45 protein-coding genes, 10 tRNA genes, 1 rRNA gene and 1 pseudogene (1 of these 57 cut by a window edge) are annotated in these 57,671 nt (G+C 37.8%); 26 read left to right on the top strand and 31 right to left on the bottom strand.

Annotated elements, in window-relative coordinates; translation table 11 throughout:
• Positions 1-365, bottom strand: partial view of an MFS transporter gene (locus OR571_RS06920; protein ID WP_282242108.1) — the 5' end (the start) only. It extends 844 nt beyond the left edge of the window; 365 of the gene's 1,209 nt are visible here — the first part of the coding sequence; its start codon is at positions 363-365; its stop codon lies off the left edge, out of view.
• Positions 366-547: 182 nt separating this feature from the next.
• Between OR571_RS06920 and OR571_RS06915 the strand changes: the two genes are divergently transcribed.
• Complete coding sequence (locus OR571_RS06915) at positions 548-922, top strand: winged helix-turn-helix transcriptional regulator (protein WP_282242107.1); 375 nt, start codon at positions 548-550, stop codon at positions 920-922.
• A 652-nt stretch (positions 923-1,574) separates the two neighbouring features.
• On the opposite strand, the gene OR571_RS06910 is transcribed toward OR571_RS06915, so the two are convergent.
• The 3 genes from OR571_RS06910 to OR571_RS06900 form a co-directional block, all read right to left on the bottom strand.
• Positions 1,575-2,975 (bottom strand): SpoVR family protein, encoded by a 1,401-nt coding sequence (locus OR571_RS06910; protein WP_282242106.1) that lies wholly within the window; start codon positions 2,973-2,975, stop codon positions 1,575-1,577.
• 19 nt (positions 2,976-2,994) lie between these two features.
• Positions 2,995-4,158, bottom strand: a complete 1,164-nt coding sequence (gene yhbH, locus OR571_RS06905) for a sporulation protein YhbH (protein WP_282242105.1) — start codon at positions 4,156-4,158, stop codon at positions 2,995-2,997.
• 107 nt (positions 4,159-4,265) lie between these two features.
• The gene (locus OR571_RS06900; protein WP_282242104.1) at positions 4,266-6,161 is read right to left on the bottom strand and encodes a PrkA family serine protein kinase; all 1,896 of its coding nucleotides are present in this window, start codon (positions 6,159-6,161) and stop codon (positions 4,266-4,268) included.
• Between the two features lie 1,088 nt (positions 6,162-7,249).
• Here OR571_RS06900 and OR571_RS06895 point away from each other — a divergent pair.
• Both OR571_RS06895 and OR571_RS06890 read left to right on the top strand, forming a co-directional pair.
• Complete coding sequence (locus tag OR571_RS06895) at positions 7,250-7,585, top strand: L,D-transpeptidase (protein WP_282242103.1); 336 nt, start codon at positions 7,250-7,252, stop codon at positions 7,583-7,585.
• Positions 7,586-7,613: 28 nt separating this feature from the next.
• Entirely contained in the window at positions 7,614-8,330 is a 717-nt protein-coding gene (locus OR571_RS06890; protein WP_282242102.1) for a YwaF family protein, read from the top strand.
• Positions 8,331-8,387: 57 nt separating this feature from the next.
• Here the strand turns inward: OR571_RS06890 and OR571_RS06885 are convergent, their stop codons facing one another.
• Positions 8,388-9,272 (bottom strand): DUF4349 domain-containing protein, encoded by an 885-nt coding sequence (locus OR571_RS06885; RefSeq protein WP_282242101.1) that lies wholly within the window; start codon positions 9,270-9,272, stop codon positions 8,388-8,390.
• Between the two features lie 507 nt (positions 9,273-9,779).
• Between OR571_RS06885 and hutU the strand changes: the two genes are divergently transcribed.
• The 8 genes from hutU to OR571_RS06845 all read left to right on the top strand — a co-directional run bounded on the left by hutU (position 9,780) and on the right by OR571_RS06845 (position 16,830).
• Positions 9,780-11,447 (top strand): urocanate hydratase, encoded by a 1,668-nt coding sequence (hutU, locus tag OR571_RS06880; RefSeq protein ID WP_282242100.1) that lies wholly within the window; start codon positions 9,780-9,782, stop codon positions 11,445-11,447.
• A gap of 5 nt (positions 11,448-11,452) precedes the next feature.
• Complete coding sequence (hutI, locus tag OR571_RS06875; protein WP_282242099.1) at positions 11,453-12,712, top strand: imidazolonepropionase; 1,260 nt, start codon at positions 11,453-11,455, stop codon at positions 12,710-12,712.
• Positions 12,713-12,747: 35 nt separating this feature from the next.
• Complete coding sequence (gene hutH, locus OR571_RS06870) at positions 12,748-14,244, top strand: histidine ammonia-lyase (protein ID WP_282242098.1); 1,497 nt, start codon at positions 12,748-12,750, stop codon at positions 14,242-14,244.
• A 359-nt stretch (positions 14,245-14,603) separates the two neighbouring features.
• The gene (locus tag OR571_RS06865; RefSeq protein ID WP_282242097.1) at positions 14,604-14,777 is read left to right on the top strand and encodes a hypothetical protein; all 174 of its coding nucleotides are present in this window, start codon (positions 14,604-14,606) and stop codon (positions 14,775-14,777) included.
• 219 nt (positions 14,778-14,996) lie between these two features.
• The gene (locus tag OR571_RS06860; RefSeq protein ID WP_282242096.1) at positions 14,997-15,134 is read left to right on the top strand and encodes a hypothetical protein; all 138 of its coding nucleotides are present in this window, start codon (positions 14,997-14,999) and stop codon (positions 15,132-15,134) included.
• A 422-nt stretch (positions 15,135-15,556) separates the two neighbouring features.
• Positions 15,557-15,685, top strand: a complete 129-nt coding sequence (locus OR571_RS06855; protein WP_142540426.1) for a sporulation histidine kinase inhibitor Sda — start codon at positions 15,557-15,559, stop codon at positions 15,683-15,685.
• Positions 15,686-16,102: 417 nt separating this feature from the next.
• Positions 16,103-16,549, top strand: a complete 447-nt coding sequence (locus OR571_RS06850) for a hypothetical protein (RefSeq protein ID WP_282242095.1) — start codon at positions 16,103-16,105, stop codon at positions 16,547-16,549.
• Positions 16,537-16,830, top strand: coding sequence for a YxcD family protein (locus OR571_RS06845; RefSeq protein ID WP_282242094.1), 294 nt, complete (start codon positions 16,537-16,539; stop codon positions 16,828-16,830). Before OR571_RS06850 ends, OR571_RS06845 begins: the two co-directional genes overlap by 13 nt.
• 65 nt (positions 16,831-16,895) lie before the next feature.
• Here the strand turns inward: OR571_RS06845 and OR571_RS06840 are convergent, their stop codons facing one another.
• The 4 genes from OR571_RS06840 to OR571_RS06825 form a co-directional block, all read right to left on the bottom strand.
• The gene (locus tag OR571_RS06840) at positions 16,896-17,105 is read right to left on the bottom strand and encodes an alpha/beta-type small acid-soluble spore protein (protein ID WP_282242093.1); all 210 of its coding nucleotides are present in this window, start codon (positions 17,103-17,105) and stop codon (positions 16,896-16,898) included.
• A gap of 133 nt (positions 17,106-17,238) precedes the next feature.
• Positions 17,239-18,033 carry a VLRF1 family aeRF1-type release factor gene (locus tag OR571_RS06835; RefSeq protein WP_282242092.1) on the bottom strand — a complete coding sequence of 265 codons (795 nt, stop codon included), beginning with the start codon at positions 18,031-18,033 and terminating at the stop codon, positions 17,239-17,241.
• Between the two features lie 293 nt (positions 18,034-18,326).
• Positions 18,327-19,550 (bottom strand): amidohydrolase family protein, encoded by a 1,224-nt coding sequence (locus tag OR571_RS06830; protein ID WP_282242091.1) that lies wholly within the window; start codon positions 19,548-19,550, stop codon positions 18,327-18,329.
• A 3-nt stretch (positions 19,551-19,553) separates the two neighbouring features.
• Positions 19,554-20,651, bottom strand: coding sequence for a hypothetical protein (locus OR571_RS06825; RefSeq protein WP_282242090.1), 1,098 nt, complete (start codon positions 20,649-20,651; stop codon positions 19,554-19,556).
• Between the two features lie 171 nt (positions 20,652-20,822).
• On the opposite strand from OR571_RS06825, the gene OR571_RS06820 reads away from it, so the two are divergent.
• The gene (locus tag OR571_RS06820) at positions 20,823-22,637 is read left to right on the top strand and encodes a sulfatase family protein (protein ID WP_282242089.1); all 1,815 of its coding nucleotides are present in this window, start codon (positions 20,823-20,825) and stop codon (positions 22,635-22,637) included.
• Positions 22,638-22,683: 46 nt separating this feature from the next.
• On the opposite strand, the pseudogene OR571_RS06810 reads toward OR571_RS06820, so the two are convergent.
• The 3 genes and pseudogenes from OR571_RS06810 to cax all read right to left on the bottom strand — a co-directional run bounded on the left by OR571_RS06810 (position 22,684) and on the right by cax (position 27,324).
• Positions 22,684-24,724: pseudogene (locus tag OR571_RS06810) on the bottom strand (Na+/H+ antiporter).
• 527 nt (positions 24,725-25,251) lie between these two features.
• Positions 25,252-26,190 carry an MBL fold metallo-hydrolase gene (locus tag OR571_RS06805; protein WP_282242086.1) on the bottom strand — a complete coding sequence of 313 codons (939 nt, stop codon included), beginning with the start codon at positions 26,188-26,190 and terminating at the stop codon, positions 25,252-25,254.
• Positions 26,191-26,268: 78 nt separating this feature from the next.
• Complete coding sequence (gene cax / locus OR571_RS06800) at positions 26,269-27,324, bottom strand: calcium/proton exchanger (protein ID WP_282242085.1); 1,056 nt, start codon at positions 27,322-27,324, stop codon at positions 26,269-26,271.
• 121 nt (positions 27,325-27,445) lie between these two features.
• Here cax and OR571_RS06795 point away from each other — a divergent pair, with 121 nt between their 5' ends.
• The 5 genes from OR571_RS06795 (at position 27,446) to OR571_RS06775 (ending at position 33,081) form a co-directional block, all read left to right on the top strand.
• The gene (locus OR571_RS06795; RefSeq protein WP_282242084.1) at positions 27,446-27,748 is read left to right on the top strand and encodes a YunC family protein; all 303 of its coding nucleotides are present in this window, start codon (positions 27,446-27,448) and stop codon (positions 27,746-27,748) included.
• 744 nt (positions 27,749-28,492) lie between these two features.
• Positions 28,493-29,011 carry a MarR family winged helix-turn-helix transcriptional regulator gene (locus OR571_RS06790; protein WP_282242083.1) on the top strand — a complete coding sequence of 173 codons (519 nt, stop codon included), beginning with the start codon at positions 28,493-28,495 and terminating at the stop codon, positions 29,009-29,011.
• Entirely contained in the window at positions 29,004-30,728 is a 1,725-nt protein-coding gene (locus tag OR571_RS06785; protein WP_282242082.1) for an ABC transporter ATP-binding protein, read from the top strand. Before OR571_RS06790 ends, OR571_RS06785 begins: the two co-directional genes overlap by 8 nt.
• On the top strand, positions 30,725-32,587 hold the full coding sequence (locus tag OR571_RS06780; RefSeq protein WP_282242081.1) for an ABC transporter ATP-binding protein: 1,863 nt from the start codon (positions 30,725-30,727) through the stop codon (positions 32,585-32,587). The genes OR571_RS06785 and OR571_RS06780 overlap by 4 nt, the downstream gene beginning before the upstream one ends.
• Positions 32,588-32,712: 125 nt before the next feature.
• On the top strand, positions 32,713-33,081 hold the full coding sequence (locus tag OR571_RS06775; protein WP_282242080.1) for a hypothetical protein: 369 nt from the start codon (positions 32,713-32,715) through the stop codon (positions 33,079-33,081).
• Between the two features lie 5 nt (positions 33,082-33,086).
• Here the strand turns inward: OR571_RS06775 and OR571_RS06770 are convergent, their stop codons facing one another.
• From OR571_RS06770 to OR571_RS06760, 3 genes are all read right to left on the bottom strand, one after another.
• Positions 33,087-34,082, bottom strand: coding sequence for an LLM class flavin-dependent oxidoreductase (locus OR571_RS06770; protein WP_282242079.1), 996 nt, complete (start codon positions 34,080-34,082; stop codon positions 33,087-33,089).
• 18 nt (positions 34,083-34,100) lie between these two features.
• Positions 34,101-34,385 (bottom strand): DUF3219 family protein, encoded by a 285-nt coding sequence (locus OR571_RS06765; protein ID WP_282242143.1) that lies wholly within the window; start codon positions 34,383-34,385, stop codon positions 34,101-34,103.
• 245 nt (positions 34,386-34,630) lie between these two features.
• On the bottom strand, positions 34,631-34,891 hold the full coding sequence (locus OR571_RS06760) for a hypothetical protein (protein WP_142540446.1): 261 nt from the start codon (positions 34,889-34,891) through the stop codon (positions 34,631-34,633).
• Between the two features lie 165 nt (positions 34,892-35,056).
• On the opposite strand from OR571_RS06760, the gene OR571_RS06755 reads away from it, so the two are divergent.
• From OR571_RS06755 to qoxD, 6 genes are all read left to right on the top strand, one after another.
• On the top strand, positions 35,057-35,278 hold the full coding sequence (locus OR571_RS06755; RefSeq protein ID WP_282242078.1) for a small, acid-soluble spore protein tlp: 222 nt from the start codon (positions 35,057-35,059) through the stop codon (positions 35,276-35,278).
• A 115-nt stretch (positions 35,279-35,393) separates the two neighbouring features.
• Positions 35,394-36,062, top strand: a complete 669-nt coding sequence (locus OR571_RS06750) for a hypothetical protein (RefSeq protein WP_282242077.1) — start codon at positions 35,394-35,396, stop codon at positions 36,060-36,062.
• A 261-nt stretch (positions 36,063-36,323) separates the two neighbouring features.
• Positions 36,324-37,241 (top strand): cytochrome aa3 quinol oxidase subunit II, encoded by a 918-nt coding sequence (gene qoxA / locus OR571_RS06745; RefSeq protein ID WP_282242142.1) that lies wholly within the window; start codon positions 36,324-36,326, stop codon positions 37,239-37,241.
• Between the two features lie 56 nt (positions 37,242-37,297).
• Positions 37,298-39,256 (top strand): cytochrome aa3 quinol oxidase subunit I, encoded by a 1,959-nt coding sequence (gene qoxB / locus OR571_RS06740; RefSeq protein ID WP_142540449.1) that lies wholly within the window; start codon positions 37,298-37,300, stop codon positions 39,254-39,256.
• Positions 39,243-39,839: a cytochrome aa3 quinol oxidase subunit III gene (qoxC, locus tag OR571_RS06735; RefSeq protein ID WP_282242076.1), complete on the top strand. Its 597-nt coding sequence runs from the start codon at positions 39,243-39,245 to the stop codon at positions 39,837-39,839. Before qoxB ends, qoxC begins: the two co-directional genes overlap by 14 nt.
• 1 nt (position 39,840) lies before the next feature.
• The gene (qoxD, locus tag OR571_RS06730) at positions 39,841-40,122 is read left to right on the top strand and encodes a cytochrome aa3 quinol oxidase subunit IV (protein ID WP_142540451.1); all 282 of its coding nucleotides are present in this window, start codon (positions 39,841-39,843) and stop codon (positions 40,120-40,122) included.
• 26 nt (positions 40,123-40,148) lie between these two features.
• Here the strand turns inward: qoxD and OR571_RS06725 are convergent, their stop codons facing one another.
• The 3 genes from OR571_RS06725 to OR571_RS06715 all read right to left on the bottom strand — a co-directional run bounded on the left by OR571_RS06725 (position 40,149) and on the right by OR571_RS06715 (position 46,984).
• Positions 40,149-40,382, bottom strand: coding sequence for a hypothetical protein (locus OR571_RS06725; protein WP_142540452.1), 234 nt, complete (start codon positions 40,380-40,382; stop codon positions 40,149-40,151).
• Positions 40,383-40,841: 459 nt separating this feature from the next.
• Positions 40,842-42,305, bottom strand: a complete 1,464-nt coding sequence (locus OR571_RS06720; protein WP_282242075.1) for a hypothetical protein — start codon at positions 42,303-42,305, stop codon at positions 40,842-40,844.
• A 227-nt stretch (positions 42,306-42,532) separates the two neighbouring features.
• Complete coding sequence (locus OR571_RS06715; protein ID WP_282242074.1) at positions 42,533-46,984, bottom strand: S8 family peptidase; 4,452 nt, start codon at positions 46,982-46,984, stop codon at positions 42,533-42,535.
• 732 nt (positions 46,985-47,716) lie between these two features.
• Here OR571_RS06715 and OR571_RS06710 point away from each other — a divergent pair.
• Positions 47,717-48,520 (top strand): S1C family serine protease, encoded by an 804-nt coding sequence (locus OR571_RS06710; RefSeq protein ID WP_282242073.1) that lies wholly within the window; start codon positions 47,717-47,719, stop codon positions 48,518-48,520.
• Between the two features lie 311 nt (positions 48,521-48,831).
• Here OR571_RS06710 and OR571_RS06705 read toward each other — a convergent pair whose 3' ends face one another.
• Both OR571_RS06705 and OR571_RS06700 read right to left on the bottom strand, forming a co-directional pair.
• Positions 48,832-49,596 carry a hypothetical protein gene (locus OR571_RS06705; RefSeq protein WP_282242072.1) on the bottom strand — a complete coding sequence of 255 codons (765 nt, stop codon included), beginning with the start codon at positions 49,594-49,596 and terminating at the stop codon, positions 48,832-48,834.
• A gap of 18 nt (positions 49,597-49,614) precedes the next feature.
• Positions 49,615-53,430: a DEAD/DEAH box helicase gene (locus tag OR571_RS06700; RefSeq protein WP_282242071.1), complete on the bottom strand. Its 3,816-nt coding sequence runs from the start codon at positions 53,428-53,430 to the stop codon at positions 49,615-49,617.
• 303 nt (positions 53,431-53,733) lie between these two features.
• On the opposite strand from OR571_RS06700, the gene OR571_RS06695 reads away from it, so the two are divergent.
• Both OR571_RS06695 and OR571_RS06690 read left to right on the top strand, forming a co-directional pair.
• Positions 53,734-54,111 carry a DUF485 domain-containing protein gene (locus OR571_RS06695; RefSeq protein WP_282242070.1) on the top strand — a complete coding sequence of 126 codons (378 nt, stop codon included), beginning with the start codon at positions 53,734-53,736 and terminating at the stop codon, positions 54,109-54,111.
• On the top strand, positions 54,108-55,631 hold the full coding sequence (locus OR571_RS06690; RefSeq protein WP_282242069.1) for a solute symporter family protein: 1,524 nt from the start codon (positions 54,108-54,110) through the stop codon (positions 55,629-55,631). Before OR571_RS06695 ends, OR571_RS06690 begins: the two co-directional genes overlap by 4 nt.
• A gap of 577 nt (positions 55,632-56,208) precedes the next feature.
• On the opposite strand, the gene OR571_RS06685 is transcribed toward OR571_RS06690, so the two are convergent.
• From OR571_RS06685 to rrf, 11 genes are all read right to left on the bottom strand, one after another.
• Positions 56,209-56,280 (bottom strand) — tRNA-Glu (locus OR571_RS06685).
• Positions 56,281-56,286: 6 nt separating this feature from the next.
• Positions 56,287-56,361 (bottom strand) — tRNA-Asn (locus OR571_RS06680).
• A gap of 4 nt (positions 56,362-56,365) precedes the next feature.
• Positions 56,366-56,442 (bottom strand) — tRNA-Ile (locus OR571_RS06675).
• A 73-nt stretch (positions 56,443-56,515) separates the two neighbouring features.
• A tRNA-Asp gene (locus tag OR571_RS06670) sits at positions 56,516-56,591 on the bottom strand.
• 92 nt (positions 56,592-56,683) lie between these two features.
• Positions 56,684-56,760, bottom strand: a tRNA-Pro gene (locus OR571_RS06665).
• A 10-nt stretch (positions 56,761-56,770) separates the two neighbouring features.
• Positions 56,771-56,847 (bottom strand) — tRNA-Arg (locus tag OR571_RS06660).
• A gap of 18 nt (positions 56,848-56,865) precedes the next feature.
• Positions 56,866-56,948: transfer RNA gene (locus tag OR571_RS06655), tRNA-Leu, on the bottom strand.
• A gap of 32 nt (positions 56,949-56,980) precedes the next feature.
• Positions 56,981-57,053, bottom strand: a tRNA-Lys gene (locus OR571_RS06650).
• A 6-nt stretch (positions 57,054-57,059) separates the two neighbouring features.
• Positions 57,060-57,135 (bottom strand) — tRNA-Thr (locus OR571_RS06645).
• A 13-nt stretch (positions 57,136-57,148) separates the two neighbouring features.
• Positions 57,149-57,224 (bottom strand) — tRNA-Val (locus OR571_RS06640).
• 107 nt (positions 57,225-57,331) lie between these two features.
• A 5S ribosomal RNA gene (gene rrf, locus OR571_RS06635) occupies positions 57,332-57,447 on the bottom strand.
• Positions 57,448-57,671 lie beyond the last annotated feature (224 nt).

The raw sequence follows: 57,671 nt of genomic DNA, 5'->3' as shown, positions 1-57,671 counted from the left end.
ATAGTCGATCCAATCGACATAAACACCCCATGTGAAAATGCGGAAATTACACGTGCAATTAGTAAAACCGCCACGCTTGTTGCACTTGCAGCAATAGCATTTCCGATAATAAAGACAATCATAATCCATAACAGTAATGTTTTACGTGGCATTCTAGATGTAAGGGAAGTTAAGATTGGTGCTCCAAACATTACTCCCAACGCATATAGCGAAACTGTAAGTCCCGCTGTTGACATAGATATATCTAAATCGTGAGAAATTAACGGTAAAAGTCCCACGCTAACAAATTCAGTCGTTCCAATTGCAAATGCACTTACAGCCAGTGCAAGTAGCGCAAACATACTTCGCTTTTTATCTAAAATCATTTTACCTTTCCTTTCTTTATGTTATCGTATTTCATACGTAAAGTACAAAATACAGAGTAAAATTACCGGCAAATGCTATTATGATTCAAAGGGTTGCAAAATAAAAGTACGCACTTTTAAGTGATATAAGCACCAAAAAGTAATATAGGTACTTTTTGGTGCCTATAGAGAAGGAGAAGCATATGAAGAAAAAGAAGTATAATATATCGGTGGAAGCAACATTAGAAGTAATCGGCGGAAAATGGAAATGTGTCATTCTATGTCATTTAACCCACGGGAAAAAACGAACAAGCGAATTAAAGCGCCTTATGCCAGACATAACGCAAAAAATGTTAACTCAGCAGTTAAGAGAACTAGAAGTAGATGGCGTAATAAACCGAATTGCTTACAATCAAGTTCCACCAAAAGTAGAATATGAACTTAGTGAATATGGACTTAGCTTAGGAAGCATTTTAGATGCATTATGTGCATGGGGAGAAGTGCATATTACGAAAGTATACGGGGACAAGTATTCTGTTTTAGAGGATAGCATTTTAAATGACCAGTTAAAAAGTTAAAAAGTTTGTAAAAAGGAATCTATTCAAACGAAATATCAGCTAAGCATCATATATGCATGATATAGGGATAATGCGTCGTAAGACAGAGCTATTAAATGTCTGTTGGGATTTCCGCTACAGGGTGGACGCTTTCCGCGGGCACGGCTTCAATCTCCTCGTCGCTCACGCTCCTGCGGGGCTTTCAGCACGTGCTATTCCCGCTGGAGTCGCCACCCTTTCGCTACAATCCACTAGAACTTGTCGACTAGTAAGACAAAGAATATAAAGTTGTATTTCTAAATGATAACTAGTTAGCAAAATGCTACCTACCATTTAGTGCTTTAGATCAAATGATTGGAAGTTCTCTTCCTAGCTAATGGAAAAGTTATATTTTATGAAAAAAATGATGGTTTTAAACATGCCGCTACATTGATTTTCGTGAAAAGATGGCGACTCCTGCCGGATGAGTGTGCAGATGAGACTGCACAAGTAAGCGAAGCGTCGGTGCTGGCTCATCGCTCACCCGGCGGAAAGCGTCCATCCTGTAACGAAAATCACGAGGTCACTAGTCAACACACTACGTCGCACTTTTTCTATAAAATGTCCCTAAACAACCGTATTCATTAAAAAGCGAGATCCCAATAAATCAGGATCTCGTTTTTTATATATGCAGTTAAATCGCTTTCCGGGATACCTTTTTTCCATCGTATGCATAAACAGTTGGTTTATCGTCCACTACTGTTTCCATGTATACACTTCTTCCCCATAGCTGATAAATATAAGGAAGTACATTTTCTAAATAATGGGGATCGAGTTCCGTCCCTTCATATCCATGCTTTAAATATAGCTCTCCATTTTTACCGTAGTCACCGTCTTCCACCACGATATAAGGAAAGCTTCCATTCGTTCGCATCGATACTAGCTGATCTCTGACATTTTCATAGTCTTTATCGGTAATTTCATAATTCCCTTTCTTTTTTTCAAACAAGTAGAGATCTTCCTGCTTTACTAGTTCCTTAGTTAAATAGTTTCGAATAAACGAAATATCTGATTCAATTTCTCGCACTTCGAATATTTTTTCACGTCCTGAGTTAGGTTTTACCCCTAACTGTTTCATTTCTTCTGTTGGGTTGTTATACCTGTTTTCAATATCTTCAAAGATTTTCAATCCTAAATAATAAGGATTAATACTTGTTGGAGAAGGCTGAACCACATTTGCATTTAGTTTGGCAAACTCGATCGTCTCATCTGTCGTTAAGTCCATTTCTCTTAAAATCCGTTGATGCCAGTAGGAAGCCCAACCTTCGTTCATGATTTTGGTTTCCATTTGTGGCCAGAAATAAAGCATCTCTTCCCGCATCATCGTTAAAATATCTCGTTGCCAGTCTTCTAATTCACGGCTATATTCTTGTATAAATAGCAATAAATCCTTTTCGGGACTAGGAGGGAACTTTTTTCTTTTTGGGATTGATATGCGTTTAGCATCCGCCGGTTGATCCATATTCCATAAATCATCATATGGTGTTTTTCTTACAACCTCTTCTGTCTCTTCCTCATCCATGTTGTAGTCAGGTAGTTTAGGTCGGATGATGGAAGGATCGATATGTTCCTGAATTGCGAGTATAGCATCTAAAAAGCTTTCTACCTCTTCTTTGCCATAGGTCATTTCATAATCTGCAATTCGCTCAGCAGTTGCAGTCATACTTTCTACCATATCTCGTCGTGTATTGGAAAAACGAACGTTATTTTTAAAGAAATCGCAATGCGCGAGCACATGAGCAATGATAAGCTTATTTTGTATCAAGCTGTTTGTATCGAGTAAAAATGCGTAACAAGGATTGGAGTTAATAACAAGCTCATATATTTGGCTCAATCCAAAATCATACTGTATTTTCATTTTATGAAATTGCTTTCCAAAACTCCAATGTGTAAATCGAGTTGGCATTCCATACGCGCCGAACGTATAAATAATATCCGCTGGACAAATTTCATAACGCATCGGAAAATAATCTAGTCCAAAACTGGATGCTATTTCTGTTATTTCAGCAATGGCATGATGAAGCTTTGTATCCACTTAATGACCCCCTCTCGTTTCAAGTAGATGTTTCATACTTTCGAAATAAACTCTTGAGCGCTTGATAAACATCACGATTTTCCTTGAGGACATAATGACGAAACTTCGGATTATCAATTTTTTTATACGTATTCATCAGTGTAGAGTACCTGCTATGTGCATTTACTTCCCCATAACCAAACATGCTAGAAATATCCATTAATTCATTGACCAGCTTCATGCATTTTTCGTTATCACTAGTCATATTTTCACCGTCTGAAAAATGAACCGGATAAATGTTATAACGAGCAGGATTATATTTTTCCCTTATAAGCTCTAATGCTTTTAGATATGCAGATGAACAAATAGTTCCTCCACTTTCCCCTTTGGAGAAGAACGCTTCTTCTGGCACTACTTTTGCTTCTGTATGATGAGCTATAAACTCAATTTCTACCGTTTCATATTTTGTACGTAAAAATCTAGCCATCCAGAAAAAGAAACTTCTAGCACAATATTTTTCAAAAGCCCCCATAGATCCACTCGTATCCATCATCGCAAGTACGACTGCCTTGGATTCTGGTTTGACCACTTCATCCCATGTTTTGAAACGTAAGTCATCGTTATGGATTGGAGTTATTTCCGCTTTTCCTTTCATCGCATTTCGTTTAATAGCGGTAATGATCGTGCGTTTCTTATCAATATTCCCCATAAGTCCTTTTTTACGTATATCATTAAATTCCACTTTATCTGTGACGATATCCATTTGTTCTTTTTGCTGTAAATTAGGCAGCTCCATTTCTTTAAATAAAGCAGTTTCTAATTCTTCAATCGTCACTTCTGCCTCATAATAATCTTTTCCTGCTTGATCTCCGGCTTGCTTTCCTTTTCCTTGACCGTCTTCCCCTTCACCTGACCCTTTTGCAATTACATCTCCTACTTGGCTGTCCCCGTCTCCTTGACCTACATGCTTTGTTTTATCGTAATTGTAGCGAATTTTATATTCGTCCAAAGAGCGGATTGGTATTTTAATTACATCTCGTCCATTTGACATAATAATACTTTCTTCACTTATCAAATCTGGCAAATTATCCTTTATGGCTTCTTTTACTTTATCCATGTGCCGTTGCTGATCTTGATACCCTTTTCGATGGAGAGACCAGTTTTCCTGGGAGATAACAAATTGTTTTTCTTCTTTTTCACTCACTCTCATCAACACCTACCTATTTTTATCTTATGCCAGAGAGCCAAAGTTATTGCCAATGTGTATAAAAAAACAAGACTAATAGCTACCATCAGTCTTGTTTTTTATATTTATCTATTGAGTAGACTTCCAACGTAACGGAGTAATTCATTTGCTGACGTAGTATTATATCCGTGTTCATCTACTAGCCTTGCAATAACCTCATTGACTTTCTTCAAATGCGTTTCATCTGGCGTTTGAGAAGACGTCGTAATTTTGACGACATCTTTTAAATCGGCAAACAGTTTCTTTTGAATTGCTTCTCTTAAACGCTCATGCGAGTTGTATTCAAAACGTTTTCCTTTTCTTGCATAAGCAGAAAGTCGGATTAATATTTCTTCCCTAAATGCTTTTTTCGCATTTTCAGATATACCGATTTGTTCCTCTATCGAACGCATTAATTTTTCATCTGGATTCATCTCTTCTCCCGTTAACGGATCTCTCATTTTGTTTTTGTTACAAAATGCTTCTACGTTGTCGAGATAATTATTCATCAATGTGATAGCTGATTCTTCATATGAGTAGACAAATGCTTTTTGCACTTCTTTTTTCGCAATTTCATCGTACTCTTTTCGAGCGATTGCAATATAGTTCATATATTTTTCACGGTCTTCTTGCGAAATGGATGCATGCTGATCTAGACCTTCTTTTAATGCACGCAATACATCTAATGCATTGATGGATGGTATTTCTTTACGAATGATCGCGGAGGAAATTCGATTGATCACGTAACGTGGATCGATTCCGTGCATACCTTCGTTTAACGATTCTTTCTTAAGCTCCTCTAGATCAATTTCGTTAAACCCTTCTACACTTTCTCCGTCGTACAGTCGCATCTTCTTGACGATATCAACGCCTTGTTTTTTAGGTACTTCCAACCTTGTTAATATAGAAAAAATAGCGGCAGCTCGTAGTGCATGCGGAGCAATATGAACGTGAGTCATGTCACTTTCTTTAATCATTTTTTCATAAATTCGTTCTTCTTGGCTTACTTTCAAATTATATGGAATCGGCATAACGATAATTCTAGAGTGAAGTGCCTCATTCTTTTTATTGGAAATAAAAGAACGGTACTCCGTCTCGTTTGTATGTGCTACGATCAATTCATCCGCACTTATCAATGCGAATCTTCCAGCTTTAAAATTACCTTCCTGTGTCAGAGACAATAAATGCCAAAGAAACTTTTCATCAAGTTTCAACATTTCTTGAAATTCCATGATTCCACGGTTTGCTTTATTTAGCTCCCCATCAAAACGATAAGCCCTTGGATCAGATTCCGATCCGAATTCAGCAATCGTCGAGAAATCGATACTACCAGTCAAATCTGCAATATCTTGTGACTTTGGATCTGACGGTGTAAAAGTTCCGATACCAACTCGTTTATCTTCTGAGAAAAAGATTCGTTCTATCAAAACATTTTCGATACGCCCTTCATATTCCTTTTCCAATCGCATTGTATTGAGCGGAGATAAGCTACCTTCAATTCGGATCCCATATTCTTCTGCAAAATCTTCTCGCAAATGATGCGGGATTAAATGCAGAGGATCCTCATGCATTGGACACCCTTTTATCGCATAGACAGCGCCTTCATCCGTTCTGGAATATTGCTCTAAACCACGCTTTAGCAATGTAACAATGGAGGATTTCCCTCCACTAACAGGTCCCATAAGTAAAAGAATTCGTTTACGCACATCTAATCTCTTGGCAGCAGGATGAAAATATTCTTCCACAAGTCGTTCCAGCGATGCTTCAAGCCCAAATATTTCTTTTCCGAAAAAGTGATACATTCTTTGCCCGTTTCTTTCAGTTAAACCTGAGCTCTTAATCATGCTATAAACACGTGAATGAGCAGTTTGGGCAATTTCTGGTCTTTCTTTCAACATATCTAAAAATTCCTCGAACGTGCCTTCCCACTTCAATTGATTTTCTTCTTCGCGGTAGCTCTTCACCTTACTTAAAATATCCATCTATTCCCTCCATTCAGGGCTCTATTTTATACATAGTATGAAAGAATAAAGTTTATGATACATAATACTTTTAAGAATTAGCTGATTTTGTATAAGCTATCCAGGCTAGTCAACGTTCCTCGACTGATTGAAAAAGATGAACGAATCTCTTCAAACAACAAATGGTGTTTATAGAGGTCCCCTTTCCAATCTTCTGCAAGGTAGAATTAGTTTATTGTGCTTTTGTAAAAAAGGTTCTTGAATAAGAAAAGCGCAAGCGCATGTCTCTGGCCCAATTTAACTCATGGGAACGATAAATGTAACAACTCACTTAATAGGGAAACTGCGACGTAAAGAGATACGGCAAAGGCAATTGATTTCCGCTCCAGGCGGACGCTTACCGCGGGGCGGGCTGTGAGCCTCCTCGTCGCACGCTCCTGCGGGGTCTCACCTGTCCCGCTGATCTCGCAGGTGTCGCCGCCTTGCGCTTCAATCAATAGAACCTGCTGACTAATCCATAATTAAATGCAAAAAAGCTATTTAATTTGTTTACAACCGTCAAGCAGTTTCTTATTTAGAATCATTTTATGTACAGTATAAATTATAGGAAAGATTGCTATTAAATCCCAGTGGACTCTTCATTCAACTCACTACCGCACAGTTTCCCAATATCACGATCCAAATAATAACATGCCATGCCTTATGCTATTTAAAATAGTTATCCACATGTCTAAATCTTAAATCTTACATAGTTTCCTAACTAATGTAAAAAAGCCACACTCGTTAAGAGAATGACTTTTTTAAATGAATTAATTTTTAGATTGAAATAAACATAATCTGGATATTGAATCATATATCCACGTTACTTACATTTACAAGTACCAGCACCTGTTTTATTGCACTTTTTACATTTCTGATTTGCCATTCATTCACTCCTTTAGTTGATTGATAAAGTATATGGAGGTGAATGATTGTCCAATACATTTAACTTTAAAACTTTTTCCTATAGGTGTAGGACAAGTCTCCTTAAGCTCGTCAAATTCTTGTCATGTACACTTATCCTTCATCTCCCCCATATGATAAAACTAGACTTATTAGGAGATGATTTTATGACCCTATGGATTGATGTTTCCGTTAAAAAGCGGCAATTAAAGCTGTACAATGCTAGTGTATTATTAAAGACATACCCAATTGCGGTTGGGAAAATATTGACGCCTACTCCAACAGGAAATTACATTATCATTAACAAGGAAGTGGATCCCGGAGGACCTTTTGGTGCATTATGGATGGGTTTATCCAAACCACATTACGGTATACACGGAACTAATGACCCGTCATCTATCGGAAAAAAAGTGTCGCATGGCTGTATTCGGATGCATAACAAAGACGTATTAGAACTTTCCTCTATGGTTCCAACGAGTACCAATGTGTATATTCACCAATAAGATCGAAAGACGAAATGAGGGATAGCATGTGAAGGAAAATACGATAACTACATTCTTCTTGTTTTCGCTCGAACATTTAATCGCAATTGCAGTGTTATTCATCTGTGTATCACTTTTATATATGTTAAGAAATGTATTAGCTCATCCATTTAACCACACACTTCTCTTTGAACGTTTCTACGCACTTTCCTTACTGGTAATGGAAATTTCCTACCATCTTATCTTAATTCGAGATGGGATATGGACTTTCAGTGAATCATTACCATTTCATCTATGTAGTTTAAGTCTTTTTTGCTCATGTTTCCTCTTATGGACTGGAAGCAAGCGACTATATGACTTTATCTTTTTTGCTGGCATGGGAGGTGCGCTTCAAGCTGTGCTAACCCCTTCTATCATTGTGCATTTCCCTGACTTTAAATTTATACATTTCTTTTATGTGCATATCGGAATTATATTGACCGCCTTTTATATTCTATGGGTAAAAGGCTATAGACCTACTTTTATAGGGATTATACAAACTATGCTTGTATTAAATATCATCTTTCCTTTCATTTTTATACTGAATATCCTTATCCAAGGTAACTATATGTTTTTAAGAGAAAAACCGATTAATGGGAGTTTACTAGATTTCTTGGGACCATATCCTTGGTATATCATTTCTTTAGAAATAGTCGCTTTTAGCATTTTTGTTCTTGTCTGGTTAATCTTTCGGAAATGGAAATCTCCTCAAAATGATTTGGCGTGATACAAAGTTTTCTATCATAAAAGCCAACTTCCATGGAAGTTGGCTTTTTCAATTAATTTACTGTTTCTGAACCAATCTTCTTCTTTTGATCATCCAATACACGGCAAACGCAATTACACTTAATATTAGAAAGACCGGTAAATTTCCAATGAAAAATACTACAATAGCAGAAGCACCAGCAAGTATTGCGTTTGTACTAGTGACAAACTGACTCTTCGTCTTTTCCCAAGTATTTAAATCATTATTTTCAATTCCGGGAACAATAACCCGATTTTCAATCATTGTTAGTTCAATTGTCGAAAAGGAAGACTGGTTCTCCAGATATTTCATCTTACCGACTATCACTTCTATTTCTTCCTGGACTTTTGCTAAATCGGAAGAAATTTTCAATAAATCCTCCGTTTTCTCTGCTCCTTCCATAAACGTGAGCAAACGTTCTTCGACTACTCTTTTAGATTTTAGACGGGAAGTTAAATCCACATATTGCTCTGTAACATCCTGACCAGTAACGTTACGCTCTAATACCTTTGACGCTTCCCCTTCTGCATCGGATAAAAAAGTTTCGAAATGCATTTCTGGTATTCGGACTACCATATGACCATTACTCGTCTGGTCATCTTCTTTATATACATTGGACTCAACGATATAGCCTCCGTACTCCTTCACCTTCTGCTCGATATTACTTTGCGCTTTTACAAGTTCTTTTACATTCGTTCGAATAATAGCATTATGAATAATCATACGCTGCTCATTTGCCTCAATGGGTTCTTCCGCACTTTTTTCTTCTCCTTCCACCGCCAAACTTTCCTCTTTCTCTACATATGCGGCAGAATCATTTGCACTATCCATTTCTGAAACACTCTTACTTTCTTCAGCTGCACTACAAGCTACAAGGAAACCCAAAAGTACGAATAAAAGAAAATAGAAGACCCCTTTTTTCATGTTTACCTACCCCCTTGTCTATATATAAACAGACGGTTTGTTATATGAAGAGTTACAAAAAGTCAGAAAATTTTATTTTACCAAGCTAATAAAACAGTCTATTAGCAGATGAGAAATTTTTACTTTTTTCTCAAAAACACTTAAATTACCGAAAGATTCAGATAGAATAGATATAAAGTGAAACTTCCATCAGAGGGGATTTTTCGACGCACAGGACGTGCTAGTGGGGACGTTGCGACATGGACGTCGCGCTTTTAGTCCCCGTCATCCCACTGATTGTTAGTTGTGTCCCACACGATGTGGGTCACACAGACGTTGCAAACGCTCTTTTATTTTGCGACGAGCTTTGCGCAGGAGCAACACGATGTTGCGTACTTAGTCTGGGATCATTTCATCAGACTTTTACAGGCAGTTGATCTCCCACTTATCTTTTCACTTTTCTAACATCTTGAAGCGGGAGTCTCACTGCCCGTTAATGCGGGATAAAAATAGAAGGAGGACTTTCATATGAGTAAAGCAAGTGAAAAAGTAATCAGATACAGAGGAACAACATTAAATACTAAAGGCTGGCTTCAAGAAGCTGCTCTTCGCATGCTGATGAACAATTTGGATGCAGAAGTCGCAGAACATCCAGATGATCTAGTTGTATATGGCGGTATCGGAAAAGCAGCACGGAACTGGGATGCTTTTGATGGAATTATCCGCTCTTTAAAGGAATTAGAAAATGACGAAACATTGCTTGTCCAATCCGGGAAACCAGTTGCGGTATTTAAATCTCATGCAGATGCTCCTCGAGTTCTTATAGCAAACTCTAACTTAGTTCCAGCATTTGCAACATGGGAACATTTCCATGAGCTCGATAAAAAAGGACTCATGATGTACGGACAAATGACTGCTGGGAGTTGGATATACATTGGCTCTCAAGGGATTGTTCAAGGTACGTATGAAACATTTGCAGAGCTTGCAAAACAACATTTTGGCGGAACTTTAAAAAATACTATAACACTTACAGCGGGTCTTGGTGGCATGGGGGGAGCTCAGTCACTCGCAGTGACGATGAATGGTGGAGTTTGCATCGGAATTGATGTGGATGAATCACGTATTGATCGAAGAATCGAAACGGGTTACACGGATTCCAAAACAGATTCACTAGAGGAAGCGATTCGTTTGGCTAAAGAAGCAAAACAGGAAGGGAAAGCCCTATCGATTGGCCTTATAGGAAATGCAGCCGATATTTTACCTGAAATGATAACTCGTGGCTTTATTCCGGATATATTAACAGATCAAACATCTGCCCATGATCCTTTAAATGGATATATCCCTTCCCAAATGAGTCTAGAAGATGCTATGAAAAAGAGAGTTGATGATCCAGAAGGATATGTAAAACTAGCTAAAGCATCAATGGAAAAGCATGTGCGTGCAATGGTCGACATGATGGATCAGGGTGCCGTGACATTTGACTACGGAAATAATATTCGTCAAGTAGCAAAAGATGCTGGCTTTGAACGGGCATTTGACTTCCCAGGGTTCGTTCCAGCATATATTCGTCCCCAGTTTTGTGAAGGAAAAGGTCCCTTCCGTTGGGTGGCATTGTCTGGTGATCCTGAAGACATTTATAAAACAGACGAAGTGATTTTACGGGAGTTTAGCTATAACAATCATTTATGTAACTGGATCAAAATGGCCCGAGAAAAAATTCAATTTCAAGGTCTTCCTTCCCGTATTTGCTGGCTAGGCTATGGAGAACGCGCCCGCTTCGGAAAAATTATAAACGATATGGTCGCCTCTGGTGAATTAAAAGCGCCTATTGTCATTGGTAGAGATCATCTCGATTCAGGTTCCGTCGCTTCCCCTAATCGGGAAACAGAAGCGATGAAAGATGGTTCGGACGCAGTAGCAGACTGGCCAATACTTAATGCCATGATAAATGCAGTTGGCGGTGCAACATGGGTATCTCTTCACCATGGAGGAGGAGTTGGTATGGGATATTCCATCCATGCAGGTATGGTCATTGTCGCTGACGGTACGAAAGCCGCTGAAGTAAGACTAGAACGAGTACTAACGTCAGACCCTGGCATGGGTATTGTTCGTCATTTTGACGCTGGTTATGAGCTAGCTGAAAAAACTGCACGTGACAAAGGGGTTCACATACCGATGATGAAGCAGGAGGACTAATTACAATGAGAAAAGCAGTTTGGATCAAGCACGCATCGCAGTTGGTCACTTTAGCAAGTAAATCAGAAGGCCCCCGTGTAAAAGGTGCAATGAGCGATTTAGCAATTATTGAAAATGGAAGTATATGGCTTAAGGACGGACTAATTCAAGCAGTTGGTACTACGGAAGAATTGGAACTTTTCTATACGAAAAGTGAAGCGGATGTAGAGATCATAGATGCAACCGGCCATCTCGTAACTCCTGGTCTAGTAGACCCTCATACCCATATTGCGTTTGGAGGCAGTAGGGAACGGGAATTCGAGATGCGTCTGGAAGGCGCTACGTATATGGATATTATGAGTGCTGGTGGTGGGATTCATGCTACGACACGAATGACCCGCGAGGCAACAGAGAACGAACTTGTCATTCAAACTTCCAAAAGACTAGATTCTTTCTTGGCGCATGGAGTAACTACTATTGAAGGAAAAAGTGGATATGGATTAGATTTAGAAACGGAACTAAAACAACTTCGTGTAATGAAACGATTGCAAGAGGAGCATCCAATAGATATTGTCCCCACATTTATGGGTGCACATGCCGTTCCCGTAGCATTTAAAGACCGTGAAGAGGATTATGTAGATCTCATTATTAATGAAATGCTGCCCTTGGTTGCTAAAGATAAACTAGCAAAGTTTAATGATGTTTTTTGTGAAGTTGGAGTTTTTACACCAGAACAAACCGAGCGTATTTTAGAAGCCGGTAAATCGCACGGTCTTATCCCGAAAATACATGCAGATGAAATTGAACCATACCAAGGAGCTGAGCTTGCAGCAAAAGTAGGAGCAATTTCTGCAGAGCATTTATTGAAAACAACAGAGGAAGGTATTCAAGCAATGGCTGAGAAAGGAGTTATTGCTTGTTTACTGCCAGCTACGGCTCTGTATTTAAGAGAAACAGCTGCAAAAGGTAGAAGAATGATTGATGCAGGGGTGCCTGTTGCAATTTCTACAGACTGCAACCCCGGCTCCTCCCCCACTACTTCTATGCCACTAGTAATGAATTTAGCTTGCATCTCGATGAGACTCACACCTGCAGAAAGTTTATGTGCCGCTACTTATAATGCAGCTTGTGCAATTCAAATGGAAGATAAGGTTGGTTCTTTAGAAGTTGGAAAACAAGCAGACGTCGTTCTTTGGAACGTCCAAAGTTATCAGCAACTACAATATTTGTTTGGTGTGAATCACGTAAAAACAGTGTGGAAAAAAGGGCTGAAGGTCGTTCGTTAAAACAGAAACTTTACGAAGAAAGAACGTGAATAGGAATGATTAGTTTAAAAGGAAATGGACTGACGCTGGAAAATATGCGTGCCCTTTTATATCAGAATAAACAAGTTAAGCTTGAAAAAAATGCTATAGAAGCGGTTGTTAAAAGTAGAAAAGCGGTAGAAAAAATAGTAAAAGAACGGCGAACTGTATATGGCATCAACACAGGCTTCGGAAAATTCAGTGATGTAAGCATTGATGAAGGGAACGTTCGTGCACTTCAACTTCATCTCATTCGCTCACATGCCTGTGGGATAGGTCAGCCTTTTGATGAAATAGTATCACGTGCCATGATTATATTAAGATTGAATGCATTGTTAAAAGGATTTTCGGGTATTCGTCTGGAAGTACTTGAGCGGCTCGCATATATGGTAAATCACAGAATTCACCCAGTAATTCCACAACAAGGTTCACTAGGTGCATCCGGGGATTTGGCTCCCCTCTCTCATTTAGCCCTAGTCCTTATTGGGGAAGGCTTTGTATGGGATGGTGAGAAACATATCCCCTCTAATGAAATATGGGCTAATCACAATCTACAACCAATTATACTCGAAGCTAAAGAAGGTCTCGCACTTATAAACGGAACCCAAGCGATGACAGCACAAGGCGTTGTAAATTGGTTAGAATCGGAAACACTTGCCTATCAAAGTGAGTGGATTGCCGCTATGTCAATGGAAGCTTTGCATGGTATAACCGACGCGTTCCACCCCGCAATTCATGAAGCGCGTGGCTACTCGGAGCAAGTGGAAGTTGCACAACGTATGCTAAAATGGCTTGAAGGAAGCCAACTTGTGACTAAACAAGGAGAGAAACGTGTACAGGATGCTTATTCTTTACGTTGTATCCCTCAAATCCATGGAGCTAGTTGGCAAGTATTAGAGTACGTAAAAGAAAAACTAGAGATTGAGATGAATGCCGCAACGGATAATCCGTTAATAGTAGAGAATGGCGAAGCCGTTATTTCAGGTGGAAACTTTCACGGGCAATCGATTGCCTTTGCAATGGACTTCTTAAAAATAGGAATTGCAGAGCTTGCGAACGTTTCCGAAAGAAGAATAGAAAGACTCGTTAATCCTCAATTGAACGAAGGACTTCCACCTTTTTTAAGCGCGCAACCTGGGCTTCAATCAGGTGCTATGATTTTACAATATGCTGCCGCAAGCTTAGTGTCGGAAAACAAAACACTTGCCCATCCGGCCTCTGTTGACTCTATCCCTTCGTCTGCAAATCAAGAAGACCACGTCAGTATGGGGACAATCGGTGCAAGACACGCCTCACTCATTATTCAAAACGCACGTAGAGTCCTAGCGATTGAGGCTTTATGCGCAGCACAAGGTGTAGAATATCGTGGAGTTACCTTAATGTCCCCTTCCCTCTTCAGGAAATGGGAGGATATAAGAGAAATAACCCCATCAATCACGGAAGATCGTATCTTTCATGAAGATATAGAAAAGCTAAACGACTATATGAAAGAAGAAACTATGAAAAATAAATAAGAAGGATATATGTAAAGTTTAATCAAAGGTTCCCACAAATTGTTTATTCATATTAAGACATTTACCAGGTGCTTTAATATGTTGGACCAAAACGATTTCAACACTATTACAGAAACTCTTAACGCGAAAAGGATGCGACTTGTTGCATCCCTTTCGCATTTTTTTCGGTAACTATATGGGAGCCTTCGTTCGTTGCACGTTAGTAGTGTAGGCAATCAAAGTACCAAACAAAACATTGTAATACTCCTACGTAAAACAGCTATGTGAGAATGATTCCAAACAAAAGGTTTACCTATATAGAATATGGGGTAGTTAATATCTAAGTATTAAAAAGAAACTACAATTAGGAGGAAATTCATATGACAACGAATTCAATCGCAGAACGTAGATGGTGGAAAGTCGGTGCAGCAACATTTCTTTCAGTAGCCTTTTTGGCAGCATGTGGGGACGGGGAAAATGAATCAGATGTGGATGACACTATTGATGAAGAAATAGAACAAGAGATTGAAGAAGAAAACAAAGATGGCGAATAAAATCCAAAAACCACTACGGTGGTTTTTCTTTTATGCTTCCATTTTAAAATACAGGTTTAGAAAATAATAACTGTGGGAAATACATAGGAAGATTCATTTGTACAACCTATAGGAACTACGAATTTAAATAAGGATCATAAAGGATGGAAATTAAGTGCAGCAGCTTTTCTTTCAGTAGGATTACTAGCAGCTTGCGGTGATGATCCAGATGATAATGATATGAATGACCCTGTAGATGAAGATGTAGATTTTAATGTGGATGTGAAAGACAACGATAGTGAAGCAGAAGATACGAACGTAAATGAAGAAAATATAGAAGACACAGATGAGGAGGTAATAGATAAAAATCAAGACTAACCTAAAATATTCGCAATAAATATTCGAATTATTTGTGGATAAGTCCGTCGTATTAATATCGATTTTCTTAAGTATAAGTGAGACTTATGAATAAATGATAAAATATGGACGAAAAAATCTATTTTATGCACAATAAGATAATTTAGAATCAAATATTTAGTTATATCGATAAAAATGTTTCGACAAAATTCGAGTTATATACTTTTGTGGATAAAGTTATTCACAAAATTCCAACTGTTGTATAAACATTTGTACAAACTTATTAACAATTGTTAACAGGTTATCCACTATCATCTGTGGATAAGAGAACAGTTGTTCTTAACCTAACTTTTTGTTAGATTAAAGTTATAGATATAAACTATTCATTTTATTTTTCACAATAGACTTTAGTGAATGAAATATAATCAGGAGGTGTTATTAAAATGAGTAAAATGCCAGATGAATTGTTATTAGAGTCTTATAAACGAGCAAAAGAGTTGAAACTCTCTAGTGATTTTATATCTCTCTTGGAAAATGAAATTTGCCGACGCTCATTGATTGTGCATGCATAATCTTTCTAAGTAATTTTCACCGATCTATTGTGAAAAATAACCTATACTTTTATCTAATAGACACCTACCGAACGGTTAAATTTATGAGGTGTCTTTTTTTATACTATTTTACTTATTAATATTCCTCTCATTCCATTTCTATTCGAAAAAAATTTCGACATTATTTTTTACTTGTGTATTTGTGGATAAAGTTATACACAAGTTCAAACCAATAAAACAGTTAATTATTATCAACACTAATGAATTTACTAACAGGTTTTCCACATAATTGTGCATAACTTTTATTTTTTATCACTATCTATAAAAAACCATACATAAAGTGTAACTTTCTTTTCTTTGGTTCGTAAATAGTATAGAGTTAAATTATATGCTTATGTTAAATTGGCATATAGTTATTATTTATGGAGGTTATCTAAATTGAAAAAATTAGCTATATTTTTATTAACAGCGACTCTTGTGTTTTCATCTGTTGGAAACTTTGTATTTAACGAGGACACAATCACAGCAGAAGCAAAAAAATATAAATCAGGTAAGAAAAGTTTCAATACAAATAACAATTCAACAAACAATAATTCAAATATCCAAAAGAAAAAAGAGGATTCTACAACCGCAACAAGTAAATCCAATTCTAATACAAACACTAAGGGAGGATTTACTGCAGGTGGTCTAATGAAAGGCTTATTTATTGGTGGAATTGCTGGTTTATTATTCGGTAGCCTGTTCGCTAATATGGGCTTGCTTGGATCTATTTTAGGATTTGCAATAAACGCTGCAGCGATTATTTTAATTGTTGTAGTTATACGTAAAATCTTCCGTTTGTTTAAAGACAAGAAAAAAGAGGATGCTAACTCATGGAGAAGTTAATAATCCCAGAACAAAACATTATTAACGCTGTATGTGTATATATTGCACGCCAAAAAAATACAATCCCTGAAGAAGTGGAAGTCGAGCTTATGTATGATGATGACGATTCTGGTTTTACAGCAGAGGCTTATGTCAATGGGCAACAACAATTCTTAAGTACATTAAATTTAATTGAAGCACTGCGTATGACACTGCAAGAATTTATGAATCTTGACCCTAACTCAACAGGAATCGAATTAATTTTAGATGATGAACAAGGCATTATAGCGGCAGTCCATTAAAAACTAAAGGCAATTCCGATGACATTGAAAAACCGGCGGCAATTTTTTGCCACCGGTCTATTTTGTTATTGTTGGTTAAATGATTGTCCACTCATTTGTGCTTGAGCTTGAGCTACTAAACGCTTAGTAATTTCTCCGCCAACGGAACCGTTAGCACGCGCTGTAGAGTCTCCGCCAAGGTTTACACCGAATTCTTGTGCAATTTCATATTTCATTTGGTCAAGAGCTTGTTGCACCCCTGGTACTAGAAGTTGATTTGAATTACGATTTGCCATGTTGTTTCACCTCCTTGTGAAATTATATTGTGCGATTTAGGATCATTTATGCAATAAAATAAAAGTTTATTTTTGTGAGTTTTTCATCTAGGTAAATGAGGCTAAGCAGATTGCTTAGCTCCATCTCTTATGGTTACTTCTCGAAAATTTGATGAATTATTTCATTTGATTTACTGTTATTTAAATTTTTGTGAATGCAGCTCGCAGGCAAATCCCTGATACTATCTGTAAAAGCTTTTGCCATTTCTGCCTCTCCGGCTACATGGAACTCCCGCCAACCTCGTTTTTTCTTTAGTTGTTCAATGGTCACCCTCATTCCTTTAAAGAGGTTATTCGCATTTATTCTGTATCCTGGCTCTAATACGGCGGTTCTACTGTCAGCAACTGCACGTCTTCCTTTTGCATCTATTTTTTTCTTTTCTCTCCACTCTTCCGAAACCGGGTCAAATTTAAATGTTAAGTCGTCTCTAACTAATCCCATCGCAGTATCTAAAATACGGACTTCTCCAAAGCTTGGCATGATTATTCCCGCTTCTGGATATGCTTTATACATATACTCTAATTGTTCTGTCATCGCATGGTTTTCCCAGTAAAAATTTGTTTTAACCGGTACCTGTGCATAATAGACAGACCATATATCTTCATTTGCAGTAGCAAAAATGACAATTCCTTTTCGAAGATCATGGGCATTTTCTTCTATCTCATTGAACACTTTTTTCTTTATTTGTTCGAATGCTTTTATTTCCCGCTCATCATTTGATGCTTCCAAATATTCACCAATTCTTTTTAAGCCACTTTTCAGATGGATTTTCCAAGCACCTTTTAGTGTATCTGGGTCTGCAGGATTCGTATTTAAATAAACACTTAACACACAACGATCTGTACAGCTATACGCTTTTAAAGCTTCCAGTTCTTTATTTATCGTCATTTATCCTAAAACCTCCTTTTTTACTTACACTCTTAGCATTTCCCTCGACCGTTTAGAAAATCCGCAATTGAAGTGTTATGTTTATAGGTTCATTTTCATTTTTTTAGAAATAAAAAAACTACCCTTCTAAAGGATAGTTTGTGCAACATCGGATTTGTGCATCATATGGAAGCTCAGAGTAAGGACGATCTAGAGTGAAACTAAAAGAGGTAAACTTGCTTCTTAATATGCATAATTTTCGTTTGGTGAGCGAGGTGCCTGCGCCGTCTATAGCGACTTGCCAAAATCCGATATTATGAAAAGGGTCGACTTATTACCAATTTCCCTTGATAATACACTTTTTTTATTCTCTCTATATCGGTGATTTCCAAGCCCGGAATACCCTCTGCTACTATAAAATTGGCATCTAGCCCTTTTTCTAAACGACCAAATTGATGGTGCTTGCCTAATATAGTCGCTGGATTATTGGTAAGTAAAGCTAAAATTGCATTTTCATCGAAATTATTTTCCTTTAAAACTTGCATAGATGGGTTGGCAATTAACATTAATTGGTCAGGTCCTTTTAACAATTTATCTTCATAAGGAAGCCAAGGTACTTCTGGATATGGCGGTAAATAAGCATCAGTAGAAATGGAAACAGGAATGCCAGCCTTTATAAATTTCAGTATTTCTTCCGGAGAATTTGGTGTTAAATGCGTTCCTCCCATTGGGGTTGCAACTATTTGCACACCCTGATCTGAAGCTCTTGCTATTAGCTCATCGGTAATGCTGTGGGCATGATGTAAAACATCCACACCTACTTCCAACGCCATCTCTATTCCCACTATACCAGCTACATGTGCACCTATCTTCTTTCCAAACCCATGGTAGATATCCACAATTTGTTGCATTTCCTCTATTGTATAAATTAATTCTCCGGCTTTTGGTACTTCATTTTTAGTGAAATTGGCTGGAGTTGCATTGATAAATATATTTTCACCTGGATATTCACTCTCTTTTGCAATTTGTCTTACTAAAAAAGGATCTACTAAATCCTTTTTATGAACCGCTTTAGACTGCGTTATCGAAGTAAAATGAGCTATTTTCTCAAAGCCAATGGATATACTAGTTGTTGCAAAAGAAACGTTTAGTGGAATTCCATGAACCGCTTTCCTATAATCTTCGATAGAAAAATCACCAAGTGGATGACCGCAAATTTGTTCTCCTAGTGCTGTAATGCCCGTAGATAAAGCATGAAGAAGAATTGCTTTTCCTGCTAGGAAATGAGTATCCGAAGTAACTGGATAAAGCGAAGTTGGCGCAAATTCAAGTAAATGGGTATGGCAATCGACTAAAGAAGGAGTCACTACATCGTTTGTATAATCGATAACTTGTATAGAGGAATATTGTTTACGAATGTTTTCCCATGTTCCTACTTCTATTATTTTTTCATTTTGAATCACCATTGCTCCATCTTCAATCGTTCCGATATGACTCACAGTTATAATTTTTTTAGCACGAATCATATAAATACTCATTGTTTATCCTACCAAAAATGGCGTTAAAAAATACGCAAGTAAACAGGCAGTCGCGATTCTAATAATTAGTCCGATAATCGATGCTACTAACGCTTCTCTCTCATTCAAGCTTGAAACTTCTGCCCAAGTTGCAGGAATTTGACCGAAAATAACGGATAATGGTAACCCGGAATTTGCTAAAACAAAAGAGCCAACTATTAATCGTGCATCAATGGACGACGTTAATTCTGCCAGCTGGGCTACAGCAAGCGTAGGAGCGGCAAGAACGGATACAATACCTGTCGCTGGCTCGATACTTAAGAATGTTAGTACAGTGGATAAATTCGATTCAATAAAATCCCAGGCTCCTAAAAATCTTAGTGCACCTATAAAGAAAAACACAGCTGCAACAGCAGGAATAATGATTAAAAATAGAAGCTCAGCGCCTTCTTTCGCAGAAGAAAAAATTGTTTCAAGAAATTTTGTTTTTGGCGTAAATCGGGGTAAACTTTCCAAATCAACCTTTTTTGTATCTCGGTAAATTGTGATGGATAATATCCATGGAACCACAACAATCGGAACAAAGATAGAAAGTATTATAAGCGGAAACGCATTAATGTTGAACGCAGAAAGTGCAATGAGACCTAGCACTAACGTAGCAAAGGATTGCGGAGATTGTATCATCGTTGCAACAGCTATTTTTTGTTCTGCTTTCGTCGCTTTTGCCTTCACCAGAACAGGTCCAGCAATTTTTCCAGCTGCATTAATATCACCTAAAATGTTATAAACACTCGGTACAATGACAGATGGGTTTATTTTAAGCAATTTCATAATCGGAACAAATATCCGGATTAACCCATCGGTAAATCCTAAACGTTCAATCATACGTCCGAAGATCACACTAATAATGATGGCAATTCCTATTTCACTTGTTAAAAAAACATCCACTACAATAGGTTTTACCTCAGCAATAATCGTGTTAAAAAAATTAGAGAGAGAATTAGGATCAAATAATAGGATTAGTAACGAAGCAACAACTAATAGAATTCCGACAGCTTCTACTGGATGCCATTTCGAACGAGAACCCTTTAATTTAAAGCTTGTTTCTTTATTTTTCTCCATACGAACAACCTCCCCACACCACTTTCTATACTTTATGACCAATTTAAAAAATGTGTGTTTGTCTCCACTTTATTGATTAAGCATTCTTTTTAATTTAGCTAAAAAACTCCCAAACAATTAATAAATTCTAACGTAAAATATAGAAAACGATTTTTAAGGAGATGATAAATTTTGGAGGATAAAGACACGAAATGGTCAGACATAAATTCGTGTGAACGAAAACCTAATTTCCTCATATTCCTAGTAGACGAGCAACGCTTTCCAACTGTTTATGAAAATGATGCGCTAAAAAAGTGGCGGAAAGAAAATTTAAGGACACAAGAATTATTGCGTGATAACGGTTTGGAATTTCTTCATCACTATATCGGAAGTACTGCCTGCTCACCGAGTAGAACAACTTTATACACAGGGCAGTATCCATCTCTTCATGGGGTAACTAAAACAACTGGAGGTGCTGCTAATGCTTCTGAACCAGACATTTTTTGGCTTGATCCAAATAGCGTCCCTACTATCGGAGATTATTTTCGTGCAGCCGGCTACGACACCTTTTGGAAAGGAAAATGGCATGCTTCCCATCAAGATATCTTAATACCTGGTACACAAAATGCCATGCCAAGTTATCATCCCGCAACCGGTGTTCCTAACACTACAAATGAAGAATTCTATTTAGAAGCAGATCGCCTTGATGAATTTGGCTTTTCAGGATGGCTTGGACCAGAACCACATGGGACAAATCCAAGAAATTCTGGTTCTTCTGCTCAAATTGGTACGAAAGGACGTGATGAAGTATACGCAAGAGAAGTGGTTAATCTCATCTCCTCACTCGAAAAAAACAGCCCGAAAGCAAATACCAAACCGTGGTTAATTGTTTCTTCCTTTATTAATCCGCATGATATCGCTTTGTATGGAGATCTAACAGAGGTTTCTCCCTTGTTTAACTTTGACATAGATCCATCTGTTCCATTCATTCCACCTGCTCCTACTACGAATGAGTCACTACTTACAAAACCAGCTGCACAAGAAAGCTATAAAGAAACCTACCCAAAAACCTTTCAGCCTACTAGAGATACACTAGTTTATCGACAGCTATATTTTTCGTTGCACAAGCAAGTAGATGATGAGATGTCTAAAGTTTTTAGGGCATTACAAGAATCTAAGTTTTACGACAATACGATCGTTATCTTCACTTCGGATCACGGCGATTTGTTAGGAGCACACGGAGGATTGTTCCAAAAATGGTATAACGCCTACGAAGAAACGATTCATGTCCCTTTTATTGTTCATAGTCCCAAGTTATTTTCTGAGCGCAGAACAGCGGATATGTTAACAAGTCACGTGGACATTCTTCCCACACTACTTGGGCTTGCTAACATTGATGTGCATAAGATTGCAAAAGAACTTAAGCAAGATCATACCGAAGTTCATCCACTTGTAGGACGTGATCTTACACCTGTTGTGTATGACAAAGATAAATCTCATCAAGTACATGATCCAGTCTATTTTATGTCAGACGATGATGTCACAAGAGGCTTAAACCAAGTTAGCTTCTCAGGCGAGCCTTATCAATCTGTAACACAGCCTAACCATCTTGAAGCAGTTATTGCCCGTCTTCCAACTGGTAATAACAATACGTATGAAATATGGAAGTTCACTCGTTACTTTGACAATCCACAATTTTGGAGCAACCCTGGATTAGAAGATCAAACAACCGAGATTAAAAGCCAAATTCCTATTGATGAAACAATCAGTATATCCGTTTCTAAAATAACTACCAAAACCCGTCCTGTCCCAGAAGAATATGAATTGTATAATTTGACGAAAGATCCGCTTGAAATAGAAAATTTATCTCCCCTTTCCCCTAAAAATGATGAAATAGATTATATTGAAAAACTCATGAAAAAGTTATTAGAGGAACAATGCAAACAAAAAAGATTACAACCTAGAAATGGACTAGTACCAGGTCAACCAAATTGCCAAAACAAATAAAAGCAATCTCCCGCCATACATTTAAGTAAGGCGGGAGATTGTTTTTTTAATGGGATTGTACACTGTTTTCTTCCATCCAATATGCTTCTCTAATATTAATCTGCCTGCGAATTTTCCTCATAATATCAATGGAAACTTCACCTGTTTCATATAAGCTTTGGATCTCATCACGCTCCGCTTGAAAGGCTTTGTCTCTCAACTCTCGCTGCTCGCGAATATATTTACTTGAGTCGGCTCCTTTACGTGCTAATTTAAACTTTATGATCATTTCATTGTACTCACCGATAATCACTTCATTGATTGCTTCATTTTCAGGATTCATTGTTTCTTTCAAATAAGCAATCGCCGCTTGCGCCATTTCCATTTTAAGCATGGCTACTTTTTTGTTTTTTTCAATCGAGCTCTAAAGGAGTTGTGTTTTCTTGACTTAAACAAGCTTGCTAAATTAAATAATCCCTCGTTTTAACCATTGTCCATATGAATAATCCTCTATATAGTAAGCGGTTTGTAACAGCAACACGCATTCGATGGATATGCTCTTCCAATAAATACAGTGACTCCCGATTGATTTGCTCATTTGTTTGCAACTTTTCTATATAATTTATTTCTATTTCTAATGCTTTCAAACGAGTTTCGGTTTCTAATGCTTTCCTTCGAGCACTCTCTTCCTCACTTAAATAAATCAGATCATTACGAACTTTATTATAGTGCGAGATAATGGAAACAGCTGATCCTCTGTTTTCGTCAGTAGTTAGTTCACGCATCGTCTTAATCGCAGCATCCATCGATAGAAGGATTGCTTTTCTTTCCATTTCTTCTTTCAGCTTTTCTGTGTTCCCTTTTTCTGTTTTTGCAATAATAGGCAAGAAAATACTTGCCAAGATAAGTGTCACTAAAATTACACCTGCTGCGATGAAAATAATTAATGAACGTTCTGGAAATACATCACCATTAGCTAAAAAGTACGGAATCGTAAAAGCACCAGCGAGTGTTACAGCACCTCGTACACCAGAAATGGTCGTAATGCTAATATATCGCAGAGACGGCTTTGGTAATTGCTCTGCTTTAAGCAGCCATCCGCCCCACCATCCTGCAAATATCCAAACAAAACGTAATAGTAAAAGAGAAGCAGTAATGATCAAAATATATGTAATCACTTCAAAATTATTGAACAAAGGACTTTCAAAAATTTCTCGAGAAACACTTGGAATTTGTAGCCCTAATAGTACAAATACAAGTCCATTCAAAATATAAATAAGAATGGTCCATGTACTTTTCGACACAATCTGTAATTGTACATTCGGTGATTGCTCTCTATCTCGATAAATTGCGTGCACGATACCAGCTGCTACAACTGATAAAATACCTGAAAGATGAAAATGTTCAATTACATAAAAAATGATAAACGGTGTCAATAATTGGATAAGCATGTGAAGTGTGACATCTTCCATACCTAAACGTCGGATAAATACTTTCAATCGAATAATGATAAAAGCAAGCAATGCTCCCCCAACAAATCCTCCGATTGCGATCAATAAAAAGCTCCAGCTTGCTTCTGCAAGCGAAAAAACACCGGTTACCGTTGCTGCAACTGCAAATTTAAAGGCAACCAATCCAGAGGCGTCATTCATAAGCCCCTCGCCTTCTAGCACATGCATAATCGTTTTCGGCATCTTGACTCGACTCGAAATAGCTCCAACCGCCACGACATCTGTTGGCGATAAAATAGCCGCAAGTGCAAAAGCCGCCGAAAGCGGAATCGAAGGAATTAACCACTGGATTAAATACCCAATAACAACTACGGTCAAAAATACGAGTCCAAGTGCTAGTAATAAAATAGGCTTTCGCAATTTCCAAAGAGCTTTCCTCGACACATTTTTTCCATCATAAAATAGAAGAGGAGCGATAAATAGGATAAAAAATAACTCTGGCTCCATTGGAACATGTATTCCTAACGGCAAAGCCGCAAGCAATACACCGAGTGCAATTTGAATTAGTGGGACTGGTATGTATGGCATGAAATGATTTATAAAATTAGAAAGCCCAATAATGGCTAACAAGAGTAGGATAATCATTAAAAATTCCATCATCTATCTCCTTTCTATATGTTCTATTAATAAGTGTAAAACTGTTTTTAAAGGAATACAAATACTAGGGATTTTGTCTCTATAAATTAGTTGATGTGATGGCTATTTACATTGTCTATAGACTAGTTTGAATTGGAGCTGCTTTTGGATTGCCTGGAGAACAGACTTAGATAGGATTGTATCGCTACGATGCATATAAGTGCAAGTAATATTAGTCAAAACAAATCTGCACCTCCAATACACATCCTGTATGTATTTTGAGGTGCAGATCTGTTTATAAGTTTATCCCGCATTAACGGGCAGTGAGACTCCCACTTCATGATTGAAGAAAAGCGAAAAGATAAGTGGGAGATCAACCGCTGGCATGCGCCCGATGAAATGATTCCAGACTAAGTACGCAACATCGTGTTGGGACACAACTACAATCAGCGGGGGATGACGGGGACTAAAAGCGCGACGTCATGTCGCAACGTCCCCACTAGCTCGTCATGTGCGTCGAAAAATCCCCCATTGATTGAAGGTTCACCTTATTTTGATAAATAGTCCAACAATCCCATTGCACTAACTTCTATATCTAACTGCAGGATGCTATATACCTCATGATCATCAGGAATACCCAATCCTCTTAGATGTTCCCTCACTAAGCTTTCTAAACGCTCAGCAAGAACCTCATATCCCTTTTGCTCTGCATATACCGTTTTTGCTTCATCCACATAAACCTTTAACCAAGTAGAAACTTGACGAAATACTTCTGCCGGATCATTCGTCATCCCATAATGTCCAAAATAAATGGTATCGAGCTGCATTTCCTCCATTCCATCCATCGCTCTTTGCATCGCATCTGGGTTAAACTGATTTGGAGAAGTGGAAGGTAGAAACAAATGAACATTATCTGGTACCAATTGTGGATATCGTACCCCAACCGTATCTCCAGTGAACATGCCATTACTAATCGGATCATAAATACTGAAATGGTGATTTGCATGACCAGGTGTATCTAAAAATAGCAATTGACAATTTGGTCCGATTTCCAACGTCTCTCCTTCTCCTTTAACAATCAGTCGCTCTTCTGCTATAGGAAGTATCGGTTCGAATAAGCCCGAAAACTTATCGCCATATACAGCCTTCGCGCCAGTAATAAGTCTAGATGGATCTGCTAAATGTCTCGCACCTTTTGGGTGTACTACCACTTTAGCATTCGGGCAATCTTGCATTAATAATCCAGCTCCCCCTGCGTGATCCAGATGTATATGTGTAACGATGATATACTTCACTTCATCTAAAGATATCCCTAATACCTTTAACCCTTCTTTTACATACTTGATAGACGGGCTAGCACTCGTTTCTACAATTGTTAGTTCCTCTTCTTGAATGACATATATGCCTGTCCGTTCTGTTACCCCTAAGTCATGCCCATCGATTAGATGGATTCTATCATTTAATTGAATCGGAATCGATTGTGTCATTACGTATTCCCCCTAAGTAAGTGTTCTGTCTATTGAATATTCTGTCACTTACTATCTTATCATTTTCTTTCTCCATAATTAAAGAAGATAAAAACCAATCCCCATGATAATATACGCTGCAAATAGCAGCAGTCCTTCAAACCAATTCGATTCACCATCACTGGAAACATTAATAACTAAAAGTGCGGCTGTAACCATTGCGACAAGCTCTGGCCACGTAAACACTAGTGCCATCGTTTGAGGCATAAAAAGAGATACAATTACAAGTACTGGTGCCACAAACATAGCAACTTGCAGCGTCGAACCAACCGCTATTTCCACAGACACTTCCATTTTATTTTTCATAGCCATCGTAATAGCGGAAACATGCTCTGCAGCATTTCCAACAATCGCTACGACAATGACACCTATAAACAACTCCGTCCATCCAAATTTTGATCCGAGCATTTCAAATGTATGAACTAATTGCTCCGACACAAAAGCAACTGCTACCGTTGCCAATAGAAGAATTAGAATAGATTTTCCTTTTGTCCACTCTGGTACTTCTGTTTCTTCTGTTTCCGGTTCATCAGTAGACGAGAACACACCTCGATGTGTGACAAGTTTAAAAAATAGTCCAGCAAGATAAAGCGCGATTAAAATAATAGCAATACCAATACTTAAGCTTACTGTTTGCTCAGTATTCATGGTCATAGAGAAAACTTCCGGAATAACAAATGCCACAATAACAGCGAAAATAAGCAATCCTGAATTGTACCTTGCGCTATGCACACTAAATTTTTGACGTTTAAACTTAATACCACCAGCAAAAAACGATAATCCAAGCACAAGCAGCAAGTTACCGAGAACCGAACCCGTTAGCGACGCCAACACAATCCCAACCATTCCGGCTTTTAATGTAAATATGGAAATAATCAATTCAACTGCGTTACCAAAAGTTGCGTTCAATAACCCACCAACCCTTGGCCCACTCACAATCGCTAAACTTTCCGTTGCTCGACCTATATATCCCGAAAGCCCAATAATACTTAAACAGCAAAGAAAGAACATAATCATCTTTGGCCAATCTAAAAAAGCTCCTATAAGGACAATTGGAACACCAACAAAGACAAGAACGGCTAATAATTTGTTCACTAAAAACACCTCTTCAAATTAATGCATTTCTAATTTATCTTTCCCTAATATAATAAAGAAGAAACCCTTTTCCATTCACTTACATAACCTATAAGGAGAAGAAAAGGAGTGATGAGTTTTAATGATTAATTTGGAACCTATCAACATTGAAGGGCATACGTTTTTATCGATTTCTGTAGAGCTACCAAAGACGAATTTACTTGTCGTATCAAACGACAAAGGATATATCATGTGTGGTGCCCTTGACGTTGCATTGTTGAACGAGAAACTAAAGGATAGGAAAGTACTTGCTGGAAGAGCAGTAGGCGTAAAAACAATTGAACAACTTCTTAATGCTCCTTTGGAATCCATCACTTTTGAAGCAGAAGAACGTGGGATCACCAAAGGTATGATTGGTAAAGAAGCACTTCTGAAAATGATTTAATTTAAAAACAAACGAGCTAGCCATTTTTATATGGTTAGCTTCTTTTTTGTGTACGTTGAATTAGTAGGAAGAGTGTAAATTTGACTTGACTGTACTACATAGAGATACTTCGTGGTAAGAAATAGCCACTGAGCCTTCGCACTTGCCGCACCTCGCATGAGCCAATTCGTGCTTCGTCCGAGTGGGTCTCATGACTTCGGCTCATGCGGCTTTGGCGTGCTACGGCAAAAAGTTTTCACATGTGTGTATCTAGATAAGATTGTCCGATAAACATCGCAATTATCCTCTAAAATATACAATATTGCATAAAGAAATCAGCGTCTCACAACAAGTGAGCCCTCTTTGAGAAATGGTTGCTTTCGTCGATCAGTTGATTGCTTACAGAATATAATTGGTTGCTTACAAGGAGTAATTCATTGCTCTAATCCATTTACTGAGTAAATCTCTGCATTGAAAACTGTACAATGTTGGGATTTTAGTGAGTCGGCACTGATAAGGAAGCGGCTGAGGCAACGCCCGTGGAAAGCGTCCGCCCTGTAGCGGAAATCCAAGCAGATACTTCATACAACTCTTTACGACGCACTATCTCTATAATGGTCTCAATTCAAGAAAACTTGATTTTCTATCAACTGGTAGCTTTCAACTACTTTTTATCCAGCTTATTTTTTTGAAAAGCCCCCCTTCCTAGTTGACTCTCATCGAAAAAAGGAGTAAATTTGTTAAGCATTAGAGAACTGTTCACAAATGAACAATTCTAAAAAGAACGGAGCGATAACAGTGAATTGTAATATTCCCCCTGATAGTAGATCTTCACAATTCTTGCATACTTTTTGGCGTGTAAATAGAAACATGATGCGGTTTATACATAAAACCGCACTAGAAAATGATTTATCTATTCCGCAATATTCCATCCTTATGACCATTGCGCCACGTAAAGAAATGACGCAAAAGCAATTAGGTGAAGTACTACAAATTCCCAAAAGTACATTAAGCACTGCAGTCGACGGACTTGTACAAACCGAATGGCTACATAGACAGCCTGTTCCGGACAATCGACGTGAAATGCAATTAATACTCAGTGAAAAAGGAAACAGCTTGTTTGATAAAATAAGTCAACAAAAAGGGAGTATTCATCGTACGATTGAATCCATTATGGATACACTTACAGAACAGCAATTTGAGGAATTTCAAACAACACTGCTTCATATCGCTGATTTTTTAGATAGTGAAACTATTTCAAAGGAGAACAACCCAGATGATTAAACTATTGAAAAACTTAACGGTGTATAAGTGGATTGTTCTCGCCGTAATAGGATTAGTTTTTATCCAATCCATGGCTGACCTTTATTTACCCACCCTTATGGCGGATATTATCGATAAAGGGGTAGTAGTTGGCGATACACCTTATATTTGGAAAATCGGTGGAATCATGCTTTTAGTTGCGGCGATTGGGGCGGTTGCATCCATTGCAGCAAGCTTCTACTCCTCTAAAGCTGCAATGGGTTTTGGTAAGAATATTCGCCGTAAAGTATTCAAGCATGTAGAACAATTTTCTCTTCAAGATTTCGATGAGTTTGGTACAGCTTCTCTTATTACAAGAACGACTAATGATATAACGCAAGTGCAACAAGTAGTTATCATGATGCTACGTATGGTCGTTAGCGCGCCTATCATGTTGGTTGGTGGGATCATTATGGCTGTCTCAAAAGATGCTAAATTATCGCTTGTCATAGTACTTACAATGCCTGTGTTAGTTGGTGCAGTGTTATTAATTATGTATAAAGGTGTACCGCTCTTCAAAACAGTACAGACAAAATTAGATCAGTTAAATCTTGTATTACGTGAAAATTTAACTGGTATCCGAGTAATTCGTGCTTTTAATCGCGAAAAACAAGAAAAAGTTCGACTTCAAAAAGCAAACAAAGAATTGACCGATGTTTCTATTAAAGTAAATAAAGTTATGGCCATTTTAATGCCGGTTATGATGCTTGTTATGAACATCACCGTAGTATTAATCATTTGGTTTGGTGGCATGCGTATTAATGGCGGATCTATGGAGATCGGTGATTTAATGGCGTTTATACAATACGTTATGCAAATTATGTTCGCACTTGTGATGGCTTCTATGATGTTCATTATGATTCCTCGTGCCGCAGTATCTGCAAACCGGATTAATGAAGTACTGAATAGAAAACCAACCTCTATAAACGAAGGAACGAAACTAGCAAATAAAGAAAGAGGAACACTTGAATTTGATCATGTATTTTTTAGCTACCCTGGAGCAGAAGAATCCGCATTATCTAATATTACGTTTCAAGCTAAAGCTGGGGAAATTACAGCAATTATTGGAGGAACAGGTGCTGGGAAATCAACGCTCGTGAATTTGATTCCACGTTTTTATGAGGTAACAGATGGAACCATTCGTGTAAATGGTGTCGATATTCGAGAGACCTCTCAAGAAGAGATTCGTTCGAAAATCGGATTCGTTCCTCAAAAGGCACTGCTTTTTTCCGGAACGATTAAAGAAAATATTCTTTTTGGAAAACAAGATGCAACTGACGAAGAAGTGGAACATGCTGCTCGCATTGCTCAAGCAGAAGATTTTATTGGCAAAATGGAAAAAGGATATGACTCGGTTATTTCACAAGGTGGTTCCAATGTATCTGGTGGACAAAAACAACGTCTGTCCATTGCAAGAGCACTTGTACGAAAACCGGATATTTACATTTTCGATGATAGCTTTTCAGCACTCGATTTCAAAACAGATGCAAACTTAAGAGAAGCGCTAAAAGAGGAAACGAAAAATGCAACGGTCGTCATTGTAGCCCAACGAGTAAGCACGGTTGCAGACGCAGATCAAATTATCGTTTTAGATAAAGGAGAAATTGCAGGAATTGGTACACATAAAGAATTATTGGAACATAATACTGTTTACCAAGAAATCGTAGAATCCCAGCTAAGAGAGGAGGAAATCGCATGAGTAAACCCAAAAAATCGACATCTCAAGGCGGACATCCAACAGGACCTGGCGGAGGAAATATGATGATGATGGGCGGACAAAAAGCGAAAAACTTTAAAGGTACTTTACGACGCCTTCTGACTTACTTAAAACCTCGGAGCAATCAATTAATCGCCGTGTTTATCGCCGCTATTTTGAGTACCGTCTTTGCCATTGTCGGTCCTAAAATTATGGGGAATGCAATTACAGAACTATTCGAAGGTGCATACGCAAAAATGACCGGTGTTCCAGGAGCCGCAATCGATTTTGAAGCGATCGCAAAACTTCTCCTACTCCTAGCCGCTTTGTATGTGATCAGTAGCTTGTTTACGTATATTCAGCAGTATATTATGTCAAGCGTTGCTCAAAAAACGGTTTATGATTTGAGGGAAGAAGTAAATGGAAAACTAGAAAGACTTCCACTTAAATATTACGATGGTCGACCAAATGGGGAAACGTTGAGCCGTGTTACGAACGATTTAGATACAATCGGAAACACGCTTCAGCAAAGCTTAACGCAATTTATCACTTCGGTGGTAACTATTGTAGGTATAATCATTATGATGCTAACCATTAGTCCAATATTAACTTTAATATCGATTGTAAGTTTACCAGTATCGATGTTCGTCATTCAACCAATCTTAAAAAGATCACAAAAGCATTTTGCCGATCAACAACGAACACTCGGACAACTGAATGGACACATTGAAGAAATGTATACTGGGCACCAAGTAGTTAAAGTGTTCGGTCACGAGAAAAAAGCAGTCGCTGAGTTCGATGAAGTAAATGAACAATTATATGATGCCGGTCGCAGAGCGCAATTTATATCGGGCATTATTATGCCGATGATGTCTTTTATCGGGAATTTAAGCTATGTCGTGATTAGTGTTGTTGGTGGGATATTAGTTACACAGCGCGCTATTTCAATTGGTGACATCCAAGCTTTCATTACTTATACTCGTCAGTTCACACAGCCAGTTATGCAAACGGCTAATATCGCTAATATTATACAATCAACTATTGCAGCTGCTGAACGGGTTTTTGAATTACTTGATGAAGAGGAAGAAGAAAAAGAAGTGACAACAGAAAGTTTATCTAAAGCAGCAGGTGCAGTTACATTTGAACATGTGGACTTTGGTTATGGAGATGAACTATTAATCAAGGATATGAATATTGATGTATTACCAGGTCAAACGGTAGCAATTGTCGGACCTACTGGGGCTGGTAAGACAACGTTGATTAATTTATTGATGAGATTTTATGAATTAAACAATGGGAAAATCACTATTGATGGACATGACACAAGAAAAATGTCCCGAACGGATCTACGCACAACATTCGGAATGGTACTGCAAGATACGTGGCTCTTTAATGGGACAATTAAAGACAATATTGCATTTGGAAAAGACGGAGCAACAGATGAAGAAATCTTCGCAGCCGCAAAAACGGCACGTGCTGACCATTTTATCCGTACTTTACCTGAAGGCTACAATACAATTTTAAATGAAGAAGCATCCAATATTTCGCAAGGACAAAAACAATTATTAACAATTGCTCGTGCCGTTCTTGCAAATCCATCTATCATGATTTTGGATGAAGCAACATCAAGTGTAGACACACGAACAGAATTACTTATCCAACAAGCGATGAATCGCTTAATGGAAGGAAGAACAAGCTTTGTCATCGCCCATCGCCTCTCTACCATTAGAGACGCAGATTTAATATTAGTAATGAATCAAGGAATGGTAATTGAACAAGGTACACATGAGGAACTTATTAAAGAAGACGGCTTCTATGCTGATCTTTATAATAGCCAGTTTTCTACCAAAAAAGCTATTTAAATAGTAGATACACGAAAAGAGAGACAGTAGATTATTTGCTGTCTCTCTTTTTTATATTATATATGGACCGTCATAATCTCCCTTCTCTATTAATATATTTACTATATAAATTAGGAGGGATAGTTTTGGACAAAGTAGAATTCAAAAAGGCCTTTGATATTGGATATGAAGAGATGACCTTTGTTGCAAATAATGATGAAACTTTCATCCGTATAAAAAATAGCTATTCCGTCCCTTCCTCTAAAGTGTCCTCCACAATCGTCCATATTAACGGAAAACTATTTGAAGAAAATAGATACTGGATTTTCTTCACCGAGCTAGTAGAAATAGCTTCAGATGTGAGTACAGACGTTCAAATTGAATTGGATAAATTTGAAGTAGATATAAAAGATTTTGAAGAAGAAGAGTTTATTCAACACTTAATAGATGAAATAACGGACAAATTAGAAGAGCATCAAGTTCATACAGTCCTCAAAGAAATGGAAGTACTTTAACAGCTTTACAGTATTTCATCTGCTATCAGTCTATACGAATTAAAGCGATCTTTCGCAGAATAGGCTATGGTATTCAACATAATTTCGTCTGCTTTATAATTCGTTTGTAATTCGCTCAGCTTTTCTTTTACTTCAGTCGGATTGCCGATTATTAGTTTCTTTTTCATACTTTTCAACGTCTCTTTTTCCACGTCACTTACTATGTATTGCTTCGCCTCTTCTATAGAAGGAATTCCTTGCTTCCCTTCCCCTTTTGCTTTTTGCAATGCCCAAATGAGTGTGCTTTTCGCTATTTCTTCCGCCTTTTCACTTGTTTCTGCACAAATAACGGATACTGTTACAATCACTTCTGGTTTTTTTCGTTTTTTACTAGGTGTGAAAGCATCTAAATATTGGTTAACAATAGCTGCTCCGTCCTCTTCGCTCATAAAGTGACCGAACGCGTAAGAAAGTCCATTTTCAGCAGCGAGCAGAGCACTTTTTTTACCCGTTCCAAGAAGCCATGGTACTGGTGACACTTCTGGAATTGGTGAGGCAGAAATCTTCGAATATTCATGACAAGCAGGAAAATCTTCGTCTAGAAAATGAAGAAACTCTTCCACCAAACTAGGCATTTTATATACGTTCTGTAGGAAATTATCCGATAAAGCATTGGTAGCTTCCGCAGAGCCACCTGGTGCACGACCTAGGCCAACATCAACGCGATTAGGAAATAGAGTGGCAAGCGTATTATAAACTTCTGCTACCTTGAAAGGTTTATAATGTGGCAACAAAACAGCACCAGAGCCAATGCGAATGGTGTTTGTATTCGCGCCAATATAAGCTAGCATTACCTCTGGAGCAGAGCTTGCTAGCCCCGTTAAATCATGATGCTCCGTGATCCAATAGCGCGTATACCCTAACGATTCCCCTAGTTTTGCTAACTCCATCGATTCAATTAAAGCTTCTTTCGCAGTTTGATTGGCGGAAATCGGGGATTGATCTAATATACTTAACTTCATTGTCATATCTCTCCTTTCTTAGTTCGGAACTTCCAGTAAGCTCAGCTTATACTCCCCAACCTGTCCTTTTTCGTATAAATTTGTAATGGAAGTCGAATACTGATGTATGCTTCCTTTAAAAAACAAATCTTGCGCAGGTACTTTTACATCAAACGTACCTTTATAAAGTAGTACGGCTATATCGTGATAATCCTCACTTGTAACATTGAAAACTATTGAAATTAGATGTAAATCATTTACTTTTTTTGATTCGTAATGATTAACCTTAACATTTGTATCATCTAATACAATTTCTTTAATCATTGTATCTTCTAGGTTTCGGTTCATGGTAAATACCCCCAATTTAATACTTTTTAAGTGTACCATCAATGTGAACTTCTTCATCATTCTATGTCTTTAGGGAAGATACCTCTAATTATTTGCTTAAAATATGGGAATAATAGAACCATTTGAAGAAATCCATTATTAATAAAAATTAAAATGGAGCTATACCTAAGTCCATTTTGACTTTCGGAACAGCCCCATAATAGGCGTTATACTTTTCATTATTAATGTATTCTATTTAATTTCTCTTTGTCTTGGTTCAATTGTTCTTGAAGCATGTTAATTGGTCCCAAGTCTCCTCTACTCTCAAGGGCCATTGTGACAGAACGCTCCGCACGTTCAATCATATTTTGTGCATTTTGAATTGCCTGCTCAGTCGGATGAGTGAGAGCTTGACCTACAGCCAGCGTGACATTATCGACAGAATTATGCAATTGACCAATAACATTATCCTCTTTCCAGCTCATTTGTGTATGATCTTCCATTGCAAGTGCCTCCTTTAACTTTTCCTAGATTTCAATACGTCTTTACTATGGCGATATAGGAGCTTTTTATGCATGGAAACCCATTAGCTTGAAAATTAATCCTTCAATAATTTTGAGGGCTTTGGGCACACTAGACTTAACCAATGATTAAAGGAGGAAAAAGTAATGTCTATACATGAACCCGGACCAAATGATTCAGCTAACAACGTAGAAAGGCTCAAGAAAACGATTCGTAATAAGGAAGCAGCAGAAATGGCCATGGAATTTGCAGATGGTGAAGAACTTGCTGCTATCAAGAGGAAAAATGAACGACGCGAAGAAAGTATCGATGGTTTACGAGCAGAGATACTTGCAGAGGCTAAATCACGTATAAACGGATATATTTAACCTGATAGAGGAACGAGCCCAGTAATTTTCGGATTACTGGGCTTTTTTTAATACACTAGAATAATCACACTGTAGATGAAACTAACGTAAGCTATGAAAAAGGAGTGAGCTTTGCATGCACTTTTACTCAAATGATTTTTACTTCCTACCCCAAAATCCTATATATAAACCACCATATTCACAATATACTGCACCAGTTCGATACATTTTGAACCAATCATCTAATTATCAACAAGGTTACTATATGAGTAAGGCAGCCGTTGACTTTGAAAGCATGAACCGACTTCTATGGTTGGAGCATGTCAATTGGACCAGAATGACCATAACAAGTATTGTATTTAACTTACCTGATCTACCCTCTGTGCAAGCACGACTTTTACAAAATGCTACCGATTTAGGAAATTGTATTCGTCCTTTTTATGGTGATCGGCTCGCAGATAGATATGCCGAGCTCATAAAAGAACATCTAGTGCTGGCTGCTGAACTTGTAACGGCAGCTGTTAAAGGCGATTCAAAAAAAGCAGATGAAAAAGAAAAAGAGTGGTACCGAAATGCAGATGATATCGCAATATTTTTAAGTAGTATTAACCCGTACTTAACAAAAGAGGAAGTACAAAAGATGTTTTATATTCATTTGGCTTTAACAAAAAAAGAAGCAGTATTCATGATTCAAAAAAAATATGAAGAAGATATTAAAGTATTTGACCAAATAGAAGCAGAAGCATTAGAAATGTCCGATATGATTTCGCATGCAATCATCAGGCAATTTCCTCATATGTTTTAATTACGAAAAGAGCTTGGAACTGTTTCCAAGCTCTTTTTGCATTTACATATTCATCCATACGCGTGACAACTTTTTGACGTTCGTTACAACTTTGTTAACAAATGTTGAATTTATATAGAAATCTAGATGAACGTTTTGTGAAGTCCCCTTTTAGACGTTGTTATTACGGGTGGTTCTAAATATGATAGAGGCAACGGAATACGGATCACTTCGTAACACGTTTAATAAATTCAAATAATCGAAAGGGGTACAACTATGAAAATGAAAGTGAAATGGGCTTTACTTACGATGATTTTCACTATAGCCACTGTGCTAACTGGTTGTGAACCATTATTAGTTTTAGATCCAAAAGGTCCTCAAGCAAAAACGCAAGCTGATGACATTATGTTATCCATCTTGCTTATGTCAGGTATTGTAATTGCGGTACTTGCAATATTAGTATACGTGTTAGTAAAATATCGTGCTTCTAATCAAAGGGACGATTACGAGCCTCCTCATATTGAAGGAAGCCCACTTGTAGAAGCAATCTGTATTGGTATTCCAATTGTTATCGTCATTTTCCTTTCTTTCGTTTCAGTTAAAAGTAATTACGAGGTAGAGGCAACTCCAGCAGGGTATGAGGATACAAAACCGTTAGTTGTTTACGCTTCTTCTTCCAACTGGAAATGGCATTTTAGTTATCCTGAAGAGGGTATCGAGACAGTTAATTACTTATATATACCTGCAGGTCGTGCGATTGAATTTAAACTATACTCTTATGGGCCAATCACCAGTTTTTGGATTCCGCAACTAGGTGGACAAAAATATGCGATGGCTGACATGGTTACAACTTTACACTTAGCAGCAGACAATCCAGGTGAATTTGTTGGAAGAAACGCAAACTTCAGTGGTGCCGGATTTGCTGAAAATACATTTGACGTTACAGCTATGTCTCAAACTGATTTTGACGAATGGGTAGAAGAAGTTCACGAAACAGCTGAACCTCTTACAGAAGAAAAGTTTGAAGAGTTATTAGAACCAGGACATCTTGGACGTTCTACTTATACAGGAACACATTTAGAATTCGCACCAGCTCCTGAACATAACCATGGTTCCACTGATTCTGAAATGGATCACTCAGAACATGAAAATCATGATTCTAACCATTCTGATGAAGAATCAGATCATTCTCATCATTGATAAATAAGTTTTAGTATCGTATCAAACACTAGATTTTCGAAAGGAGTTACAAAAGTATGGATTTCTTTGATCGTTTTGCAGTACCACATCCAAGCTTTTTAATATACGCATCCATGGTTGGTATTGGTCTAACAATGGTTGCCATCGTTTTAGGGATTACCTATTTTAAAAAATGGGGATACCTTTGGCGCGAATGGATTACCACAGTAGATCATAAACGAATCGGTATTATGTATTTACTAGTTGCACTACTTATGCTATTCCGCGGAGGAGTAGACGCAATAATGATGCGTTATCAGCTTTCAATGCCTGATAACAAATTTCTAGAATCGCAACATTATAATGAAGTTTTCACAACACATGGGGTTGTTATGATCCTATTTATGGCGATGCCGTTCATCACGTTTTTCTTTAACTATCTTATTCCGTTGCAAATCGGAGCTCGAGATGTGGCATTTCCTCGCTTAAATGCACTAAGTTTTTGGCTATTCTTTATGGGGATGGGGTTATTCAACATCTCATTCATCGTAGGTGGATCACCTGATGCAGGTTGGACTTCTTATTTCCCACTTGCAAATAATGAATTCAGCCCATCCGTAGGTACGAATTATTATATGATCGCTATCCAAATAGCTGGTATGGGTACATTAATATCAGGTATTAACTTTATAACGACTATTCTTAAAATGAGAGCACCTGGTATGAAGTTAATGAAAATGCCGATGTTCACATGGTCTGCATTTATCGCAAACGTAATCGTTGTTTTTGCTTTCCCTGTATTAACAGTACTTCTTGCAATGGGAACAATGGATCGATTGTTTGGAACAAACTTCTTTACAACCGGCGATGGTGGTATGGATATGCTTTGGGCTAACTTGTTCTGGGTTTGGGGACATCCTGAAGTATATATCTTGATCTTACCGGCATTCGGTCTATACAGTGAAATAATCTCTACATTTGCACGCCGTAATCTTTATGGCTATAAGTCAATGGTTGCCTCTATGGTAGTCATTTCAGTATTTTCATTTTTAGTATGGACTCACCATTTCTTTACAATGGGTCAAGGTGCATTCACAAATAGTATTTTCTCTATCACAACAATGGCGATAGCTATTCCAACCGGAGTTAAAATATTTAACTGGCTATTCACGCTTTGGAAAGGGAAAATTGTATTTACAACGCCAATGTTATATTCTATGCTCTTCATTCCACTGTTTACATTAGGTGGGGTTACTGGGGTTATGCTTGCGATGTCAGCAGCTGATTACCAATATCATAATACGATGTTCTTAGTAGCTCACTTCCATAACGTAATTATTCCAGGAGTAGTTTACGCTATGATTGCAGGTCTTACATTCTATTGGCCAAAAATGTTTGGTTTCATGTTAAATGAAAGAATTGGTAAATGGACGGCATGGATAATGTCAGTTGGATTCGTTTTAGCCTTTATTCCAATGTATATTACTGGATTAGATGGGCAAGCACGTCGTATGTACACATACTCTGAATCGACTGGTTTTAGTATGTTAAATATGGTTGCATTTATTGGTGCAGGAATTATGGCAATCAGTTTTGCTTTACTTGTCTACAATATTTACTATAGTATTCGTTATGCTTCTAGAGATATTGGTAGTGACCCTTGGGATGCACGTTCACTTGAATGGGCTACTCATACTCCAGTACCAGAATATAACTTTGCTATTACACCACAAGTTGCATCAACTCAAGGATTCTGGGATGCAAAGAAAAATGGACATGAATTATTTAAAGGTAAATACGAAAAAATTCATATGCCAAATAACAGTGGTTGGCCATTTATACTAGGTTGTATTTTCTTCGTCTTTGGATTTGCGATGGTATTTAGCATATGGCCACTTGCTATCGTCACATTAATCGGTATTTTAGTTTGTCTGGTTTATCGTTCGTTCGAGAAGGACCATGGTCGATATATCTCCGTTGAGGAAATTGAAGAAACTGAAGCAAAATTGCGAGGTGTAAAAAATGAAGATAGATAACTCGCTTCCGCTTGAATATAGTACGGAAGAAAATAACTTGAAAATTTTAGGTTTTTGGATCTTCCTAGGTGCAGAAATAATGCTTTTCGCAACACTGTTCACTATGTATTTCACTTTAGAAAATCGCATTGGCAATGGACCTTCTGGTGGAGAAATCTTTGAAATTACACCAGTATTAGTTGAAACAATTTTACTATTAACAAGTAGTTTTGTTATTGGTCTTGGCATTCATGCTATGCGTTTAGGTAACAAAAAAGCAATGATGGTTTTCTTTTCAATCACCCTACTACTTGGTGCTGGGTTCTTAGGCTTTGAAATATTTGAATTCGTTCACTATAATCATGTGGGCGCAACACTACAAACTAGTGCATTCACTGCAGCCCTGTTAACTACATTAGGGACACATGGATTGCACGTAACATTTGGTTTGTTTTGGGGATTAGCTATCCTTATTCAAATTAAAAAACGTGGATTGACTCCTGAGACTACCAATAAATCTTTCATCTTTTCGCTTTATTGGCATTTCTTAGATGTCATTTGGATTTTCATCTTTAGCTTCATCTACTTGAAAGGAATGATGTAATATGAAAGAATTATTCCCTGTTAAACAAGTAATGGGCTTTGTCTTTTCATTGGTTCTTACAGTAGTTGCTTTGTTAGTTTATTTCACAGATATGTCATTTCCGATTGGTATGACAATTCTTCTAGTAACTGCATTTATCCAAGCTGGTCTTCAACTAGTTGTATTCATGCATGCTGGTGAGACTGATGACAAAAAATCGATCTATACAAACGTATATTACGGTTTAATCATTGCGCTCGTCACCATTTTTGGTACACTATTAATACTGGTTTGGGATATGTAAATAACGAATTAAAAGAGAGCGTCTTTTCAGGCGCTCTCTTTTTTACATTTTCTAGAGTTCGCAATCATTTCTTCAGATGCTACCAAAAACATACCTATTAAGAAAGTAAAAACAGCCCCCATTACTGTCCCAATACCGATCCCCATCATTGTACTGTATTCGCTTACAAAAACCCCGTATAAGAAAATGGCAATTCCAATAGTGAGCACTGTTGCTCCTACATATTTTGTAGCATGAAACATTTTCACGTTCGATTCCATTTCACTCATCCTCTCTTTATATATATATTATTCATCTTGTTCACAATATTGTCAAATAATTTTTGTTTTTTCGTCACATATTTTTCTTTCCACAAATAAAGAAACCACGTTATATCTTTCGTAATATAGGGAAACTGCGCGGTAGTGAGTTGAATGAAGTATCTGCTAGGATTTCCGCTGCAGGGCGGACGCTTTCCGCGGGGTGAGCGATAAGCCATCACCGACGCTACGCATACGATGTGATGGCTTATCTGTCTCACTCATCCCGCTGGAGTCGCCGCCCTTCCGCTTCAATCCAATAAAGCATGCTACTACCCATTAGGGAAATGTTAAGCATTACTTCGCCCAAACAACAAGCGTACTTAGATGGAGAAGAATATAAAGAAGATGTAATAACTGCGTAGAAAAAGGACTTCTCCGCTGTCTAATGACTTTGTAGCAGTAGCAATTCTCTTTCTTTTACATTGAATCTATATTTTCTCCAAATACTATGACGCTTTGACGTTCTGTTATAAATTCTCTACCATTCCATTTCAAAATGTTTTGCACATATCCTAGAGCTTCCCCGTTATGCTTGCCGGAAATCTCTTGCAACGCAACAAGCTCATACACATCGTCACCTGCAAAATCTATTGGATAAAGCCCATGGATTGGTTCTACCCAGCCTTCTATCGGCTCTTTCAAAGTTCCATCTTCCTTATAGATTTCCATTAAATAATCTTTATCTTTAAACATTAAATCTAGCGTATACTTCTTTTTAGGAATGGCACTAGCTATTGTTAATTTATATTGATCTTGATAATCGATTTTATAATCATTGCTATCATTAAATTCATCCGAATCGAATACTTGTCGCATTTCTCCCTCTAAAAAGGTAAATAAATATGCTTTTATCGTGCTTTCACTTTCGCCAGTATCGATTACTACTAATATGTCATCCAGCTGGTTTCCAGTAAAATCTCCAAGAAATAGCCGTGGGTTATAACCAACAGTTTCTTTTAAAGAAAATCCTTCATATAAATCTACTTTTTTATTTAAAATATTTAGCGTAATATCTTCCCAATACGAACTTCTGTCGGTCATACTACCTGTTAAATAAACAGTTTCCCGAAAACTATCACCCGTTATATCTCCTCTTTTTTTATCAATAACCGTCTGACCGTTAGTTCTAGCATGTGTTAGACGGCTTAATACTTGCTGTTTTTTCTCTAATAATTGTTCTTTTGATGGGTATGGGGATCGAAAAGATAGAGCTTTATCGATGGCAGTTAAATTTTGTTCTAAATTACCAGCTTTTCTCTGTGCATCTGATAAGTAATACCAATAATAGGAAAAGTCGTTTGTTTGCAATAATTTTTCATAATAAGCTGCCACTTTTTTAAAATAATACGGATAAACATCTTTTGCTCGTACTAGCTCCCCTTCACTAAAGCGGTAAACGTCTACCTTATAAGCATCTCCTGTATCATGTATCCAAATAGCAAGCTCATATTGACCATCTTTTCCGTAATGATCAGGCATATCTTCCACTTCCAATTTACTATAAACAATATTATTTGTAGGTAACCTTAAAATTCTACCGTTTGTCCATTGTAGTAGATCTAGTTGTGAACTCATATTGTCTATTTGCCAACCGACAATTAATGTATTTACCCAGTTTTCTGTTACTGGAGCGACTCTTAAATCGGAAATATTATACCCTTTGCCCTCGATATGTTTTAAAGGTAGCCACTGATTATCATGTTTTTTTAATACCACAATATAATTCTGCTGCTCATACCTATATGCGCCTATTAGTTCGGCCACTTGATCCCCATCAATATCAGCAAGCAAGACCGCCATTCTTTTTTGGGGTTGCTGCAATTCTAGTACGGTAGCCCCAAGCGGCAAAAAGTTCTGCAGTATATTTATATAATCGCCCATTGTACCCCCCATTATGTTTCATTATTAACTATCATATGCGGGTTAATATAAGCTTTAATCATATTTTGCAAAGTTTAAGTTAAAAGTTTCATTTCATTTATTAAAAAGCGCCACTTTAAATTTTTACATTATGACGCCTCTTCGAAGACAACAAACACACTACTCAAATTGTTAAACCATAAAAAAAGACTGTCTCAAAAGTAAGCCTTTTGAGACAGTCTTTAAAATTATTCTGCCAATTTTTCTTCTATCGGCGATTCTACTGATTCATCTGTAGGCTGTTCTACAGATGGTTGTGAAGATGGGGATGGTACGTTGATATATAGTTTACCATTAGCTTTTTGGCGCGTTTCGTTGTTAAAGCTGTCTACAACTTTCACTTCGAGATCTGCTCCATTCGCTACAGTGTCAGCTGGTACTGTCCAATATCCAACGTAATGACCGTTTGCTTGTTCCATCATCGGCAATTCAGTCGCATTTTGGACTTGGCCACCTAAATTCGTTAGCGGCATATGGATAACAAATGTTGCTTTCAATCCAGGTGCACTATCGAATTCAATCTTAACACTTTTACCTGTAGCCAAATATAAGTCTTCAGCTGGTTTTAGATTTTCGATTGCAGGTGCATCATACTGAGCTGTAACTGTTACTTTTTTCGTTATACTATTATTTGCTTTGTCTTTAGCGACTACTTTAATTTCGTTTGCACCATTCTCTAGAAGAATTCGTTTAGAGTACTTGCCATCAACTACTGTTGCATTTTGACCATTTACTTTTACAGTGTCAAGGTTTGCATCTTTAATAGTTCCTTCTACAGTTACTGATTCACGATTTGTTTTTTCTCCATCTTTCGGACTGTCGATTGTCAGTTCAGGTTTTAAAGTATCTAAAATGACTTCAACAGGAGCAGATTCACCTGTTACTTTGCCATCTAGAAGGGAAACTGCTGTAAATTCATTGACACCTTCCGTTAATTCAACTGGAATTGCAAATTTACCATCTTCCCCTACCTCAATAGATCCCGCTTCTTCACCATTTTGTTTCAATTTAATTGTAGTAGTCGGAGATGCGGTTCCTTCTACAGAAATTGAAGCTTCATTTGTGACTAAGTCAGCTGTTGGTGAAGTGATTACTGGACCGTGTACTTCATAGCTCACACGAGCACGAATCATATAGTTCCCTTCAGCAGTTGGTGATGGTGACCAAGCACCTGAAACTCCTTGGAAACTTCTACCCGCATTTGTTCCATTCTCATCTGTTGCAAGACCTGGAGTATTTGGATTAGCAAATGTTTGACGATATACCATAAAGAAGTCACCATTTACCACGATATTATGCTCGCTTAGATCAACAACAGTCCATTCACCATTACGTTTAGCTGTTGCATCAATTGGACCGGCAAGCATTTTACCTGGAGATCCGTCAGCTCCCGTTGCATCCCATACTTCAACTGCGAATGCAGTTCCACCAGGCACAGGCCATTCTGTATCCCAGAATCGGAATACACCATCTGTTACGATTCCGTTTTCTTTACCTTCTGGTAGAGACATTTTCACTGCCCAAGCATTGCCAGCAGCGTTGAATGCACGTGCATTTTCAGCAGTCCCGTCATCGTAACCGATTTCTCCACCTGGATAAGTGTAGAACGGTTCAAGCGCAATATTTTGCGATGTTGCTTCTGCGCCGATCGTAATCGCTACTTCTTGGCTATGATAACCACGTGCAATTACTTTTAATGTATAATCGCCTTCATATGCAGTAAGTGAATAATTACCTGCTGCATCTGTTTCAACAGGTGTAATGTTTGCATCTTCTACAAGTAATAGAGTTGCTCCAGCTACCCCTTCACCTGTCGATTGATCAGTGATTGTTCCACTCACTGTGTTTTGTGCAACTTCATCCAATGTGAAATTAGCAGTTGCCGTGCCATCCGCTTCAATGGAAACAGATTGTTCTTCAGAAGTGAAGCCATAAGCCTCTGCTTTCACTGTGAATATTCCTGCACCATGAGTTAGTGAATAAGAACCGTCAGCAGGATTTGTATAAACCGAACGTCCTGATTCAAGTACACTCACTTGAGCACCTAATGGTAAAAGCGTTGGATTTGCAACTTTTTCTACTACTGGTGGTGCTTCTTTAATCGGTAATACAGGACGAATCTTCGTTGGGTCAACATCCTCTTTTTTAGCAAGTTTGTCTGTACCATTTCCAATAGTCACTTTGTTATTTGCATTGTTAGTGATTACGCTATTTGTTTTATTTACATTATTGTCTATTCCTTTTGCTACTTTGCCAGTCTGCGAAGTCCCAGCAAGTTCTACGTCATCGATATACCATCCCTCTTTCACAACGCTTCCATCAGAAAAGGCATTAAAGCCAATATAGACGCGTTGTCCAGCATAAGCTGACAGGTCCACTTCACCATCAATCCAACCGTTTGATGCGCCTTGGACCATTAGTAATTGTGTCCACTCTACTTGATCAGTTGAAATAAATACATGACCGTAATCCCAAGCTCTTCCTGTAGAAGATTGCTCAAAGTTATGCCATTGTTTGAACTGCAAATAAGAGTTTCCTTCCGGCAAATCGACTGGAGGCATTACTAATGTAGCGTTCATTCGGCTATCGTAATTCCCTTCTAGGTTTGTGGCATATACTTTTTCACCAGATGCAGCATTTCCTGGACCTGAAGTTGGTACACCCCACTCCCAGCTATTTGCATCTCCAAAGGAAGTCCAGCCCACAGGTGTCGATTCAAAGTCTTCTGAATATCCTACTGTTATGCCAGGCTTCACTTGAACAACATATTCTTCACTGTTCACTTCATTATGTCCAAAATCATTTATAGACCATTTGTACGTAAAGGAGTTGCCCGTGATTATATCACCAGGAAGCACTACACTGTACTCACCAGATTTGTAATCACCAGATTTGCGACCAGCTTCAATTGATTGCCATGCACCATTTGCATCTTTGTAGTTTAGAAGGACAGATGCAACGCTAATGTTATCGCTAACTGCAATTGTCAATTCTAAATCCATTCCTGCATATGTTTCTCGAGGTGCTGCATGTTCGAATACAGGAGCCTCACTGTCGTCTCCTTGTTGTGTCACTTGTCCTTTCAGTGTGCCAAGTCCAGTGATAATGGAAGATACAGCCTCGTAAGCATCTACTAATCCATAACCATATGCGTGGTTAGGAGTTGTTGGATATTGAGTGTCCGTTAATGGATTTGCTGTATTAAGAAGAATTTCCTCCATTTCATCGACTGTCAAATTGGCGTTAACTTGGCGAAGAAGTGCTGCTACGCCAGATACAGCAGGTCCTGACATAGATGTTCCGTTCCAGCCACCTTCATAATTACCACCCGGTACAGATGAACGGATGTTCACACCTGGTGCCGAGATATCTGGTTTTGTTTCAGCATATGGTGAAGGTCCACGAAGAGAGAAGCTTCCCACTTTGTTATTGATATCAGTTGCACCAGTCGCAAATGACTCAGGATAATTGGCAGGTGCCGCTACAGATCCCGCACCACCAGGATTCGTAAGCGTTGTGTTCCCTGCTGAGAATTCAGGAAAAATTTCTGCTGCGCGCCAGTTAATTACAACTTCACGGTACCACTCATCGAGTCCAGGACCGCCACCCCATGAGTTATTCACAATATCTGGAGCCATGTCAACGCGTGCATTTCCGTTTGCGTCTGTCGGTGCTAAAATCCATTGAGCAGCTTCTAGCAAGTCAGTGTCAGTCCCACCGTTTGCAGAGAATGCTTTTACTGCAATATATTTGGCACCAGGAGCAACCCCAATTTGATTTGTATCATTTGGTTCACTACCTACCATTGTTCCCGTTACATGTGTTCCATGATCAATATCGTCATATGGAGTAGCTCGTCCAGCCGTTGCATCGAACCAGTTAAAGTCGTGAGAAACTTGTCCAGTTGCTTTATTGTAACCACGATATTTTTCTTTTAAAGCAGGATGATCCCACTGAACTCCTGTATCAATACTAGCTACAACTGTTCCAGCTCCGTCGATGCCCATTTCCCAAACGTCTGGTGCTTTAACACGCTCAACATTCCACTCAATGTTCGCGGTTTCTGCTTTAGGAGCGACAGCATTTTTGGTTTTCGTTGTAAATAATTGACGAGTTTCGTTTGGTAATACTTTTTCAACCTCAGGGAATGTTGCGATTTTTTCAGCAACCTCTTTTGTTGCTGTTACAGCCATTCCATTTACAATGTAATAAGATGTAATATCTTCCGCATTCCCTTTAGCTGCTTCCTGTTCAAGGAATTGCTTTACTGATTGCTGAGATTCAAGAGAGGTTGCCTTAAGTTCCGATACAACAGCAGATCGCTGAACGAGCTTCGCATTGTGTGCCGATAAATTTGCTGCATCTGCACTTTTTCGAGCTTCAGCCGCCACTGCTTCTGAATCTGTTTTCTCTTTGAATTTGATCAGGAATGTAACTTTTTCATCTTGTTTAAAATTTTCTAGTAAACGAGTGCTCATCTTTTCTGTCACAGAAATAGTATTAGAGCTTGACTCTCTGAAAGATTGATGAATTTTACTCGTCGTTTCTGCACTAACTACGTTTGGCGCGACTAGTGAAAACGTCATTAGTAAAGATGCAGCAATACTAAGTGCTTTGACTGAACTACTTTTCCTCCCCATCTTCTTTCCTCCTTTGAATTTTCCAACGATTTTAATACCTAGCGAGAACTTGATAGTCTCTTATCGTACCTAAAAAAGACCAAACAAAAACACCTTCTCCCCCTTTCCCAAACGATCATTTAGGCAAACAGAATCAATGGTGTCATTCATAAATCTCTTGTTGTTATTAATACTATATAGGAAATGATTTGCAAATTTTGTCTATTCCCGTCGAATTATATCTGAATTTTCAAAATTAATAGTTATATACTATTTTATACCTTTTCTTAGATAGGTAATAAGACTCTCGAATTTGTTTAACGGGTTAAGTATAAAGCTCATAGATTATTGGTATTACTAGTTTTATATAAAATTCATTTTTATATTGAATAAGTTAAAATTTGTTACTTTTCCAAAAAATAATCAATTATTCCCAATAAAAACGAAAAGGGTAATTTGACTATTTAATTCAATTCACTTAATCAGTCTTTTATAACTAGATAAATGTATTTTAACCATATTTAAATAAATAAAAATACTTATTATATATTATTTTGGTGATTCTTTTTGACTAAATTAGTTTAAATGTGTTTTTTACAACAACAATAACTCTTTCTAAAATTCATTGAGTTAGGTAATTTGGACATAATTCAGGATTTTTCACATCCCCCACTATACATTTATCTACAGCGCTTAGACCTTAAACTCTTTCAGTTGTGTATAATACATGTAACGACGGGAGTGTGAGAGTGAATGAATTCAACTAAACAAAATTGGGAAGAAGAAGTAGATGAAGAGTTCCTCGAATTTGTGTTAGAGGCACAAAGAGAAGCACTTCTGAAAGAAGCTCAAGAAAAGACAAGCAGAAAAACGAAGCGCCCGTTTCCAAAATGGATATTCTGGATAATGGCGACTGTTTTATTCACTAATACATTTGCAGTTATCTTACAAATATATTCAATTCCAGCTATCGAATTTTTAAAAGCATCAGCGAAATTATCTGCACAAGAGGACATATCACGCTATAAAGAATCTGTTGTTATTGTATTAACAGATGATGGAAAAGGAACAGGTTTTTCTATATCCAGAGATGGAACTATTTTAACAAACTATCATGTCATTGAAGGTAATGATACTGTTACGGTTGGTTTTCCAGAATATGGACGTTTTAAAGCGAGCGTGGTACATACGTATCCTTCAGTGGATCTAGCTGTATTGAAGATAGATGGAGAAAACCTGCCATATCTAGAGCTTGCCAAACAAGCGACGGTGGTAGAAGGCGATTCCATTTCCTTTATAGGGAATCCGTTAAGCTTTACTGGTATAGCAAATGAAGGTAAAATTATCGATTATCATCAGCTAAGTGATTGGGATGTTCCTATAGTGATGATGGAAGCACCAGTTTATCGAGGAAATAGCGGCAGCCCCGTTTTAAATGAGGAAGGTCAAGTAATTGGCGTTGTTTTTGCAACAATGGACCATGATGAATATGGGAGAGTTGGACTGTTTGTACCAATTGATGAGTATTATAAGAATCAAGAAAAAGCTCTTCCCTAACAAGCTTATCTATTTCAACTAAATCTAATTCAGTTTTTATTCTAAGGATATCCAGGAAATGGCTATGGACAACCAACCAGTCATTGATAGCAACTAAATTAGCTCGAGAGCAACCAAATTACTAGCGAAAGCAACCATTTTTCATATAACAAGTTTACTAGCATTGAGACCCGCTTAACTTTCTGCAAGGCGTCACCAAGGACAATAAGCATCCGCTTGATTAATCTTGTCGCGTTCGAGAGGCGGTTTGTAGTTTTTTACCAACAAAAAATGCCGGAAGAAAATGAACATTTTTCTTCCGGCATTTAATTTTACTTAGACATATATTGCTCTCTCCACGCTAAACGTTCTTTATCATTCAGTGCATTTTCCAGTTTTTCATCCCATCTTTCAAGTAATGTATTCCAAACACGCCCATAGAATACATCCTCTTCTTTATTATGGAGAATAAATTCAAAGCATGGAATATCATCGACATACAGCTCTGTCGTCGACTGGATTTCGGATATAACTACTTGTATATCTCCTTCCTCTACTTCCACATCTTTGTCTTGAAGAGCTTCGATGACTTGTTCTTTGCCAAAGGAAAGCTCTACATCCAAATACCCTTCTTTCACATAACGGTAAATTGCCAGCTCATCTTCCCCGTCCATGGCAGTTTTAATGTTACCATTCAAGAAATTTTCGTGAGTAGTACTATAAAGAACAACCTGTGTTTCCACTTCTTGTTCCTCTTCAAATATGCCATTCTCCAGTTGTTGATACCCTTTATTTGTTAAGGAAAACAATCCATCCTTTTTTTCTATTAATCCGGTCCTACCCATTATATCGATTAAATCCTCCACGAAAAGCTGCTCGACAAGTAAGAGTTCGCTTAATTGCTCTGCTTCTGCAATTTCTGCTTTTTGAAATGCCATAAGCATCATTTTCATCAGGATATCCATTTTAGTACGTTTCACCGGTTTATACTCAACTTCAATAGAATGAATTGGCAAACTCCAACTAGTGGAATGTAAGATTTTTATCTTATTGTTTTGTTGCAGTTCATTTTTTAATCGTTTCTCTAAGTTTTGCATTTTATTTATACCTCTATGTTACTTTTTCTCTTGACCGCGCTGATTTCGGTAACCATTCTGTTTCTTAACAGTGCTAAGTAATCGACTGTACATTTCCCTAGAATCTTTTTGCTTCGCACGGGTAGTAAACATATTTGTGCTACCAACTAGGATGAGTAATTCTCTTGCACGTGATAAAGCAACATTTAAACGTCTATAATCATTCGCAAATCCAATATCCCCACTCTTATCTTGATTGTTGCGAACCATGCTTAAAATAATGACGTCCATTTCCATCCCTTGGAACTTATCGACGGTTCCTGTGCGGAAATTCAAATGTTTGAAGTTAGTTTCTAGTTGAATAAGTCGGTCTATACGTTTTACTTGTTCTCCGTAAAAACTAATAACTCCGATACTTTTTTGTTCCTCTTTAGCAAGTCTTCCTTCGTTTTTAGCCGTTTCAGTCGCTTTATCCAAATCTATTAATACTTCTCTAATGGTATCAAGCTCTGCCTGATTAAAACGACTTTTTCCATTTTTCATTCGTTCTTCAAAATACTGCTTTTCGTTTGGCATATCTAGCCATAACAGATGGTCTTGGCGTTTAACGTAATGCGAATCGAGTAGATGATCACGCATAGCATCAGAATCCACTAATCCACACTGCAGGCGATAATTCTCTTCTTCATAAAACGGTGTGATCGTTTTCATAATATTTTCGTGCATTCGATACTGAATAGCGAGCATCGTTTTATTTGTCTTAGGTAAGTTTTTAAACAGCCGTTCGAATAAGGACTCTTTCAGGAGCTTCTTCAACTCGTCTTTTTCTTCAAAACTGTCACTTTCTTCTAAAATAGCTTTCAGTGTTTCATCCAGTGTATCTTCCCCAACAAGCGGCGGTAGTTGATGGTGGTCTCCGACTAAAATGATTTTCTTCCCTTTTAACATTGGTAGTAAAAGCTCAGGTGGAGTCGCTTTTGACACTTCATCGATAATAACAACATCGAAAATAGGATAGTTGTCCATAAACTCTTTTCGAGCAGATGCTACACATGTTGTCCCGATTACATTTGCATGACGTACGTATAGTTTGCGTATTTCATCTAAGTCATGGTCATTAGCTTCCTTCAGCATTGTAAACCATTCGTTTTGTAATGATTGGGTTATTGGTAAACGATTTTTCTCCAGTTCTGTAGCCGTTATTCTTTCTTCCAGCTCAGCAATTTTAGTTAATGCTTTTTCTAGCGCTTCTTCGGGGTTTTGTTTCAATAATTCCTCTAGAGCTTTTAGTTGTTTTTCTTGCTCTAGCCCTTCCGAATTCACTTGTTTCGTTTCTTGCTTGTTTTTTTCAAGTTCCTCTAAGGCTTCACCCAAATGCTCGTTTAAAGTTTTGAATTCATTCTTTTTTAGTTCTAGTTGAGCAGTATACTCGGCAATTGTATCTTTTACTTTATTGCATTCGAGCAACGTACTTTCTTTATCCTGTAATTGGATTTGTAACTGTTGTAATGAGGGAATACTATCTAGATTATCTAGTTGGCCGTGTAACTCTGCCACTTTTCTTTGCAACTGTTGAAGCTCTTCATTTTGAGTAATCCCCTTAATCTTCCATTCACTTTTCGATTGCTCCATCATTGATTTTTCTTGTTTTACCTGTTCAGTAAGCTCTGCTTTAATCGACATAAACATGTTAGCAGAATCAGCTTTTGCTTTTTGTAAAATAGCGCCTTGTTTCCAGACGAATTCCTTTCGGACATTTAAGCCTTCCAAATATACTTCTAACCGCTCGATATTAGCTGATCCTGAAGTTAAGAGACGTTTCATACTGTCGATGAACTGATGAATTTCTTTAACAGAATATGTCGAGTCAAATACTACTCCACTACTATTTACATGACTTTTGACAGTTTCAAGAGAAACATTATTCTTTTTCAATAAACCTTCTATGTATCCAATAGCAGATAGTAGTCGTTTATTTAATTCTCCCCAGTCAGCAAAAGAGATGATGGTTTCAATTAGCTTGTCTAAGTTCGTCATTTGCTGCTCTAACATATAAGAAGGAATGATTTCACAATCGTTCATGCGAATTTTGAGAAAATCAATTTTAGAGATAGAGTGGAGTTCACCTGAAAATTGCTCCAAATGATTGACTTTCGATTGTGCAGCTTGATAGGCATTTCTCGTTTCGATTAATAACCCTTCCACAATCCGGCTCTCTTGTAATACTTGTTGGTACATTATTTGTTTACTTGTTTGATCGATTTCCAATTGAAGACGTTCTATCTTTTTTACTAATTCTTCTGTTGTAGGATTAGCCTGGATGAATTGTTCCATCTGTTCAATTTCTTTTGATCGTTCGTCTGTTATTTGTTTCAAGTGTTGATGATTATTTTCTAGTTCTTCGCGCTCTTTTTTTAGATGGATCAAACGTTTTTTCAGCTCTTTAATTTCCTTCATTCTTTCTGCGAATTCTATCTGAGCCAATTGTTTTCGTTCTATTTTCTCTTTTAATAGTACAACTTGCTGCTCAAGTGATACCGTATGTTCTTTACAAAGAGCTATTTCTTCTATTAGTTGTTTTTCTTTTAACGGATGGCTATTGATTTCTTCTTGCAAAGCATTTATTGTTTGATCTTTCCAATACCCGCCAACATTTTCTTCGATAAATCTTTTGCCTTCCTCTTCAATGCTTTCCGTTCGGCCAAACCGTAATATGCGAATATCCTTATTGGAAAGAAGTCGACTAAGTGCATTATCAACAGCTAGGTTTGATTGGGAAGCGACTAGTGTCCGTAGTCCTGCTTTTGCATTTTGCTGACAGATTTCCGAGATTACGGTAGTCTTCCCTGTTCCCGGAGGGCCTTGAATAACATATAAATCCTCAGCAGACATCGCTCCAACAACTGCTTCTTGTTGAAACTCGTTTAACTGATTATGAAATTCTAGATCCTTTTTCTTGTTCGTTACGTTTATCGTAGGTCTTTTTTCAAATAGAATATTTTCTAAATTAGCATTTGCAGCAAGACCGTTTTGTAAATCCTCAAATCCTTTACGAAGTCTTCGAATTTGGCTTAGGGTGGAAAAGTTGCTAAATACAGCTTCTTTCCATTTTGGATGCCACTGATTTCTTCTTGCCATTTCTTGAAATCTTGGCTTTAGCTCAATTTCAATTGTTTTCTTCGCTCGGTCTACCTTTAATACTTCTCCAATATCATTTTGGAAACCTTTAATCGAAACGCTTAGTCCTTTTAATTTATTCCATTCATTTTCTTTTACATTACTTCCTATAAGTGTCAGCCTATTAAAATCTTCGTTGAAAATAAATTTTGAAAAAGCAGCCGTTATATCTGCAATATCGGCATTTCGTTCTTGTATTTTCAAATATCCTTCCCAACTAGAAATTCGCTTTTTCACATACTCTGATCTTTCTTCGGCAACGGGTAATTCTCGTATGCTTGTATGTAATTGAATCGGCATTCCCGCTCCATTATTACGAGCCGTAACAAAATTCAAATCGACCGAAAGACGTCTATTAGTCTTTACCGGAACTCTTGTGCCTCTTATATAAAAGTTAGTCGCAAGTAATCCGTCCGTTTGAAGAATGCACTCCATCACACCAATCCGGCCTTCTAGTTTTCCTGCTAAAGACTCGTTTGAAACATTGTCAAAATAAAGAGCAACAGGCGTATTTCCATGGGAGTTCACTGGACGTTTTTCTATATGCACTTCAAAAGATTCTTGCATCCTAAAAAAGGCATGTTCATCAACAGCCCATTCGTGGATTGCACCGCGTGCTTTATTTGTCATCATTAGATTACAGCGCATTGTTTTTACTGGGATTGACACTTGTCTCATGCACATGCCTCCTTTCTAAAAGATGAACGTTTAACAAAATAAAAGAGTACCCATCTCGATTTCTAGAAAATCGGGTACTCTACTTTAGTTCTATTATAACCCTAAATCGACAAATAAAGAACTTACAATATCATGAAAACGTATAGATAGAGAATATTTACTAATAAATATATCTAGTTAAATTCTTTTAAATTTGAACATTTTGTGAATTTTTGATTGCTATCTTATTAATCTTTTAATATGATTAACCTACATCTTAGAACTGAAAATTCGAAACATTAAAATTAGTGGGAGGGAAGGCAGATGGCAAAAAAAATAGAAAGTGTTTTCAATCCTGAGGCCAATCAACAGGGGAAAACTCTTTCAAAACAAGGAACACCGAATTACGTTACAATTGCAGAAAGTCCAGAGTTTAAATCTTTAAAAACGAAAAAGAGAAAATTTATTTTACCAATCGCAATCTTTTTTCTATTATGCTATATCATGTTACCTATTTTGACTTCTTACACAACCATATTAAATACTAATGCATTTGGTGATGTGGCATGGGTTTGGGTATACTCCATCGCTTTATTCATTATGACATGGACTTTATGTATGATTTATGTCAGTAAAGCAAATGGATATGACCGAGAAGCAGATGAAATCTTTGAAAAGGAAAAGGCTGGTGGCTATAAATGAGTTTTGTTGGTTTATCGTTTTTTGTTGGAATTGTCGCATTAACATTATTCGTAACGTATATTGCTTCCAAACGAACAAACTCTGCTAGTGAATTTTACACAGCGGGAGGTGGTCTTTCCGGTTGGCAAAATGGGATTGCTATAGCAGGTGACTATCTATCTGCTGCATCATTCCTTGGTATTGCCGGTGCTATTGCACTCTTCGGCTTTGACGGTTTCTTCTATAGTATTGGTTATTTAGTAGCTTACTTAGTTGTGTTATATATCGTTGCAGAGCCATTACGAAATTTAGGTCGTTATACTTTAGCAGATATGATTACCGCTCGTTTCAACCAAAAGAAAATCCGTGCTGCTGCTGCAGTTAGTACTTTAACCATTGTTCTATTTTATATGATTGCACAGCTTGTAGGTGCAGGCGCACTTATTCAATTATTATTAGGCATTGATTATTGGATTGCTGTTTTACTTGTTGGAATTATGATGACTATTTACGTACTATGGGGTGGAATGGCTGCCACAAGTTGGGTTCAAATTATTAAAGCAGTGCTATTAATGGTCGGTACTGTTATTATTTCATTCCTTGTATTATGGAAATTCAACTTTAATCTTTTTGGTATGTTCACCGAAATGAAAACTGCAACAGCCCATGGAGAAGCTTACTTGCATCCTGGTGTAAAATACACTAATGGCTTAGATACAATATCGATGATGATTGCACTCGTACTAGGCACGGCAGGTTTACCACATATTTTAATGCGTTTCTTTACTGTAAAAGATGCGAAAACAGCTCGTAGTTCTGTTGTATTTGCAACATGGATTGTAGGCGCATTCTATATACTAACGATTTTCTTAGGGTTTGGTGCTGCTGCATTCGTAGGATCCGAAAAAATTATCGCAGCAAATCCTGCTGGTAATATGGCCGCTCCCCTACTTGCACAGGCCCTAGGCGGGGACTTGCTTATGTCCTTCGTCTCGGCGGTTGCATTTGCGACTATTTTAGCCGTTGTAGCTGGCCTTGTATTATCGGGTGCATCTGCATTTGCCCATGATTTATATGGACAAATTATTAAAAAAGGAAAAGCAACAGAGAAAGAACAGATGAATGCCGCTCGTCTTGCTTCCGTTGGAGTTTCTGCATTTTCCATCCTACTTGCATTAGGTGCCCAAACGATGAACGTCGCATTCCTAGTTTCGCTTGCTTTCTGTATTGCAGCAAGCGCTAACTTACCAGTAATTATTTATACGATTTATTGGAAAAACTTTAATACCACAGGTGCTTTATCTGCAATTATTACAGGACTTGTTACTGCGCTAGTTCTTGTTTTATTAAGTCCAAACGTGTGGGCTCCAGATGGCTCTCTTTTCTTTACAGGAGAGGCAATATTCCCATTAACAAATCCTGCAATCATCTCCGTTCCAGCTGGTTTTATAGCAGGCTGGATAGGTACACTAGTAGGAGCACGTGCAGATCTGAAAAAATATGCAGAAGTGGATGTTAAAGCGAATATTGGATTGAAATAAATCAAAGAGGATATCCTGTTTTACTAGGGATATTCTCTTTTTCATATTTTTTAGTTAAAAGAAGTAGGTGGAATGTGACGAATAATCATGTATAATGGCTAGTTTTATAAACCGCAAATCCGAACCGTCCTAACTTAGCACATGGGAAAGGTAAATGGAATAACGCGTATAGTATAGATACTGCGTCGTAATTTGCTATATTAGGAGTCCACTTTGCAAAATGGCACAGTTTTGGGTCGACCAAAGGTTACTGAGTTTTAAGTTGCGTATGCTCAGTGGAAGTCAGGAGATATAAGAGAAGTGAAAGCAAAGCAAGAAATTGGAGTAAAAAATACAACTTTTTATAAACTTGTCAGTGAATATGAAGAAAGCCTGTAATTGTACTTTTTTAATAGAAGAACTCAAATCATTTAGTATTACTATCATTTTCTAAGTATCGATAAGGATGACAAAATCATTTATTGCTACTGCTGTCTTCGGGGTTCGGGACTCGCACCCTATAGTTCATGTGCATGCCGGGTGCACTAAAAAAAGACAATCAAATGAATGATTATCTTTTTTTCTTTAAAGTTTATTATGACCCCTACGGGATTCGAACCCGTGTTACCGCCGTGAAAGGGCGGTGTCTTAACCGCTTGACCAAGGGGCCTTTATATGGCTCCGAAGGTAGGACTCGAACCTACGACCAATCGATTAACAGTCGATTGCTCTACCACTGAGCTACTTCGGAATAGTGGTGGGCCTAAATGGACTCGAACCATCGACCTCACGCTTATCAGGCGTGCGCTCTAACCAGCTGAGCTATAGGCCCACTATTGGAAACTTTGATTTGTGCTAAGCTACGAATCTCTTGCTTATCTCAAATTTCGAACTAATAAATAAAATGGCGGTCCCGACCGGGATCGAACCGGCGATCTTCTGCGTGACAGGCAGACATGTTAACCGCTACACCACGGGACCGTTTTGGTTGCGGGGACAGGATTTGAACCTGTGACCTTCGGGTTATGAACCTTCTGCTCTAACCAACTGAGCTAAGGCCCCAAATAAATAACTGGTCGGGAAGACAGGATTCGAACCTGCGACCCCTTGGTCCCAAACCAAGTGCTCTACCAAGCTGAGCTACTTCCCGTCATATATTATGGTGCGCTCGGCAGGACTCGAACCTGCAACCTCTTGATTCGTAGTCAAGTGCTCTATCCAATTGAGCTACGAGCGCATATATTTTTTTAATAAATGGTGCCGAGGACCGGAATAGAACCGGTACGGTAGTCACCTACCGCAGGATTTTAAGTCCTGTGCGTCTGCCAGTTCCGCCACACCCGCATTTATATTACTTACTTAACAAGTGATGAGCCATGTAGGATTCGAACCTACGACCCTCTGATTAAAAGTCAGATGCTCTACCAACTGAGCTAATGGCTCGAAAAATGGTGCCGGAAAAAGGACTTGAACCCTCAACCTACTGATTACAAGTCAGTTGCTCTACCAGTTGAGCTATTCCGGCAATTATAGAATTATGGTGGAGGATGACGGGCTCGAACCGCCGACCCTCTGCTTGTAAGGCAGATGCTCTCCCAGCTGAGCTAATCCTCCTGGGTAAATAATAAATCATAATAAGTAAATTATTTCTACATCGACTTTTTAATTCAATTCATTGTTAATTTGAACTTTTTTTGATTTATTATATGTATTTATTACAAGCCCAGCGACGTCCTACTCTCGCAGGGGGAATCCCCCAACTACCATTGGCGCTGAAGAGCTTAACTTCCGTGTTCGGTATGGGAACGGGTGTGACCTCTTCGCCATCATCACTAGACAATTTAATGTTCATGTTTGTCAGCCAAACTATTTGTTCTTTTGGCGACTCGGATAATATTACTCTATTATTATCAATATGTCAATACTGAGTTATAAAATTCATTAAAAATACAATGAAGATATGAAGTTTCTAGTAAAAAAAACCTATAAGCTACCCATAGTCATCCTTTTTCAATAGATAATAAAAGTCGCTACCGAATACTCGATAACGACCTTTTCTAT

The organism is Psychrobacillus sp. NEAU-3TGS (genome assembly GCF_029955155.1).
GTDB lineage: Bacteria > Bacillota > Bacilli > Bacillales_A > Planococcaceae > Psychrobacillus.
This window is presented reverse-complemented; position numbering and strand designations above follow the sequence as displayed.

Excerpts from the sequence above, each read along its gene's own strand:
- OR571_RS06915 (WP_282242107.1), top strand. The coding sequence starts at position 548 with ATGAAGAAAAAGAAGTATAATATATCGGTGGAAGCAACATTAGAAGTA.
- OR571_RS06900 (WP_282242104.1), bottom strand. The coding sequence starts at position 6,161 with ATGGATATTTTAAGTAAGGTGAAGAGCTACCGCGAAGAAGAAAATCAA.
- OR571_RS06895 (WP_282242103.1), top strand. The coding sequence starts at position 7,250 with ATGACCCTATGGATTGATGTTTCCGTTAAAAAGCGGCAATTAAAGCTG.
- OR571_RS06885 (WP_282242101.1), bottom strand. The coding sequence starts at position 9,272 with ATGAAAAAAGGGGTCTTCTATTTTCTTTTATTCGTACTTTTGGGTTTC.
- hutU (WP_282242100.1), top strand. The coding sequence starts at position 9,780 with ATGAGTAAAGCAAGTGAAAAAGTAATCAGATACAGAGGAACAACATTA.
- hutI (WP_282242099.1), top strand. The coding sequence starts at position 11,453 with ATGAGAAAAGCAGTTTGGATCAAGCACGCATCGCAGTTGGTCACTTTA.
- hutH (WP_282242098.1), top strand. The coding sequence starts at position 12,748 with ATGATTAGTTTAAAAGGAAATGGACTGACGCTGGAAAATATGCGTGCC.
- OR571_RS06865 (WP_282242097.1), top strand. The coding sequence starts at position 14,604 with ATGACAACGAATTCAATCGCAGAACGTAGATGGTGGAAAGTCGGTGCA.
- OR571_RS06860 (WP_282242096.1), top strand. The coding sequence starts at position 14,997 with ATGAATGACCCTGTAGATGAAGATGTAGATTTTAATGTGGATGTGAAA.
- OR571_RS06855 (WP_142540426.1), top strand. The coding sequence starts at position 15,557 with ATGAGTAAAATGCCAGATGAATTGTTATTAGAGTCTTATAAACGAGCA.
- OR571_RS06845 (WP_282242094.1), top strand. The coding sequence starts at position 16,537 with ATGGAGAAGTTAATAATCCCAGAACAAAACATTATTAACGCTGTATGT.
- OR571_RS06840 (WP_282242093.1), bottom strand. The coding sequence starts at position 17,105 with ATGGCAAATCGTAATTCAAATCAACTTCTAGTACCAGGGGTGCAACAA.
- OR571_RS06835 (WP_282242092.1), bottom strand. The coding sequence starts at position 18,033 with ATGACGATAAATAAAGAACTGGAAGCTTTAAAAGCGTATAGCTGTACA.
- OR571_RS06830 (WP_282242091.1), bottom strand. The coding sequence starts at position 19,550 with ATGAGTATTTATATGATTCGTGCTAAAAAAATTATAACTGTGAGTCAT.
- OR571_RS06825 (WP_282242090.1), bottom strand. The coding sequence starts at position 20,651 with ATGGAGAAAAATAAAGAAACAAGCTTTAAATTAAAGGGTTCTCGTTCG.
- OR571_RS06805 (WP_282242086.1), bottom strand. The coding sequence starts at position 26,190 with ATGACACAATCGATTCCGATTCAATTAAATGATAGAATCCATCTAATC.
- OR571_RS06795 (WP_282242084.1), top strand. The coding sequence starts at position 27,446 with ATGATTAATTTGGAACCTATCAACATTGAAGGGCATACGTTTTTATCG.
- OR571_RS06790 (WP_282242083.1), top strand. The coding sequence starts at position 28,493 with ATGAACAATTCTAAAAAGAACGGAGCGATAACAGTGAATTGTAATATT.
- OR571_RS06785 (WP_282242082.1), top strand. The coding sequence starts at position 29,004 with ATGATTAAACTATTGAAAAACTTAACGGTGTATAAGTGGATTGTTCTC.
- OR571_RS06780 (WP_282242081.1), top strand. The coding sequence starts at position 30,725 with ATGAGTAAACCCAAAAAATCGACATCTCAAGGCGGACATCCAACAGGA.
- OR571_RS06770 (WP_282242079.1), bottom strand. The coding sequence starts at position 34,082 with ATGAAGTTAAGTATATTAGATCAATCCCCGATTTCCGCCAATCAAACT.
- OR571_RS06765 (WP_282242143.1), bottom strand. The coding sequence starts at position 34,385 with ATGATTAAAGAAATTGTATTAGATGATACAAATGTTAAGGTTAATCAT.
- OR571_RS06760 (WP_142540446.1), bottom strand. The coding sequence starts at position 34,891 with ATGGAAGATCATACACAAATGAGCTGGAAAGAGGATAATGTTATTGGT.
- OR571_RS06755 (WP_282242078.1), top strand. The coding sequence starts at position 35,057 with ATGTCTATACATGAACCCGGACCAAATGATTCAGCTAACAACGTAGAA.
- OR571_RS06750 (WP_282242077.1), top strand. The coding sequence starts at position 35,394 with ATGCACTTTTACTCAAATGATTTTTACTTCCTACCCCAAAATCCTATA.
- qoxA (WP_282242142.1), top strand. The coding sequence starts at position 36,324 with ATGAAAGTGAAATGGGCTTTACTTACGATGATTTTCACTATAGCCACT.
- qoxB (WP_142540449.1), top strand. The coding sequence starts at position 37,298 with ATGGATTTCTTTGATCGTTTTGCAGTACCACATCCAAGCTTTTTAATA.
- qoxC (WP_282242076.1), top strand. The coding sequence starts at position 39,243 with ATGAAGATAGATAACTCGCTTCCGCTTGAATATAGTACGGAAGAAAAT.
- qoxD (WP_142540451.1), top strand. The coding sequence starts at position 39,841 with ATGAAAGAATTATTCCCTGTTAAACAAGTAATGGGCTTTGTCTTTTCA.
- OR571_RS06725 (WP_142540452.1), bottom strand. The coding sequence starts at position 40,382 with ATGGAATCGAACGTGAAAATGTTTCATGCTACAAAATATGTAGGAGCA.
- OR571_RS06720 (WP_282242075.1), bottom strand. The coding sequence starts at position 42,305 with ATGGGCGATTATATAAATATACTGCAGAACTTTTTGCCGCTTGGGGCT.
- OR571_RS06715 (WP_282242074.1), bottom strand. The coding sequence starts at position 46,984 with ATGGGGAGGAAAAGTAGTTCAGTCAAAGCACTTAGTATTGCTGCATCT.
- OR571_RS06710 (WP_282242073.1), top strand. The coding sequence starts at position 47,717 with ATGAATTCAACTAAACAAAATTGGGAAGAAGAAGTAGATGAAGAGTTC.
- OR571_RS06705 (WP_282242072.1), bottom strand. The coding sequence starts at position 49,596 with ATGCAAAACTTAGAGAAACGATTAAAAAATGAACTGCAACAAAACAAT.
- OR571_RS06700 (WP_282242071.1), bottom strand. The coding sequence starts at position 53,430 with ATGAGACAAGTGTCAATCCCAGTAAAAACAATGCGCTGTAATCTAATG.
- OR571_RS06695 (WP_282242070.1), top strand. The coding sequence starts at position 53,734 with ATGGCAAAAAAAATAGAAAGTGTTTTCAATCCTGAGGCCAATCAACAG.
- OR571_RS06690 (WP_282242069.1), top strand. The coding sequence starts at position 54,108 with ATGAGTTTTGTTGGTTTATCGTTTTTTGTTGGAATTGTCGCATTAACA.